Here is a 51,781-nt window from a genome sequence, read left to right on the forward strand (position 1 = left end):
GGCTCAGGCCGCCGCTGACTGGATGCACGCTCAGCAGCCTCAGTCCGAGGAGATCGCAGCATGAAACCGGGTCGGGAAAATGCTGCTGGAATTCACATTGGGGCTGGACTGTCAGGATATGGCACGGAAGCGTCGCCTCACCGGCCCCGGCCGATCAATCTGGGCGACGAATAGGTCGGCCGATCGCCAAGCTGGCCCCAGATCCAAAAAAAACACTCTGCGCTGCGTGGGGGTATCCGTGGGGGTATCGAACGCCGTGGCATCTACGAGAATGGCCGATTTCCGCCGATAGTGAATATTAGGCGAGTAGGTGCCGGGCCCACCAGCGCCTCTCCCAGTGAAACGGGACCCTCGGTCCCAACGGCTCGACCAGGCTTGCCAGCGGCCAGTGGCCTGGGCCTGCGGCCGGGGCGGAACGCTGCGCTTCGGCCGCCGTTGGGAGGACGAGGAGATCGCCCATGAACGACACCGGACCCTTCGACCGGGATCACCCGCAGGTAGATCCGCAGCGGACCGAGCCGAAGAACGCCTTTGATCGCAGCGACGGCGCTTCGGGGCAGGAGTACACGCCCGAGCGTGCGCTGGAGGAATATGGCGACAGTCCCGTTGCGCCCGTCCACCAGAGCGGCCTGCCGCAGGGCGGCGCGGCTGCGCCCGAGGGGCAAGACCTCCCCCCCGACAATGGCAGCCGGGCCTGGATCAACCAGAAGACGGGCGAGGTGCACGGCAGCGGCGCAGGCGCCGGCGGCGGCAATCCGGGCGAGGACTATGACAGCGACCGCCAGGGCGGCTCCGGCTATCCGCTGACCGGTTCCGAACAGGAAGGAAAGGGGCAGGCTCCCGGCTGAGCCGACCGGCGCCTGGCAAGACCGAGGCACAGCCCGCGCTCGGGGGCGTGGGGTCGATCAACGGCGCAGAGATGGTCGGGGAGACAGGATTCGAACCTGCGACATCCTGCTCCCAAAGCAGGCGCGCTACCAGACTGCGCCACTCCCCGACGCCGGCTTGCCCTTAGGCTCACCCCCCGCACCGGGGCAAGCGGCAATATCGCTCGCGGCAAGATAAGGCAGAATGCGGCAGGACTGCGCGCCAGGAATTCCGGAATAGTCCCGCAGGGTGCGAGACGATCGCGGGAGGTTCGTCAACTTCCCCTTAACCAGGAGTAGCCGCAGCCGAGCGAGAGCGTGAATCCGTGACGGGCAGGCGCGCTGCCCCTCTCTCGCGCAGGCAAAAGAAAAGGGCGCCCCGTTGCCGGGACGCCCCTTCTAACCGGTCCGTCCGGATAAACCGGACGGGCGTCGGATCACATGGCGTTGGTTTCGCCCGCGTCCTCGATGTTGTCGGCTGCCTCGTGCAGGTTGTCAGCCTGGTTCTCGAGAGCGGCTTCCGAACCCTCGGTGGTGGCGTTGTCGGCCATGTCTTCCATGTTGTCGGCCATCATCTCGAGGTTGTCCGCCTGCGCGTCAGCCGCGTTCTCAGCCGGAGTGTTCGAACCGCAGGCCGTGAGCGACAGCAGGCCGGCGGCAGCAGCGACAAGAACGATCTTCTTCATTCGGGTGCTCCCAAGCAATCCAAAGTTCGCGGCCGGCCCGTCGCCGTCGCGAGGCTGCCGCAATAACGTTCGCGTCTGCGGCGTCAATCCCGCAAATTCATCCGCGTGTCATCATCGCGGCATTCTTGTGGCACTCAGTGGCCCGCAGCAGGGCGGGTGACTGCCCCGATCTCCTCCGGCGCATCCGCGACCACTGCCAGCATCGCAGTCCATGCAGCGACGTTCTGCTGCAACTGCGCACGGTCGATCTTGTCGAGCGTGTCGTCGGGGGTGTGGTGATAGTCGAAGTAGCGGGTGCCGTCCTGCGAGAGATCCACGGCGGCGACACCCTGGGCAAGCGTCGGCGCGATGTCGGTGCCGTCGCCTGCAACGGCATTGCCGCGAGTGATCCCGAGCGGCGCGAGTGCCGTCTGGAGCCGGTCGGCGATCGCGGTTGCGTTGGCGGGAAGGGCGGTGTCGAACTTCCAGACCCGGTCGGCGCCGAAATCCGATTCGGCTGCCAGCGCGTGCCGTTCGCCCGCGTGGGCCTTGGCATAGGCGATGCCGCCGAAGCCGCCGACTTCTTCCGCGCCGAACCACACCACCCGGATCGTCCGCCGCGGCCGGCCGGCCGCCATGATGCGCTTGGCGGCGGCAGCCGTGATCGCAACGCCGCTCGCGTCGTCGATCGCGCCGGTGCCCAGATCCCAGCTGTCGAGATGGCCGCCGATCAGCACGACGCCGGCCTTCGGGTCGCGACCGGGCACCTCGGCAATGACGTTGCCGGACTCACGCGTGCCGATCTGCCGGGGCGTGAGCAGCAGCTTCACGCGCACGGGCTTGCCGCGTTCGAGCACGCGCTCCAGCTGCTCGGCATCCGGAAGCGAGAGCGCGGCGGCCGGGATCGGTGCCACGCCTTCGGGGAAGTTGGTGACGCCGGTGTGCGGGTTGCGGTGATAGTCGGTGCCGATCGAGCGGATCAGGATCGCGGCCGCGCCCTTATGGGAAGCGATCGCCGGGCCCGCGCGGCGGACCTGGCCGAATGGTCCGTAGCTCGATCCGTCCTGCGCCGCGTGCATCGCATGGCTGACGAAGACGATCTTTCCCGCGACGCTTGCGGCGGGTGCTGCTTCCAGGTCGGCGAGGGTCGGGAAATAGACCACTTCCGCTTCCACGCCGTCAGCCGGGGTCGCGCCCGAGTTGCCGAGGGCGGCGAGGTGGAGCTGCTGGGGGAATGGGACGACGATCGACGCCTTCTCCTCGCCGCGTACCCAGACCGGCATTTGATAGGGCTCGATGCGGACGTTGCTGAAGCCCAGCGCCTTGAGCTTGGCCACCGCCCAGCTGCGCGCCCGGGCTTCGTCGTCGGTACCCGCGAGGCGCGACCCGATCTCGGTGGTGAGCCCTTCGGTGATGTCCCAGGCGATCTCGTCCTTCAGCGCGGCGTCACGCAGCTTCGCGACCTGGGCGGGGGACATCTGCGCCATCGCAGGCAGCGGCAGGGCGAGGGCGGCGAGCAGAAGGGCAGGCTTGAGCGGCATGGGCGTTCCGTCATGGGAGTGGCACGGGAAGCGGACGCCCCCCGCGGCCATGATGCGGCGCAGCCCGTTCGGGCGCAAGTCGCCCGCCCCCGCGTTGCCAATCGCGCTTCGGATCGCTATGTCCCGGTGCGAAAATCCCAGACCTGTAGACCCGCTTTTTTGGAGACCCCTGTGGCCGCCCAATACGCCTTCGTCATGAAGGACATGACGAAAACCTTCCCCGGCGCCCAGAAGCCGGTGTTGTCCAACATCAACCTGCAATTCTACCAGGGCGCCAAGATCGGCATCGTCGGCCCGAACGGCGCCGGCAAGTCGACGCTGATGAAGATCATGGCCGGCGTCGACAAGGACTTCACCGGCGAAGCCTGGCCCGGCGAGAACATCACCGTCGGCTATCTGGAGCAGGAGCCCCAGCTCGATCCGACCAAGACGGTGCTGGAGAACGTCAAAGACGGCGCGCGCGAAGTGGCCGACATGGTCGATCGCTTCAACGCGATCTCGGCCGAGATGGGCGACCCGAAGGACGACACCGACTTCGATGCCCTGATGGAAGAGATGGGCACGCTTCAGGAGAAGATCGACGCCGTCGACGGCTGGACGCTCGACAACCAGCTCGAGGTGGCGATGGAGGCCCTGCGCTGCCCGCCGTCCGATTGGCCGGTCGAGAACCTGTCTGGGGGTGAAAAGCGCCGCATCGCGCTCACGCGCCTGCTGATCCAGAAGCCTTCGATCCTGCTGCTCGACGAGCCGACCAACCACCTCGACGCCGAGAGCGTCAAGTGGCTGGAAAACCACCTGAAGGAATATGCCGGCGCGGTGCTGATGATCACCCACGACCGCTACTTCCTCGACAACGTGGTCGGCTGGATCCTCGAAATCGACCGCGGCAAGTACTTCCCGTACGAGGGCAACTACTCGACCTACCTGGAGAAGAAGGCCAAGCGCCTGGAGCAGGAGGACCGCGAGGCGTCCGGTCGCCAGAAGGCGATCCAGGACGAGCTCGCCTGGATCCGGCAGGGCGCCAAGGCCCGTCAGACCAAGTCCAAGGCGCGTATCGCCAAGTTCGAGCAGCTGGTCGCCAGCCAGGAAAGCCGCAAGCCGACCGGCGCCCAGATCGTCATCCAGGTCCCCGAGCGCCTGGGCGGCAAGGTGATCGAGGCAAAGGGCCTGACCAAGGCCTATGGCGACAAGCTGCTGTTCGAGAACCTGGACTTCTCGCTTCCCCCCGGCGGAATCGTCGGCGTGATCGGCCCGAACGGCGCCGGCAAGTCGACGCTGTTCAAGCTGCTGACCGGCCAGGAACAGCCGGACGCGGGCGAGATCGACATCGGCACCACGGTGCGCCTTGGCTATGTCGACCAGAGCCGCGATCACCTCGATCAGAAGAAGAACGTCTGGGAGGAGATTTCCGACGGGCTCGACTATGTGAAGGTCAACGGCCACGACATGTCGACGCGTGCCTATGTCGGCGCGTTCAACTTCAAGGGCCAGGACCAGCAGAAGAACGTCGGCAAGCTGTCGGGCGGTGAGCGCAACCGCGTCCACATCGCCAAGATGCTGAAGAAGGGCGGCAACGTGCTGCTGCTCGACGAACCGACCAACGACCTCGACGTGGAAACGCTGGGCGCGCTGGAAGAGGCGATCGAGAACTTCGCGGGCTGCGCCGTGGTCATCAGCCACGATCGCTTCTTCCTCGATCGTCTCGCGACCCACATCCTCGCGTTCGAGGGCAACAGCCACGTCGAATGGTTTGAAGGCAACTTCGAGGCCTATGAGGAAGACAAGCGCCGTCGCCTGGGCGACGCCGCCGATCGTCCGACGAGCCTGGCCTACAAGAAGCTGACGCGCTGATCGCGTCCTTCTAAACACGCGAAAGGGGCGGGCGGCCAGGTGCCACCCGCCCCTTTTGCTTGCCTGGCGGTCGCGGGCAGCGGGTCCCAAAGCCGGCGATCAGACGTTAGGGTGGCCTATGCGTTCGATTCTTGGCCTCGCTCTTGCCGCCCCGCTGTTCTTCCTCGCCACCCCCGCACTGCCGCAGGCGAAGCCGGCGCCGGGCACTATCCGCGTACGACTGGTGACTTCGGCCGGGCCGATCGTGCTCGCGCTGGACGGAAAACGCGCGCCAAAGACCACCGCGAACTTCCTGAAATATGTCGACGATGGCCGGCTCGACGGCACGAAATTCTACCGTTCCGCGCCGCGCAAGAGCGATCCGAAGCACGGCTTCATCCAGGGCGGGGTGGGGACCGACGCGCGGCGGACCTTGAGCCCGGTCGTGCTGGAGCCGACCGACAAGACCGGCATCCGCCACCTCGACGGTGTCGTGTCGATGGCGCACGCCGCCGACCCGGATTCGGCCACCGGCAACTTCTCGATCATGGTGGGGCCGAACCCGTCACTCGACGCGCGCGGCAGCTATCGCGGCTATGCAGCCTTCGGCCGCGTGGTGAGCGGCATGGACATCGTCCGCAAGATCCTGGCGCTGCCGACCTGCTGCGGACGTGAGGCGATGAAGGGGCAGATGATCGTCAAGCCGGTGCAGATCCTGCGGGCGCAGCGCCTCGACGGGGTTCCCAAGCCCACGGGGTTGAGCAAGCCCTGGCTGCTCAACATTCGCCGCTAGAGCCGGTCAGGCAAAGCTCAGGCGGAGCTCGCTGCGCGGGAGCGTCGGGAAACGATCGTGGGGAATGGTCAGGTCCTGCGGCGGCAGACGGTACTCGGCGGCCAGGAGGAGCGGGACCAACCGCCGCAGCAGCGCAAGCGTGATCCACTCGCCGGGGCAGCGGTGATCGTCCGCATGAGCACCCGCGCCTTGCGGGATGAGGGCGAAGGCGCCGGGCTCGCGATCGAGGAAGCGTTCCGGACGGAACGCCTCCGGCGCCTCCCACAGCCGGGGATCGTGGTTGGTGGCGTGCAGCCCCAGCATCACCCAGTCGCCTTGGCCGAACTCGTGTTCGCGGAACCGGAAGGGCGTCCGGACGCGGCCGCCGATGACAGGGAAGAAGGGGTAGAAGCGCCGCACCTCCTGCGCGAATGCCTGAAGCCGCGCGGGCTCCCGATCTGCCACAAAGGCTGCCGCGCCGGGCTCCTGGTGGAGCGCCAGGGTGGCGAAGCAGAGGAAGCGCGCCACGGCGACCGTCGGCCGCACGATGTTGAGCAGTTCGACGCCCGCGGTGCGCAGGTCCAGCAGTTCGCCGTCCAGGTCGCGGAAGCCGGCAAGGCGCGCGATCGGCGTGTCCTTCCCCACCGTCCGCGTGCCGTCGCGCACCTGCGTCACGACCTCGCGCGCCCAGTGCTCGGCACGGCGGCGCAGCGCGAGGCCGCGCCACGCGCGCGTACCGACGCTGCCGGCACCGTCGATCATCGCCAGCATCTCGTGGGTGCGGCGGTCCAGCGCATCGTCCTCAATGGGCACGCCCAGCCAGTCACAGGCGGCACCGCACAGCAGGCGTCCGAACGCCTCGTGCGTCCGCACCTCCCCCTGATCGCGCCACTGCGGCAGCTCGGCCCCCCAGCGGCGCTCGAACGCGTCCGCCAGGGCCTCGGCCGGATTACCGACCATCATCGACAGGAACAGCTGCTTGCGATGGCGGTGGGCCGCGCCGTCCAGGGTCTGGACGCTGCCCTTGTCCTGCAGCTGCCGGAGGGTCGTCTGCGGCATCGCGCCGGCGCGGGTGAAGCTTTCGCCGTCGTAGAAGCGGCGCGCCGCCTCTTCGCCCATCATGCACACGACTGGGCGGAGCAGAATCCGCGCGCGGAACACATCGGTCCCGAGCGCGCGGCAGCGGTTGCCGATCCAGTCATATCCTTCGGAGAAGAAGGCGCGGGTGCTGTCGAGCAAAGGGTCGTGGGGAAGCTCCATCCCGACAGAAGCGCCGGAGCCGCCGGAGCGTTCCCGGCTCAGCGCACCCGCTTCACGAACACGCCATTGTCCCGCCGCTCGACCTGGAAGTTCGGCACCTGCTCGATCAGGTCGGACAGGCGCGCAAAGCCGTAGTTGCGCGTATCGAAGCTCGAGCGGTTCCCGGCGCGCTGCCCCACTTCCGAAAGGCTGGCGAACTTCTGCGCGTCCTGCCTCGACTGGGCATAGGCATCCAGCAGCAGCTTCACGAGTGCGGCGTCGACCTTGCGCTTCTGGTTGGTGGCCGCGTGCTCGGCGGCCGGCGGCTTTACTGCCGCGGTGCTGCTGGTCACTGCCGGTTTGGCCGCGGTCCGCGTTCGCCCGATCGCGGGCGGCAGGATCAGTTCGGGCTCGGGCTCCGCCTCGCCCTGGAGAGCGCGGGCACGCGAGACGTCGATGAAGCGGGTGCAGGATTCCCGGAATCCCTCGGGCGTGCGGTCGGTGCCGAAGCCATAGACCGGCACCCCCTCCTGGCGGATGCGCTGGGCCAGCGGCATGAAGTCGCTGTCGGAAGACATGATGCCAAAGCCTGTGATGCGCCCGCGGAACAGCAGGTCCATCGCGTCGATCGTCATCTTCATGTCGGTGGCGTTCTTGCCCTTGGTCACGTCGAACTGCTGGAAGGGCTCGATGCCATAGCGCAGGGTCAGGTCCGCCCAACCCTTCAGCGCGGGCTTGCGCCAGTTGCCGTAGATGCGCCGGACGTTGACCGTACCCAGCTCCGCCAGGATGGTGAGCACATAGTCCAGCGAGGCATGGGACGCGTTGTCCGCGTCGATCAGCAGCGCGACGTTGCCCGTAGGGGCGGTCGGGTGGGGCGGGGAGCGATCCATGGCCAATCCCTAGAACAGCCGGCGGCGGTTGGCGATGCGGGGACCGAAAACGGGCCCCCGCCGATGGCGAGGGCCCGTCCGCGCGACGAACTCGCTAACGGAGTAATTCTTGAGGTTCAGGCGTCCGGCGCACGCTGGTTGCGACGCGCTTGGTCGTTATGGATCGCATCGTCCTTCTTGGGGCGGGTGAGCGCCTCGGGATCGAGCGCCTGGGCCACCTCGTTCTGGCTCGCCACGTCGCGCTGCAGGTTGCCGCCGGCGCTGCTTGCGGTGGCGGGCGTGTCCTCAGCCTGGGCCGCGTCGATCACGGCGTGGTCGTCGTGGATGCGGGCACTCTCGGTGCGCGGGTTTTCCATGGTTGCTCTCCTTCGCCGCTATCAATCGACGAAGGGGCAGGGGCGTTCCGTCAGCCCGCCGGATAGGTGATGGCGATCACCTCATATTCGCGCTCGCCGGCCGGCAGCATCACGCGGCGCAGATCGCCCACCGCGGCGCCGCGCAAGGCCCGGGCGAGGGGGGCGTTCCAGCCGATCCGGCCGCTGCCCGCTTCCGCCTCGTCGTCGCCGACGAGGGTCAGCACGCGCTGGTTGTCGTCCTCGTCCGCGATGGTGAGCGTTGCGCCGAACCAGGCGCGGCTGCGGTCCGGCTGCTGCGCGGGGTCGACGACCTTCGCCGCCTTCATCCGCTTTGCCAGCCATCCGAGCCGCCGGTCGATCTCGCGCAATCGCTTGCGACCATAGATATAGTCGCCGTTCTCCGACCGGTCGCCGTTGCCGGCGGCCCAGGAGATGGTCTCCACCAGCTTGGGCCGCTCGGTCGCGAACAGCGCGTCATATTCCGCCTTCAGCGCGGCATAGCCGGCGGGCGTGATGTAGTTCGGGCGATCCATCGGAAAGGAGCTCAGCCGGGCCGGTTCTTGCCCAGGTACCACGACAGGTTCGCCGGCCCGCGCGAGCGGGCGTGCTGCGGGTTCAGCAGGTCGTAGACGACCGCATTCTCCAGCACGCGCTGCACATAGTTGCGGGTCTCGGTATAGGGGATCGATTCCACCCAATCGAGCGTGTCCACGGCACCCGTACGCGGATCGCCGAAGGCGCCAAGCCACTTGTTCACGTTGCCTGGCCCGGCATTGTACGCCGCCACCGCCAGCGGATAGCTGCCGCCATAATAGTCGAGCATCCGCTGGAAATAGCTCGATCCCAGCTGGATGTTGTAGCCGGTGTCGCTGGTCAGCGAGCCGCTATCGTAGCTCAGCCCCAGCTTGCTCGCCGCCTCGCGGGCGGTGCCGGGCATTAGCTGCATCAGCCCGCGCGCGCCGGCATGGCTTACCGCGGCGCGATCGAACTGGCTCTCCTGCCGCGCGATCGCGTGGATCATCGTGAAGTTGCTCTGCTGCGTCGCAGGCACCGGCACAGACGGATAGCCTGCCACCGTATAGTCGCTGTGGCCGTTCATCAGCGCGCTGCGTCCGACCATGACGCCCAGGTCCGGCCGGCCGATCTTCTTGGAAAGCTCGGCCGCGAGCGCATGATCGGTGTCGCTGGTCGCGGCATTGGCGATCTGGCGCACGAACAGCGTCTGGTCCTGGTACGCGCCGGTGCGGCCGAGATACTGCACCGCCTGCACCACTTCGCGGCCATAAAAGGCCTGGCGCGCCGCCGGATCCGGCGCCACCGCTGCCGTCGCGGAGGGCGCCCGCAAGGGCCGGCCCAGCCGCTCGAGCGCAAGCTGGCCATAGTAGACGTCGGACAAGGCCGCCGCGCTTTCGTACCAGCGGTTCGCGGTCGCCGTGTCGCCCGCGGCTTCGGCTGCACGTGCCGCCCAGTAGAAGCCCTTGGCGCGCGTGGTGGGCGTCCGCGATCCGTTGCCGTAGCGGCTGAACATGCCGACCGCGTCTGCCGGGCGGCCGAGGTTCTTGAGCGCGATGCGCCCGGCAAGCCAGGCGAGGCTCGTATAGTCGTCACGCTCGCCATAGGGCTTGTCCGACACGTCGGTGCCGGCCGGATAGGCGTCGTCGATCTGACGCGCGATGTCGAACGCAACCGCATATTGCCGGTCGTTCGCCGCGCCGCTCGCGTTCGCGAGCAGCACTTCGTACCATTTCTCCACATTGCCCGGCAGCGCGGATAGCGTGCGCGGCTGGGCCAGATAGGCGCGCGCGGCGGGGCTTTGCCCGGAATTGCGCAGCCAGGTCGCGCGATCCGCGATGAAGCCCGGATCGTTGCGATCGGTGCCCACCACCATGCCGCCCAGCATCGACGCGTCTGGCGCGTTCGTGCGGAAGGCGAGGCGGGCGCGGAACAGCGCCTGCTTCGCGGGCGAGACATAGGGAAGCTCGCGCGCGGCCACGGTGGTCGAATTCGCCCACAGCAGCCGGTCCAGCCGCGCCTCGCGATCGGCCGGCGTGAGTGCGCTGGAGAAGCCGCTGATCAGGCGCGCCTCGTCGGAGGGCCGCAGGACGCCGCTGCGCCAGGCAGCACGTGCCGCCTCCCGTGCTGCGTCGGCGCGGCCCATCGCCATCAGCGCCTCGGCATTGCGGAGGCGACCGGCCGCGGTCAGCGGCGGAAACCGCTCGAAGAAGCGCACCGTAATCGACGGATCGCCCGTACCCGGCGCCGTTTCTGCTGCCGCGCGACGGCTCGTCTCGCCCGGCCAGCCCGGATGGGCGAGCAGGAAGCGCGCATAGTCGGTGAAGGGCAGGTTGTCCGACTGTTGCAGCCGCTTCCACTCGGCGAGCGGCGCCGCGATCGGATCGCTCGGCACCACCGGCTGCACCATCTGCTGGCTCGCCGGATACTGGCCGGGAAGCTGCTGCGGCACGGGCAGAGCCTGGCCGTAGAGGAACGAGGCGGCATGATGCTGGAGGGGGTCGGAGGCGACCGACGCGCCGGTCACGCCCGCCGCGAGCAACCCGCCCTTCAACATGTTCGAAAGCAAGGGGGTGAGCATGCTGGACATGATATGGAAGCCGGCCCTATGTCGCCAGCCAATTCTTCCCTTTTGTTGCTTGGAGCGTCCCTGCCCATGTTCTCCGGCTCGATCCCGGCCCTGGTCACCCCGTTCACGGACGGCGCGTTCGACGAGGCCGCCTTCCGCGCGCACATCGACTGGCAGATCGAGAGCGGCTCCACCGCCCTGGTGCCCTGCGGCACGACGGGGGAGGCGGCGACGATGACGATCGCGGAGCACAATCACGTGGTGCGCGTCTGCATCGATCAGGCCGCGGGCCGCGTGCCGGTGATCGCCGGTTGCGGATCGAACGACACGTCGGTGGCGCTGGAGCATGTGCGGGCGGCGAAGGGTGCGGGCGCGGCTGCGGCGCTGCTCGTGCCTCCCTATTACAATCGCCCCAACCAGGAGGGCGTGTTCCGCCATTTCGAGGTGCTGGCGCGCGACGGCGGGCTGCCGATCGTCCTCTACAATGTGCCGGGCCGCACCGTGACCGACATTGCCGTCGAGACGATGGCGCGGATCGTGACGGCCTTCCCGGATGTCGTCGTCGGGCTCAAGGATGCCACCGGCGCCATCCAGCGCGTCTCGGCGCAGCGTGCCGCCTGCGGCGCCGACTTCTGTCAGCTGTCGGGCAATGACGACATGGCGCTGGCGTTCATGGCGATGGGCGGACGCGGCTGCATCTCGGTCACCGCGAACGTGGCGCCGGCGCTCTGCGCGGAGTTCCAGGACGCGTGCCTGGCAGGGGATTATGGCCGTGCGCTCACGCTCCAGGACCAGCTCTATCCGCTGCACGCGGCGCTGTTCAGCGACGCGTCCCCGGGCCCGGTCAAGTACGCGCTCAATCGCCTGCGCCCCGGTTTCTCTGCCGAGATGCGCCTGCCGATGACGCCACCGTCCGAAGCGAGCCGCAAGGCGGTAGACGCGGCATTGGTGCACGCCGGGCTCATTTAATAACGTCAGGGGGCGGCACGACCCCGCTTCCGGATGCGCCGCCCGTAAGCTACTGTCACCAGCGGGAAAGACAGTCATGAGGACGTCTTCCTTTGGGGGGCTGTGGTGATGCTCAGGATGCAGCGCGCGACGGCCTATGCAGGGCGCATCGAAGCAGGTGAGCCCTTCGACACGCTCGACGACTGCGAAGACGCAATACTGATCACCGAGGCGGCGCTTGCAGTGCCCGGCCCCCGCATCGTCTACGTCAATGCCGCGCTGGAGCGGCTGTGCGGTTATTCGCGCGAGGAGCTGCTGGGGAACACGCCCCGCTTGCTGCAGGGCTATGACACGGATCGGGAGGAACTGGCGCGGCTCCGGCGCGAGCTTGAGAGCCGGGGCCAGGCCGAAGGCGAAATCATGAACTATGACAAACGCCGCCAGGAGTATGTGCTCGGATGGACGATCGTACCCATCCGTGACTCCGCGGGAGCGGTGCGCAACTGGCTTTCGCTCCAGATCGACGTGCTTCGGGAGAGCGCGGGCATGCGGGCGCAACCACCCGCCGCCTGAGCGGGCAGCCTATTCCGCCGCCTCTTCCACCCGCGGCGGCACCACCTCGATGCGGTCGCGGCCCAGCCGCTTGGCGCGGAACAGGGCGCGGTCCGCCTCTCCGATCAGGGTGTCCGTCGATCGCGCGGCGGCAGCGTTCCAGACGTCGATGCCGAACGACATGGTCACCGGCCCGAGCCGTTGCCCGCGGAATTCGATCGTCATCTCACGCACGGCGCGGCGAAGCTCGTCCACGCGGCGGCAGATCAGCTCCAGCGAGGCACCGGGGGCGATGACGGTGAACTCTTCGCCGCCGTAGCGGCACACGATGTCGCCATGCCGGAAATGCGCCTGGATCTGACCGGCAACCTCGCGAAGCAGCGCATCGCCTGCCTCGTGGCCGTGGGTGTCGTTGAAGCGCTTGAAGTGATCCACGTCCGCCATGACGACCGCCAGCGGCGCGCCGGTCCGCTGGGCGCGCGCCGCCTCGATCTGCATCGCCTCTTCCAGGTACCGCCGGTTGAACAGGCGGGTGAGTGGATCGCGGATGGATTGTTCGCGAAGGCGCGCACGCAGGTTCTCGTTCACCAGCGCGAGCGCCACATTCTCCATCAGCAGTTCGAGGCGGAAGCGGTCCTCCGGACTCGACAGCCCCTCCACGTAGATCAGGCCCAGGACCTCGCCGCCCGCAATGACCGGTTCGCACATCCGTTCGACGGGAACGCTTCCGCTGGCGTGCACGCAGACGATGTCGGCTCCCGGCCGCGCGACCTCGTGCGACTGGCCGCGCCGGAGCGCCCAGCACTGGTCCGGCATGAAGGTCTCCGGGTTCGCGTAGGGCTCCCCCCAGGTCGAGATGCGGATGAGCAGGTTGTGCGAATGGTTGAGGACGTAGAGCGCGCCGGCCAGGTCCGGCAGGACCTGCGGCAGGAAACAGTCGAGCACGGTCGTGAGCTCGCCCTCGTCGCGGATCGCCTGCAGCCTCCGTGCCATCCCGCTCAGGAGCTCGATCGACTTCTGTCGCGTCTCCAGGGCCCGACTTCGCTGTACCAGCTCGGCGTTGGCACGGGCGAGCTGTGCCTCCGCCATGTTGGATTGCTCGATGGCGCTCGCCAGTTGTTCCGCCATGACGTTGTGCGCGCGGGCGAGCTCGCGGAATTCGACACCGCCTGCCACTTTCGCGCGCGCATCCCGGTCCCCTCCGCCGAAGCGGTTGACCGCATCGAGCAGGTTCTCGAGCGGCCGGGTCATCCCCGTGCGGATTTGCCAGCCCAGCAGCAGGATCAACAGCGCGAGCAGGGGGCAGCCGACGAACAGGAGCACGCGGACGAGTTCGTAGCTCTGGTTCGCGTCTTCCGTCCGCTGGAGGAGAAGGCGACGTTCGTCGTCCCGCATCGCCATGGTGATGGCGTTGATCTGCTGCATCAGCGATCGGCCGCGCTCGCGCGAGACGGGGTTCGCCGCTTGCGTCGCCCCAACTCGCCGGCCGCGCTGCACCGCCCGCGTCATGACCAGGGCCTTGTCGGTCGCGAGGCTTCGCAAGGCCTCGGCCCGCTGCAACTGCTGTGGATTGTCTTGGACGAGCTCGATCACGGTATCGCGAAGCGTGGCCGCACGGGCGATGTTGTCGTCGAAGTTCGCGAGGTACGAAGCATCGTCGGTCAACAGATAGCCGCGAAGCCCGGACTCGGCCTGGCCGAGGTTGGCTTGCAACGAATTCAGGCTGATGATGACCCGTTGCGAGTGCCCGACCCAGTCGAAGGCGGCGCGGGATTGATAGCTGCTGTGAAGGAGAAGCCCGCCCAGCGACAGGGTGGCGATGGCGCAAAGGGCCATCACCGCATAGATGCGGGCGCTAAGGGAGGCGAGGATCTTCACGCGCGCACTCCGCTCGGTTGCAGCGGGTCTCGCTGCCGCATCCATTCCTCGAACCGGGGCGCCGGCATCGGCCGGCCGAACAGATAGCCCTGGCCACTCCGGCAGCCGCTGGTACGCACCAGCTCCCATTGCGCCTCGTTCTCGATGCCCTCGGCCAGCACGTCGAGGCCGAGCCCGGCGCCAAGCGTCGCGATGGCTGCCACAATCAGGGCGTCCGGCCCGTCCGCCGTGATGTCCTTCACGAAGCTGCGATCCACCTTCAGCCGGTTCAGTGGGCAGGCCTTCAGCATGCTCAGTGCCGCATAGCCGGTGCCGAAGTCATCGAACGCGACGCGGACACCCTGGGCGTGCAACGCCATCAGCGCCTCGAGCGTGGCTGCGTCGTGGCGGAGCATGACCTTTTCAGTCACCTCCAGTTCCAGCGCGGTCGGGGCCAGGCCGGTCCGGTTGAGGATCGCGCGGACCTCGCCTGCCAGATCGCGGCCGCGGAACTGAGCCTCGAAAAGGTTGACGCTCATCCGGAACCGCGGCTCGCGCCGCCGCCACCCGACGGCCTGGGAGCAGGCGGTCTCCAGCACCCAGGTGCCGACTTCCGCTGCCAGCGGCCCGTGCTCGATCTGGTCCAGGAACTCGCCCGGCACCAGCAATCCGCGCTCCGGGTGGTTCCAGCGGATCAGGGCCTCGGCACCGATGAGGCTTCCGTCCGCGAGATCCACCTGGGGCTGATAGAACAGCTCGAACTCTCCCCGGGCCAGCGCCTGGGCCAGTGCCTCTCCGGCATCGCCTTCGTCCAGGGGCTCGTGCTTGAGGGCCTCTCCATAGACGCGCCGCGTCCGTTTTCCGTCCCGGCGGGCGTCCTGGAGCGCGGCGCCGGCGGCTGCCATCAGACATTCGGCGTTGTCGGCATGCTTGGGATAGCAGGCGATGCCCACCTGGGCGCGGAGGCGGAGGCGCTGCTTGCCGATCTCAAACGGCGCGATCAACGATCCCAGGATGCGGTCCGCGACGACCAGCGCGGCGGAACGCGGCTCGCCCGGCTGCATCGGGCGCAGGACTGCGAACTCCTCTTCGTCCAGCCGCGTGACCGTGTCCCCTGGCGACACGCTGTCGAGGAGGCGGCGCGCAACCTTCTGCAGCGCGGTGTCCCGGCCTCCTGGCGATGCCGTAGGCTCCAGCTGACGGAGCCCTGCCACGCCGACGCGCAGCAGATGGATCTGCTCGCCTCGCTTGAGGAATTCGGTGATCCGCTCCACCAGTACGGTCCGGTTCGGCAGGCCCGTAATGGGGTCCTGGTTCGCAGCATGCACGGCGAGGTCGTCGCTGCGCCGGCGCGACCCGATATCCCGCACCACGACGTCGTATCCGGCGGGGCTTCCGCTGGAGGAGCTTGCATGAACCAGCACCTCGACCGGGAACAACGTCCCGTCCGATCGCCGCGCATCCAGGTCCGTGGGCGTGTCGAGCAGCGAAGCCATTCCCGCCCCTTCGCGGAGGGAGGGGAGGAAATCGACCAGCTGGGATCCTGTCGCTTCGGACGCGGCGACCCCGAACAGGCGCGCTGCCGTCTCGTTCCAGAAGGTTACCCGGCCCTGTGCATCGGTACAGGCGACCGCCTCCGAAGAAGCGGCGGCGGCAGGGCGAAAACGGGCAGGACCAGCGGCGCGCGCATGCGCCAGCCGCAGTTCCTCCATCCTCTCGGCGGCTCGAAGTCCCAACGCCCGCAAAGCCTGGCGATCCCGTGCCGAAAAGCCGCCGCGCGGACGCTGGTCGATCACGCACAAGGTGCCGACGATGTGGCCGGACGGGGCGCGAAGGGGGGCGCCTGCATAGAAGCGGACATAGGGCGGGCCGACCACGAGCGGGTTGTCGGTGAAGCGCGGGTCGAGCTTTGCATCGAGCACGACCAGCAGGTCGTCGCTTCCCAGTGCGTGCGAGCAGAAGGAAACGTCGCGCGGAGTGCTGCCTTCCTCCAGGCCCAGGCGGGCCACGAACAACTGGTCGGCTTGCCGCACCAGCGTGACAAGTGCGACGGGAGCCTCGAAGCGGCGCGCTGCTGCGCCTGCGATCTCCTGAAGGCGCGGATCCGCCTTCGGATCGCTCAGGCCATATTCTGCAACCGCAGCCAGCCGGGCGCCTTCGTCTGCACTAATCTTCGCTCGTCTCACACGCACACCTCACCAGGTGGCTCCGTCGTTAAACCGGAATAGTTAAAAACTGCGAACACCGTTCTAAAATGGGTCGACTGCACCCGGGTTCCTTCTGGCCCAAGTCCACACAGAGCCTCTACGGTGAAGAAATCGATCTGCCAGTGGCGAAACGGGGGCGCCGCCGCTATGCAATATGCTTCGTTAACTATCTTGCCGTAGGTGTCGAGCTGAACAAGGGGACAGCCATGCGGCAGGACGCGAAAACGCTGCTCGATCGTCTCGATCGGCATTATCTCGAATATCAGGACTTCACGGCGGTCGCCGAGGAGATCGAGTTGTGGCCGCTGTTTCAGACGCTGCTTCGCGATCCGCGGATCGTAGGAAACCGCGAACAGTCCGTGCCGGCGTCGGGCTCTGCTGCTGCGGAAACCACCCTGGCGGCTGCACAGGAGGCGACGCCTGCCGCGCCCCGGTTTCCTTCCGCAGAGGCGGAGGCCCGCCCGGCCGCCGGCCTGTTCGGCCGATATGGGCGGGCCGCAGCACCTGCCCCCAAGGTTCCCGAGCCGGCCCGTGAGCCGGATCTCCGCAACTTCCTCCATGATCTCGGGAAAGGCCGCGCATGACCATGATCCTGATGCGCTCGCCCAAGGGCGGCGTGGGCACCACGTTCCTGACCGCCCGACTGGCGATCGCGCTTGCGGGGCGGGGGCATGACGTTTCTGCGGTAGACTGCACCACCCAGGAGGCGCTCAAGCTCTATTTCGGCCTGTCCCCCGCCCAGACGCTGGAAATGCTGGATGCCGAGGCGACGCCCGACGCGATTGCCGGCGTCGAGCTGTTCCAGGCGTATCCCGAGCAGAACGTCGAACACGTGGCGGACCAACTGCTCGCCCGTTGCGCCAAGGGGAAGGTCTGCCTCGTGGACCTGGGCACGGCGGGCGCGCAGTTGCGCGACCGTCTGCTGCCGCATGCCGCGCTGGAGATCTGCACGCTGGCGCCTTCACCGCTGGCGCTGGCTTCGCTTACCAAGGTGGATGCCTTGACCTCGGTTCTGTCGCTCACGCGCACGGCCTTCGTCCTCAACCAGATGGACGACCGCCGCCGCCTGTCGAACGACATTCACAAGCTGGTGCGCACGCTGCTGGGGGACCAACTGCTCGGCACGGTGCGCCGCGACGAGGCGGTGATGGAGGCCCTGGCCGCCATGAAGCCGCTCGCCACCTTCGCCCCTGCCAGTGCCGCACTGACGGATGTCGAGAGGCTGACGGAAACGGTGATCGCGCGCTGCGGCCTGGCTCCGGCCGGACGCTTGCAGGACGCTGCCGCATGAGCCAAGGGGCGGCGATGACGGAGCCCGCCTCGCCGATGTCGCGCGTGGCGCGCGTGCTGATCGCGATACCCGTCCTGATGGCGGTCGTCGCGGTGCTTCTGATTCCGCTCGATTTCCGCACCCAATGGATCTTCGCGGGCACCACCATCATCGGGGCGCTGCTGATCGGGCGCAACAAGTCCCGTCGTGGCACCCTTGCGATCGCCGCGCTCTCGTTGCTGATGTCGACGCGCTACCTGATCTGGCGGACGACGACGACGCTGGAGTTCGACTCCATACCGGAAATGCTGCTGGGCACCGGCCTCTACCTGGCCGAGCTCTATGCCTGGGTGATCCTGGTGCTCGGCTTCCTGCAGACCAGCTGGCCGCTCGACCGCCCGGTGATCGAGATCGAGGGGACGCCGGACACCTGGCCGATGGTCGATCTCTACATCCCGACCTACAATGAGAGCCTCGAGATCGTCCGCAACACCGCGTACGCGGCGATGGACATGGACTATCCGCGGGAACGCTTCCGCGTGTTCATCCTGGATGACGGGCGTCGCCCGGAGTTCCGGGCGATGGCCCGCCAGGTCGGCTGCGGCTATCTTACCCGCACGGACAATCTCCACGCCAAGGCGGGCAACATGAACGCCGCGCTCCGCAAGACGGAGGGTGAGCTGATCGCGATCTTCGACTGCGACCATGTGCCGACCCGCGCCTTTCTCCAGCTGACGGTCGGCTGGTTCCAAAAGGATCCGAAGCTCGCGTTGCTGCAGACGCCGCACCACTTCTATTCGCCCGATCCCGTGCAGCGGAACCTGGCGGGGGCAGGCGACATGCCGGGGGAGGGCGACCTCTTCTACGGCGCCGTCCAGCGCGGCAACGATCTTTGGAACGCGACCTTCTTTTGCGGCTCGTGCGCGATCATCCGCCGCGAGGCGCTGATGCAGACCAACGGCTTCGCCGGCGAGACGGTGACCGAGGATGCGCATACCGCGCTCAAGCTGCAGCGCATGGGCTGGAACACCGCCTACATCGCCGCGCGGCTGTCAGCCGGCCTGGCGACCGAGCGCCTGGTGCTGCACATCGGCCAGCGCATCCGCTGGGCGCGCGGCATGACGCAGATCATGCGCATCGACAATCCGCTGCTCGGGCGCGGCCTGAACTGGCAGCAGCGGCTTTGCTACATCAACGCGATGCTGCACTTCCAGTTTCCGTTGCCGCGGATCGTGTTCCTGACGTCCCCGCTCGCCTATCTGCTTGCCGGCGCCAACATCATCCACGCCTCGGCCGGGCTGATCTTTGCCTATGCAGCACCGCACCTGTTCCTGGCGATGCAGTCGAGCGAGCGCATCCAGGGCGGCGAGCGCCGTCCGTTCTGGGGCGAGATCTACGAGACGCTGCTCGCGTTCCACCTCGTCAAGCCCACGGTCTACACGCTGTTCCGCCCGCACGAGGGCAAGTTCAACGTCACGGACAAGGGCAGTCTGCTCGACCGGACCTATTTCGACTTCGCGACGGTCAAGCCGCACCTGATCACGATCGGCCTGCTGCTGTTCGGCATCGCCTTCGGCTTTGCGCGGCGGCTTCTGTTCCCGGGCGAGTTCGATGTGCAGCTTGACACGCTTTTCCTCAACACCGCCTGGGCGATGTTCAGCGTGGTCATCCTGCTGGCGGCCGTTTCGGTGGCACGCGAGCGGCGCCAGACGCGCCAGCACATCCGCTTGCCGGTGAAGCTGCCGGTGACCGTATACCTCGACGATGGCTATGTGCTCGACGGGACCACCAAGGACGTGTCGCTGGGCGGCCTGTCGCTGACGCTGCCTGAAGGCGTGTCGCTGACCGGGCGGACCGTGACCGACGTGGCCCTGCCGATGGGAGACGACATGCTGACACTGCCGGTGGAGACGATGCGGACGCGTGGATCCAATGCCTTTCTTCGTTTCCCCGAGCTCTCGCCCGATCTTGTCCGCCTGCTGGTGCGGTCGGTGATGGGCCGCGCCGACGCCTGGCAGCCCGCCGGTCCGCACCCGACCGTCTCCGGCTTTCGTTCGCTTGCGCACATCACGGCGATCGGCATCGGCACGCTCGGCAACATCTTTCGCCGGGAGCCGAAGAACGTGGCGACTGGCACCCCGGCGCCGATCAAGGCCGCTGCGGCCTTGGCACTCACCGTTCTCGGTGCGGCGATGCTGCGTCCGGACGCCGCCCACGCACAAGTCGCGCCGGAGACCGCCGGGGCGGCGGTCGCTCCGGCTGCCGATGGGACCGGTCGCCAGATCCGCCTGACGCTGCGCGACCTGCAGCAGCGCCAGCCGATCCGTCTGGGCAGCACCCATGGTGAAATCGGCATTCCGTTCGGCGTGCGCTCCGACGCGGTCGTCACTTCTGCGACGATGACGCTGACCTTCGCCTATTCGCCCGCGCTGCTCGGCGACCTCAGCCAGATGGTGGTGCTGGTCAATGGCGAGACGGTTCGCACCATCCCGCTGGTGCGGGAGACCGCAGGCGGCACCCAGCTGACCTTCCCGGTCGATCCGGCGCTGTTCCTGCCGGGGGACAATCGCCTGAACCTGCGATTCCTGGGCCATTATGCCCGCGACTGCGAGGACCCGTTCCACAGCTCGCTGTGGGCGAACATCAGCAACACGCGGACCTATCTGGACCTTTCCGTCCAGCCGCTGCCGCTCGACCCCAATCTTTCCCGCTGGCCGGCGCCGTTCGTCGATCGCGCCGATCCGCGTGCGCTCAACCTGCCGTTCGTGTTCCTGAGCACGCCAACGGCCGGCGAATTGGAGGCGGCGTCCGCGCTCGCCTCCTGGTTCGGCAGCCTGGCCAGCTACCGCGGCTTCTCCTTCCCGCCGCGGTACAACCAGCTGCCGCGCGGCAACGCGGTGCTGTTCCTGACCAACGCGCGCCGGATGGGCAACTTCGGCGGCAACATCCAGGGGCCGTCCGCCTCCGTCGTCCGCAATCCGGCCGATCCCTCCGGCACGCTGCTGCTGGTGATGGGCCGCGACGACCGCGAGCTGAAGCAGGCGGCGGCGGCGCTGGCGCTCAGCCGCGGGCTTGCGGGTGGAACGAGCGCGTCCTTCGCGGGCGTCCGTATCCCGTCGATGCCGCGCTACAGCGCGCCGCGCTGGCTGCGGACCGACCGTCCGGTGGAACTCGGCGAGTTCACCCAAGCCTATGCGCTGCAGGGGCAGGGGCTGCCGCCCGGACCGCTCACGACGTCGTTCCGCGTCGCGCCCGATCTGTTCTTCTGGCCGCGGCAGGGCGGCGACCTGCGCCTGCACTACCGCTACCCGGGCGCTCCCTGGCTCGATCGCCGCGCCTCGCGGCTCGATATCTCGATCAACAACCAATATCTCGGCACGGAGCCGTTGCGCGGCGCGTCCTGGTGGCGGCGGTTGATGGGTGACGATGCGGCGGAGTCCTACACGTCCACCGCAGACATCGTGCTGCCCGACTATAACCTGTTCGGCCAGAACCAGCTGATCCTGGACTATAACCTGATCGTTGCCGACAAGAAGCGGTGCGAAGGCACGCTTCCGGACAATGTGCGGGTCAGCATCCTGCCGGACAGCACGATCGATCTTGGCCACGCCTATCACGCCATCCGGATGCCGGACCTCGCGACCTTCGCGGGCGCGGGCTATCCGTTCACCATCCGACCGGACCTGGGCGAGACGGTGGTCATGGTGGGTCCCAACCCGGCACCTGCGACGGTGGAAGCGCTGCTGGCGGTGATGGGTCGCCTGGGCGATTCCACCGGCGCCGCCGCGACCCAGGTGACGGTGGTAACCGACGGCTCGGCCGATCGCGCGACGGGCAAGAACGTGCTCGTCGTCGGCGACATGAAGCTCGCAGCCGGTTCGCTCTTCGCCGACGCGCCCGTCCACTATGAGAACGGCCGTCTGCAGGTGCGCAAGCGGAACCCGATCATGCGCGCGGTCCAGTTTGTCTCCCCCGACAGCCGCGATGCGGAGGAGTCGGTGGGAGAGGCGCTCTACAGCAGCGACAACTTCAGCGGCATCGTGAGCTTCCAGTCGCCGTTCGACAGCGATCGCACCGTGGTGGCGCTGCTGGCGACCGATCCGCTGAACCTGCCCCAGATGGTCGCGGGCCTGGCTGACGTGAAGATCAATGCGGCGGTCCAGGGCGATCTCTCGATCTTCACGGGCGACGACATGGCCAGCTTCGCGGTCGGCGATCGCTACTGGGTCGGTGCGCTGCCGTTCTGGATGAAGGCAGCCTATTGGACGAGCCAGCGTACCTGGCTACTGGCGCTTTCCGGCATCCTGGCGGCGATCCTGTTGTCCTGGCCCGCCTATTTCCTGCTCAAGCGACAGGAGCGCAAGCGGCTCCAAGCGGTGGAAAAGTGATGCGAACCCGATCCTTGCAGTGGCTGCTGAGCGGCGCCGTCATCGTCACGATGGCTCCTCCCGTGGCGGCACAGGCGCAGGCGGATGCCGTGCCGGCACTGCTGCGCCAGGCGAAATACTGGGAAGGCCGCGGCCGCCGCGACTTGGCCGTCCAGGCGTACCGCCGCGTCCTCGCGATCGACCCCAACAACGCCACGGCAAAGCGCGGCATGGCGGGGCCGACAGCAGCGCCTGCTCCCGCACCGGCACCGGCCAAGCCGGCTGCCGCCCGTCCGCAGCCCAAGTCCCAGCCCCAGCAGCCCGCAGCGCGGCCCGCTTCGGCTCCCGCGGCTCCTGCGGCGCCCCGCCGCCAGGCAGCGCCCGCGCCCTCCCGCGATCCCGGCGGCGATGCCCGCGCGGCCGGGTTCACCGCGCTCGACGACGGCAACCTCGAGCGCGCGGAAACGCTGTTCCGCAGCGCGCTCAAGCGCTCGCCGAACGATGGCGACGCGCTGGGTGGCCTCGGCCTGGTCGAGCTCCGGCGCGAACGCTTTGCGGAGGCGCGCGACCTGCTACAGCGCGCCTCGCGCCGCGGTACCGGCAACCGCTGGGCGGAGGCACTCCAGTCGGCGAGCTTCTTTGCGGATCTGCGTGCGGCGCAGGCCGACTTCGATGCGGGCCGCGTCGCAGAGGCGCAGGCAACGGCCGAGCGCCTGTCGCGCAGCGACAATCCCGCCGCGCAGACCGCAACCGAACTGCTTGCCCGCATCTACCAGCAGCAGGGTCGCTATGCGGACGCCGCCAATCTCTACACCCAGGCCGCCCGCGCGAGCGGGGGCGCCCAGGTGGGTGCATTGCGGGTAAGCGCGATCCGTGCCCAGGCACAGGCGGAGGTGGCCGCCGGCCGTCCGGGCCAGGCGCAGCAGCTATACGACCGCGCCATTTCGCTCGACCCGAACGATCCCTGGCTACGCTACGACTATGCCCGGTTCCTGCGCGACCAGCGCCGGCCGATGGACGCGACCACGATCATCAGCCCGCTCGCGCAGTCGGCCGCGCCGGAGTCGCTCTATGCCGCGGCGCTGTTTGCGCAGCAGTCCGGCCAGCTGGGCGCGGCCGAAACGCTGATGGCGCGCATCCCGGAAGGGTCGCGTACCGAGGAGATGAACGGCTTCGTGCTCGGGCTGCGTGCCGAAGCCGCCGTCACGCGCGCCCGGGCGCTGGGTGCGCAGGGGCAGCAGCAGGCCGCACTGCAGTCGCTCCGCCAGATCGCCGACATGCCCAACCTGCCGGCGGCGCAGACCGCCACCATCGCGACCGCGTTGTTCGAGCTTGGCGACACCCAGACCGCCTCCGTGCTGGCGCAGCGTGCCGCCGGCATGCCGGTGGCCTCTGCCGAGGCCTATGATCCGATCGTCCGGGTGCTGGCCGCCACCGGCCAGGACATGGCGGCCGAGGAAGCGCTCTCCCGTGCGACCCAACTCGCCGGCGGCACGGCGCAGGGGATGCAAACCGTGGCGACGCTGCGCTCCGCGGTGGCCGTCGCACGCGCCGACCGCCTGCGTCTCGCGGGCCAATATGCCCCGGCCTTCGACGTCCTGCAGCAGGCATGGGCCGCGACGCCCGGCGACACCGACGTGCTCGCCTCCCTGGGGCGGCTCTACCAGACCGGGGGGCTCAACGCTCAGGCGGCGCAGACCTATCGCATGATCCTGGCGAAGGACCCGAACAATCGCGATGCGCTGATCGGCTTTGCCGAGACCGCATCGTCGGCCGGCGAGCACGGCGCCGCGCGCGAGGCGGCCCGGCAGGCGATCCGCGTCGCGCCCAGCGACTATCGCACCTATCTGGCGGCAGCGCGCATCGAGCAGGCGCGCGGAGACGACGGCGCCGCGCGCAAATATCTCCAGCAGGCGCGGACCCTCTATGTGGGACAGGCGGGGGCCGGCGGCGCCAATCCCTTCGCCGGCAATCCGTTCGCGCAGATGGCGCAGCCGGCGGTTGCGACCAATCCCTTTGCCCCCGTCGCCTCCGGCAGCAATCCGTTCGCCTTCGGCGCCGGCGGCGTCCAGACCGCGTCTGCGGCGCCGATGGGGCTCGCGCCCGTCGGTGGGGCGCCCGTGTCGCCCTTTGCCACCTCGCCCCGATCGGACGGCTACGCCGCTCCCTATCCGGCGGCTGGCGCTGCGGCGGCACCACAGGGCTGGATGCCCGGCGCTCCCGGTTCCCCCGGCTCGGCACCCCAGATGGCGGCGCAAGGCGGCGATCCGGTGCTTCAGGGAATCGAAGCCGACATGCGTCGGCTCGCCGCCAGCAGCGCTCCGCGCGCGGACGTCACCACCGGCTTCCGCGACCGCTCGGGTGAAACCGGACTCAGCTCGCTCAAGGAACTGAGCGGCACCGCCAAGGTCTCGACCGGCTTCGCCGGTGGTCGCCTAGGCGTGCAGGCACAGGCGGTCGTGCTCGATGCCGGCCGTCCGACCGGCTCCGGACTTGCCCGCTTCGGGCGCAACGGCACGGCCGAAGCGCAAGGTATTGTGGCGGAGCAGCCGTCGCAATTGACGCAAGCGGCCACTCAGCACGACGCGGGCGTTGCCGTGGCCGCTACTTACGAGGGGGATCTCGTCCAGGCCGACGTGGGCACCACGCCCCTCGGCTTCGCCAAGCGCCATGCTGCGGGTGGTGTCGCAATGACGCCGCGATTCTCGCCGGAAGCGAGCGGGCGGATCTGGGCCGAGCGCCGACCGGTCACGGACAGCATCGTTTCCTATGCCGGCACGATCGATCCCGTGACCGGGGATTTCTGGGGCGCCGTGATGCGCACCGGCGGCGGCGGTTCGCTGTCGTGGGATCGCGACGGCACCGGCGCCTATGTGGATGGCGCCTGGCACCATTATGACGGCACCGGCGTGCGCGACAACCATTCCATGCAGTTCAACGCCGGCGGCTACACGCGCGCCTACCGGGATACGCGTTCTTCGCTGACCGTCGGGATCAATGCCAATTACCAGGCGTTCGGGAACAATCAGAACTACTTCAGCTATGGGCACGGCGGCTATTTCAGCCCGCAGAGCTTCTTCAGCGTGAGCTTCCCGGTGCGTTTCGCGATGAACACCAACGGCTTCGAGATCAGCGCCAATGCGGCGCCCGGCTATCAGAGCTACGAGCAGGACGCGGCGCCGCTGTATCCGACCGATCCGGGGGCGCAGACGGTTCTGGACCAGCTGAAGGCCCAGAACACCGACGTCCGGGCGAGCTACGACAGCCTCAGCGATACCGGCTTCGGCCTCGCCGCAGGGGCGTCGGTCTACTACGGGCTCGCCGGCAGCACCCGCGTGGGTGGTGACATCAATGTTAACACTTTTGGCCAATACAACGAAGTGCGTACCTCGGTAGGTATCAAACAGACGTTGGGAGGCGACAAGTGAGCAAGCCGATGCTGATGCCTTGGCGGCTTGATCCGTCAGAAACCGGGCTTCAGCCGCCGGTCATGCTCGCCTGCCACATGGTGGACGAGGCGTGGGAGGTAGCGGAGCCCGAGCAGGCGCAAGCGTTCTTCCGTGCCATCGGCGCCCGCATCGCGCGTGCCTATCCGCTGGGCGAGGCGCAGTCCAACGACGAGATCTTTGCTGCCATGAACGCCTTCTGGGCCGAAAGCGGTTGGGGCCGGGTGGTGCTGCGCTTTGCCGAAGGCGGGCTGCAGATCCTCCATTCGGAGTTGCCGCCGGCGCCGCACGGTATGGATGAGGGCCGCTGGCACGACACCGCGGTGGCCGTGCTCGCCGGCATCTACGATCATTGGCTCGGCCAGCTCGGCGGCAGCGCGAGCATCCGCACGCGTGTCCTCGGTTCCAGCGAACGGAGCGTGGAATTCTTCTATGGTGCTTGACCGACGCGCACTGCTGCTCGGTGCCGGCAGCAGCTTCGTCGTCGCATGCTCGGGGCGCGCGGCGGACAATGGCCACGACACCGCCGGCAATGCCGCGGTACCGCGCAAAACATCCCCGGTGACAGGCGGCAACCCCGCCCTGATCCCATCGCTCTGGACCGGCTTCAAGGGCAGCTTCGTGCAGCCGGACGGCCGGGTGATCGACACCGGCAACAACGGCGTCAGCCACACGGAAGGGCAGGGCTATGCGCTCGTCCTTTCCGCCACGGCAGGCGACCGCGACGCCTTCGACCGTATTCTCGCCTGGACGGAAAAGACGCTGACGCGCAGCAGCGACCCGCTCTATTCCTGGCGCTACGACCCCAATGCCGCCCAGCCCGTGGGCGATCCGAACAACGCCACCGACGGCGACATGCTGATCGCCTGGGGGCTGATGATCGGTGCAGACCGTTGGCGCGAGCGTTTCCTGGCGGAGCGGGCCGCGGCCATCCGCAACGCGCTGCACGACACCATGCTGCGGCAGGTCGGGAACGACCTCTTCCTGGTTCCTGGCGGCACCGGGTTCGAGCAGCAGGGCCGGCTGACGCTCAACCCTTCCTATTACGTGTGGCCCGCGCTCGAACGGTTCCGGGCGGCCGACGGCGACAAGAAGTGGGATGCCGTCATCAAGGGCGGGGAGGTGCTGATCGCCCGCGCGCGCTTCGGCCAGCATGCCCTGCCCACCGACTGGGTGGACGTGACGCCGGACGGCAGCATGTCGCCGGCTGCGGGGCGTGATCCGCGCTTCGGCTTCGACGCGGTACGCGTGCCGCTCTACCTCGCAATGGCGGGTCGCGGTGCCAAGGCGGACGCGATCGCGCGCTTCTGGCGCGGCTATGGCGCCGGGCCAATTCCCGCGTGGATCGATGTCCGCACCGGGCAGAACGCACCCTTTGCCCTATCGAGCGGCGCGATGGTGGGCGTACGCCGCCTGCTCGGCCAGCCGCTGCCGGCGCCGACCCCGCAGGCCGATTATTACGCCAGCGTCCTGCAGGCACTCGCCTATCTCTAGGCCGTAGTGCCTGCCGTCGTTCAGGACTTTGACCGGAAAGCCGGCGATACGCTGCGCATGCTGATGCCCCTGCCGTAATCCCGAGTGGGCGCCAGCTTTTCCGTCCAGCAGAAAAGCTACGTTGGGATGTCTCCTGGCGAACCCCAGATCGGGTTCATGACCCAGGTTTCTGCAAGCGGCAGCGCGGTTCGCTTACCTTCGTTCGGCGTTCAAGTTCTCCTCGGCATGGTGGCGGGCGTTTTGCTCGGCTTGCTCGCACGCTCGATTCCGGGCGGGGACGCCAATTGGCTTGCGCAGACGCTGCACACGGTGGGGCAGAGTTTCGTCCAGCTTCTAAAAGCGCTGGTGCCGCCGCTGGTGTTCACCGCCATCGTCGGCTCGATCGCCGCGCTGCGCGAGTTGCGCAACGCGGCCCGTCTGGTGGTAGAGACGCTGGTCTGGTTCGCGATCACCGCGGCCATCGCGGTGACGATCGGGATCGTGCTGGGCATCGTGATCCAGCCGGGTCTCCATGCGGGCGTGGATCAGGCAGCGGCCGCGGTGCCGGCGACCACCGGCAGCTGGGTCGATTTCCTGAAGGGGCTGATCCCTGCAAACTTCCTCGGCATCGGCGCCACCACGACCCAGGCCGACGCGAAGCTGTCGACCACCCTGTCGTTCAACGTGCTCCAGATCATCGTCGCGGCGATTGCAGTGGGTGCGGCTGCGGTCCGGATCGGTGCGGCGGGCGAGCCGTTCCTGGCGTTCAACGCATCGGCGCTCCAGATCTTTCGGCGGCTGCTGCGCTGGGTAATCGCGCTGACGCCGATCGGCACCGCCGCGCTCATCGGCGATGCCGCGGTCCGCTACGGCTGGGGCACGCTGTCGAGCCTTGGGTCCTTTACCGGTGCGATCTACCTCGGCCTCGCGCTCGTCCTGCTCGTCGTCTACCCGCTGCTGCTGGCGGCGCACGGGCTCAGCCCGCTGCGGTTCTTCGCGTCGGCCTGGCCCGCGATCCAGCTCGGCTTCGTGTCGCGCTCGTCGGTCGGCACGCTGCCCTTGACCGAGGAAGTGACGGAGCGGTCGCTCGGCGTGCCGCGCGCCTACACGTCCTTCGCCGTCCCGCTTGCCGCGACGACCAAGATGGACGGGTGCGCGGCCATCTACCCGGCCATCTCGGCAATCTTCGTCGCGCAGTTCTTCGGCGTACCGCTTCACTTCGCCGACTATCTGCTGATCGTGTTCGTCTCGGTGCTCGGCTCTGCCGCCACCGCCGGCATGACGGGTGCGACGGTGATGCTCACGCTCACGCTTTCCACGCTCGGGCTGCCGCTCGATGGCGTGGGACTGCTGCTCGCAATCGATCCGATTCTGGACATGGGGCGCACCGCGGTGAATGTTGCCGGGCAGGCGCTGGTGCCGACGATCGTCGCCAAGCGCGCCGGGATGCTCGACTTGGCACGCTACCATGCCGGCGGCGCTGCGGACCTCCAGCCGCGACAGGCGCTTTCCGCCTGACGGGCACATCGTTGGCCGCACGGCAAGGCCGTTCGGGCGCAGCTTGATTGTCTAGCTACATAGTAGGATTATCTTCGAACTGGCTGGCGGGCGTGATAGTCAAAGGGTTCTTCTCGGAACCAGGAGAAGCACGATGGCGAGTTCCTCTTCGAACGAAGCACTGCATCCGACGATCTTGACGGTGCCGGGCCTGAACGGATCGGGTCCCTCCCACTGGCAGACGCTGTGGGAGCAGCGCCGCCCCGATACGGTGCGCGTCGATCTCGGCATGTGGCACACCCCGCATCGCAACAGCTGGGTCACCAAGCTGGACCAGGCGATCCGCCGGGCGGAGGCGCCGGTGGTGCTGGCCGCGCACAGCCTGGGCTGCATTGCGGTCGCCTGGTGGGCGGAGCTTTCGCCGCAACTGCCGGACGGCCCCGTCGTCGGCGCGCTGCTGGTGGCACCTGCGGACGTCGATCGGCCGGAGGCGCCTGCCGAGGTGAAGGGCTTTGCCACGACGCCGCGCCCGCGGCTGCCGTTTCCCTCGATCGTGGTCGCTTCCCGGGACGATCCATGGATCACCCTGGAGCGTGCGCGCGGCCTTGCCGCGGACTGGGGCAGCGAGTTCATCGATGCCGGGGAGCGCGGCCACCTGAACGCCGACAGCGGCCTGGGCGACTGGCGCGCGGGACAGGAACTGCTCGACGGCGTCCTCCTCGAAAGCTTCGAAGCGGGCGGGCACGGGACCGCCCCAACGGAAGCGCGCAGCCTGGTCGCACGCGAGGTACGGCGCCGCGCGGGCTTCGGCGGCTTGGAAGCACACGGGGCGTGAGCTCGGCGTCGGGGAAGTAAGCAAGGCGGCGAGGGATCGCGACCGCCGTATAAAACAGGGAAGGGAGCTGCCTATGACCAGTCTGGCGATGTGGCGAGAGGATCTCTCCGTCATCACGCTTTCGGACCCGCAGGACCCGCTGCCCGCCTGGCGGAAGCTGGGATGGCCGGCCGAAGGCGCGCGGCATCTGAGCGGGGGCTTCGCGACGCGGTCCGACCGGGCACGCTGGGCGGCCAAGCTGGACCGCGCCGTAACCGAGTCGGACCGGTCGGTCCTGCTGATCGCCAGCGGCCTCAGCTGCTTCGCCGTCGGCTGGTGGGCGAAACTGTCGCCCGCCAACTATGCCGCGCGGGTGGCGGGCGCGCTGCTGTTCGCGCCGGGCGAAGCGCGGGAGGACCTGCGAGGCCGCTTCGCCGCGCCCCGGATCGCGATGCCCTTCTCCTCACTGGTGATCGACGACGCGATCGACGAGAAGGATGCGGAGCTGCAGCGCATCGCTTCCGACTGGGGCAGCGGCCTCGTGCGCACCCGGGAACGGAGCGCACCCGCCGGCGGCTCCTGGCGGCAGGCACAGCGCCTGTTCCGGCGCTTCACCACTGCGGTCGTCGAGCATGACGTGCAGCGCGCGCGGGCGCTTCGCGGATTCGGCGCGGGCGAGTAGACGGTCGGCATCCGCTTCCCAGTCTCTCCGGTAGCGCCTAGGATCTCCGCATCCGGCGGCTGGAGACCGGGAAGGCGGAGGAGATGCCGATGCAATGGATGCTGCTCGCGGTGCAGGCGGCGACGCTGGGGGCCACCAACTATGCCGTGGACGCCCCGATGGCGCCGCCCGCGGCTCCGGCCAGTTTCGCAGACGAATTCGCGGCCAAGAAGGTGGACCGAAGCATCTGGCGGTTCGACACCTCCCGTAACGCCGCCGGCTGGTACAACAACGAGAAGCAATATTACGCGGCCGACCGGCCGGAAAACACCCGCATCGAAGACGGCGTGCTTGTGATCGAAGCGCGGCGGGAGCCGCTCTCCAAGGCGAAGTTCCCCGATTGGGGCGGGCAGGCGTACAGCTCCGCCAAGCTCGTGACCCGCCAGACGCTCGGCTATGGCTTCTACGAGGTGCGCGCCAAGCTCCCCTGCGGCCGCGGCGCCTGGCCCGCCATCTGGATGGTTCCGGAGGACGCCTCCTGGCCCGCCGGTGGCGAGATCGACATCATGGAGATGGTCGGCTGGGACCCGAACGTCATCCATGCGACCCTTCACAGCGGCGCCTTCAACCATCGCCTCGGCACGCAGCGCGGCGCGCAGAAGCAGGTGGCGACCGCGTGCACCGCCTTCCACAACTACCAGCTCGACTGGAAGCCGGATTCGATCACAATCGGCGTCGACGGTCGTGCCTATATGCGGGTTGCGAACGACCAGCCGGGCGGGGCAGCGGCATGGCCGTTCACCAGGCCCTATCCGCTGATCCTGAACCTTGCCGTCGGCGGCGACTGGGGCGGGGCGAAGGGCATCGACGACCCCAGCTTCCCGCAGCGTATGTCGGTGGATTATGTCCGCTACTGGAAGCACGGCGACTGATCGCACGGCGGCTGGACATCGGTAGGATGGCGCCGCTATCGGCCCGGCGATGGGTATCATCGCAACGATCATGAACACGACCACCGGCCAGCCGATCCAGCGGATGAGCTTCGGCCGCATGCCGAAGCCATGGGCTTCCTTCACGCTGGAGACGGGCGAGCTCGTCACCGCGGACCGCGTCGAAGTGGGCAAGCCCGCGCCGGGCAAGGTGGTGGTGCCCGTCTCCGTCTGGGTAACGCCGAAGAAGTCGGGCTGAGCGGCCGCGAGCGATACTGTACCCCGGCGAAGGCCGGGGCCCTGTCGGGAAGGCTTCTGAAAGGGGGCGCGACCCGACCTAGACCATCGCACCTGGGCCCCGGCATTCGCCGGGGTACTAAGAAGAGTGGAGAGCGTTTACTCCGTCGCGTACCGGTCGGTCGCGCGGACGAGCTGGTCCAGGATCCCCGGCTCGCTCCACGCGTGACCGGCACCTTCCACCAGCCGGAAGTCCGCCTCCGGCCACGCCTGGTGCAGCGCCCATGCGGTGCGCGGCGGGCAGACGATGTCGTAGCGCCCGTGCACGATTGTGCCCGGGATGTCGCGGAGCCGGTGCGCGTCCCGGATCAGCTGGTCCTCTTCCAGCCATCCGTGATGCACGAAATAGTGATTCTCGATCCGCGCGAAGGCGAGGGCGAAGTGCGGGTCTTCGAACCCGGCGCTCAGCTTCGGATCAGGTAGCAGCGTGATCGTCCGCCCTTCCCACAGGCTCCACGCCTTGGCCGCCTCGATCCGCGCCTCTGCGTCGTCGCCCACCAGCCGCCGGCGGTACGCGCCCCGCATGTCCTCGCGCTCGGCTTCCGGTATCGGCGCCTGGAACGCTTCCCAATAGTCCGGGAACACCTCGGACGCGCCGAACTGGTAGTACCAGTGCAGTTCGGGCTCGGTCAGCGTGAAGATGCCGCGCAGCACCAGCTCGCTCACCCGCTCCGGGTGTGTCTCGGCATAGGCAAGCGAAAGGGTAGAGCCCCAGGAGCCGCCGAACACCAGCCAGCGCTCCACGCCGACGTGGCGGCGCAGCCGTTCGATGTCGGCGACCAGGTGCCAGGTGGTGTTCGCCTCCAGCGAGGCGTGCGGGGTCGAGCGTCCGCAGCCGCGCTGGTCGAACAGCAGGACGTCGTAGCGCGCCGGATCGAACAGGCGCCGTACATCGGCGGAAATGCCGCCGCCGGGGCCGCCGTGCAGGAACACCGCGGGCTTGGCACCCGGCGTGCCGCACCGTTCGTAATAGATGCTGTGCCCGTCGCCGACGTCGAGCATGCCGGTCTCGCATGGTTCGATCGGCGGGTAGAGGCTGCGCAGCGGTTCGGTCATGCCCCGTTCTTGCAGTTGCGCGGCCGCGCCGTCCAGCGGCGTGCACATGGCACCGTCGAGTACCTTTCCTCGCGCGATGCGAGCGCCTATGTCCGGCCTCCCATGGCCCGACCCAGACCAGCCACCTTCGACAAGCGCAAGACCGTCGCCGAGAACCGGCGCGCACGCTTCGACTATTTCATCGAGACCACCTACGAGGCTGGCATCGCGCTCACCGGCACCGAGGTGAAGTCGCTTCGCTTCGGCGAGGGCTCGATCGCCGAAAGCTATGCCGAGGTGAAGGACGAGGAGGTCTGGCTGATCAACGCCAACATCCCCGAGTTCAGCCACGGCAACCGCTTCAACCATGAGCCGAAGCGCCCCCGCAAGCTGCTGCTCAACATGCGTGAGATCAACAAGATGCACGGCGCCGTCGCGCGCGAGGGCATGACGCTGGTCCCGCTGTCGATCTACTTCAACAGTCGCGGCCGGGCGAAGGTGGAGCTGGCGCTCGCCAAGGGCAAGAAGGCGCACGACAAGCGCGACACCATCAAGGAACGCGACTGGAAGCGCGAGCAGCAGCGCCTGCTGCGCGATCGCGGCTGACGCGCTTGCACGACAAGCAGCTCGGCGTCCGCATCTTGCGGTGGGCGGCGGCGAACATGCCGACGCGCGAGAGCATGGGCGAGAACCGCTGGCTGCGGCCGGTGGCGCATCGCGTGCTCGCGCCGGAGCTTTGGCGTTTCACCCGGCGTTCGGTGCCGCGCGGCGTCGCGCTTGGCATCGTCACCGGCATTCTGGTGCCCATGGGCCAGATTCCGGCCTCCGCCGTGCTGGCGCTGCCGCTTCGGGCGAACATCCCGGCCGCGGCGCTCACCACCTTCTTCACCAATCCGATCACGACACCGCCGCTGTGGGTGGCAGCTTATTGGGTCGGGGCCTGGCTGCTGCGGTTCGATGCGAAGGTGCCCGGCCAACCGCTTGCCACCCACGCGCAGGTCAATGTCGGCTGGCTCGACTGGCTGCTGGTCGATGCCGGCCCCGCGACGCTCGTGGGCCTGCTGTTCTTCTCTCTGCTGGGGGCCCTGGTCGGCTATTTCGGCAGTGCGTTCGGGTGGCGCTTGTGGATCGGGCGAAAGTGGCGCCGCCGCCATCGCCGCTCCGCACGACACGAGGATACGTCTTTGAATTGACGGGCGATCCCCGCCCACTAAGACAGCCGCATTCCACCCAGTGTGAAGGACACATCATGCGGCGTTCGCTTCTGTTATCCTCTCTGCTCGCGGGCTCCGCGCTGCTCGGCGCCTGCGCCACGACCGGCGCCGCCGACCACGCCGCCGTCGCCGAGCAGACGCAGGTCGTCGGCCAGGTTGCGACGGGGCCGGTCAGCGCCGCCAACACTGCCAAGCCGCAGATCGGGACCTTCGGCTTCGACGAAGCCGGCATGGACCGCACGATCGCGCCAGGGGATGACTTCTACGGCTTTGCGAACGGCACCTGGGAAAAGACCACGCCGATCCCGGCCGACAAGTCGAACTTCGGCATGTTCACGGTGCTGGAGGACCTGTCGCGCAGCCGCACCCGCGAGATCCTGGACGGCGTGCGCACCGACGCGAACTCCAAGATCGGCGTCGCCTATGCGACCTACCTCGATCAGGCGTCGATCGACGCCAAGGGCCTCGCCCCGATCCAGCCCTGGCTCGGCAAGATCAAGGCACTGTCCGGCAAGACCGGCTATGCAGCGCTCGCGGCCGAGGCTTCGGTCAACGGCATCGAGGGTCCGTTCGGCGGCTATGTCGGCCCGGACGACAAGCACCCGGACGTCTATGCGCTGAACCTCAGCCAGTCGGGCCTCGGCCTGCCGGACCGCGACTATTACCTCTCCACCGACGCCAAGATGGTCGAGACGCGCAACGCCTATGTCGCGCACATCGCCAAGATGTTCACCCTGGCCGGCGAGCCCAATGCGCAAGCGCGCGCGGCCGCCATCCTCGCTTACGAGACCGGCATCGCCAAGGCGCACTGGACCCGGGTCGAAAGCCGCAACGCCGACAAGACCTACAACAAGCTGACGCTGGCGCAGCTTCAGAAGCAGGCCCCCGGATTCGACTTCCCGACCTATTTCAAGGGCATGGGAGCGAATGTTGACACGGTGATCGTGGCGCAGCCGAGCGCGGTGGCAGGCATCGCCAAGGCGATTGCTGCAGCTCCAGTGTCGGTCCTCAAGGACCAGATGCTGGTACGCTCGCTCGACCAATATGCCGGCGTCCTGCCGAAGGCGTTCGACCAGGAGAGCTTCGCCTTTTACGGCACCACGCTTTCGGGCACGCCGGAGCAGCAGCAGCGCTGGGAACGCGCGGTCGACTTCACCAGCGACGCGCTCGGGGACGAGGTCAGCCAGGTCTACGTCGCCAAGTATTTCCCGCCCGAGACAAAGGCTGCGGCCGATGCGCTGGTGCGCAACGTCACCGAGGCAATGGGCCGTCGGATCGACCAGCTCGAATGGATGGCCCCCGAGACGAAGCAGAAGGCGCGCGCCAAGCTCGCGGCGTTCACGCCCAAGATCGGTTATCCGGACAAGTGGAAGGATTATTCCAACCTCCAGATCCGCGCCGGTGATGCGCTCGGCAATGCGATCCGCGCCGCCAACTGGGCGCATGCCGACAACTTCTCCAAGCTGGGTCGCCCGATCCAGAAGTGGGAGTGGTACATGACCCCGATGACGGTGAACGCCTATGCGAACCCCGTCATGAACGAGATCGTGTTCCCGGCCGCGATCCTGCAGCCGCCGTTCTTCGATCCCAACGCCGATCCGGCGGTGAACTATGGCGGCATCGGCGCCGTCATCGGCCACGAGATCAGCCATCACTTCGACGACCAAGGCCGCAAGTATGACGCGAACGGCAGCCTCACCGACTGGTGGACGCCGGAGGACGTGACGCGGTTCGAACAACGCACTGCAGCGCTCGTCCGCCAGTATGACGCCTATGAGCCGCTGCCGGGCCTGCACGTGAAGGGCGCGCTGACGCTGGGCGAGAACATCGCCGACCTCGCCGGCCTCACCGTCGCGTGGGACGCCTATCAGCACGCGCTGGGCGGCAAGCCTGCCGGCGTCGTCGACGGCTACAACGGCGAGCAGCGCTTCTACCTGGGCTGGGCGCAGGTGTGGCGGCGCAGCTACCGTGAGGCGAACCTTCGCCAGCGGCTGCTGACCGATCCGCACTCGCCGTCGCAGCAGCGCGCCTGGGTCGTGCGCAACCTCGATCCCTGGTACGAAGGCTTCAAGCCGGCCGCCGGCAGCAAGCTGTACCTGGCACCCGACGCCCGCGTCCGCATCTGGTGATCCCGCCCCGGCGCGCGTCACGTCACCCGTGGTGCGCGCCGGTCTGCGGCCGGCCCGCTTGACGGTGCCCGGCAGGGCGCCCAACACGCCGCGATGGCACGCGTTTCCACCGCCACCGACGGCCCGGCCAAGGTCGACCGTCTCCCGTTCTTCGTTGCGCTCGGCATCGGCCTCGTCGCGGCGCTCCTCGTCCTCAAGATGGCCGGGGAGCCCGTGCTTGCGGCCGGCTTCCTCGCGGCGGCGCTGATCGTGCCGGCGGCGCTGTTCGCCTGGTACCGGTTTTCGAGCGTGCCTGCGGTCGAGGCGCCGCCTGCCGACTGGGCGCTCGCCCACGCCCTTGCCGAAGCGAGCGAGGAAGCGCTCGCGGTCACCGATCGCGCAGGGCAACTGGTTTGCGCAAACGGCCGCTTCGCCGAGCGGTTCGGCGGCTATCCGACCCCGCCGGGGCTGCCGCTGGAGGAGGAGGGCGCGGCCCAGCTTGCAGCCGCCGGCCGCGCCGCGTGGCGCGACGGCCGCGCCTCCGCCTGGATTCGTGCGGACGGCAATGTGCTGGAAGCGGCCATCGAGCGCGTCGGCGACGGGACGCTGGTGTGGCGCTTCTTTGGTGGCGGCCGCGCCACTGCGTCCGTCGAGGCGGAGCAGTGGCTGTCTGGCCCCCATGGTGATCGACTGGGCGGGGCCGGCATCATGGCCGCGCTGCTCGGCTCCGACGGCCGCATCCGTTCCGCCAATCGCGTGCTGCGTGCCCGCGCGTTGGGGCATGAGGAAGGCTCGATCGTCGGCCGCGACTTCGCCCGTTTCCTCACGACGGACGGCGAGGGGCGCATCCGCTTCGAGCGCGAGGGGGCTTCCGGCAATCCGTTGCGGTTGCTCCAGGTGCCCTTCCTTCCCGATGAAGGGGCACCGATGCTGGTCGTGCTCCTCGACGAGGAGGCGACGGAAGCGGTGGCGCCGATCTCCGGCGGCGCTGCGGGGCACGTGCGCGCGCTGGTCTCGCTGCTTCCGGTCGGCATGGCGCTGGTCGACCGCGACGGGCGCTTCCTGCACATGAACCACGCCTTTGCACGCGCAACCGGCGTCAATACCAACGCGCCGCCGCTCTATCCGGGCGATCTCGTCGTCCGTGAGGACAAGGGCGCGCTTGCCGATGCAATTCGTCGTTTCGCGGGAGGGGCGCAGCACGCCTCGGACATGGCGGTGCGGCTGATCAGCCACCCCGACGAGCCGATCGCGCTCACCATCGGGGGCGGGCGGGGGCTCGGCGACGCTGCGGTGCTGTTGACCCTCAAGGATACCGGCGAGGAATCGCGCCTGAAGCGCCAGGTCGCCCAGGCGACCAAGATGCAGGCGGTGGGCCAGCTGGCCGGCGGCGTCGCCCATGATTTCAATAACATATTGACCGCTATTATCGGTCATTGTGACCTGATGTTGATGCGCCATACCCCCGGCGACAGCGACTATGACGACATCCAGCAGATCCGCGCCAACTCCAATCGCGCGGCAAGCCTGACCCGCCAACTGCTCGCCTTCTCGCGCCAGCAGACGCTCCGGCCGCAGGTGCTGCAGCTTCCCGACGTGATCTCCGAAGTGTCGAACCTGTTGAAGCGCCTGCTGGGAGAGGCGGTCGAGCTGGTGGTGCGGCACGGTCGCAACCTCGGTCCCGTGCGCGCGGACCCGGGTCAGCTCGAGCAGGTGGTGGTGAACCTGGCGGTCAACGCCCGCGACGCCATGGTCGCCAAGAACCCCAACGGCCGCGGCCGCCTCGTGATCGAGACGCTGGCGATCGGCGCGGCCGAGGTGCGGGCGATGGAGAACGAGGTGCTTCCGGTCGGCGACTACACCGCGGTGCGGATCACCGATACCGGCACGGGCATCGCACCGGACGTGCTGCCCAAGATCTTCGAACCCTTCTTCACCACCAAGGAAGTGGGCAAGGGCACCGGGCTCGGCCTCTCGACCGTCTACGGCATCATCAAGCAGTCGGGCGGCTATATCTTTGCCGACTCGCAGGTGGGGCAGGGGACCTCCTTCACCATCTATCTTCCCGTCCATTCGGCGCCGGCGATCGCTGCTCCGCCCGCGCCGGTGCTGCCGCGGCGGGAGCGCCCCAGCGACATCTGGGGCACCGGCACGATCCTGCTGGTGGAGGACGAGGACATGGTCCGCTCGGTCGCCGAGCGCGCGCTGACGCGCCAGGGGTACAAGGTGCTGACGGCGGAGAATGGCGAGGCGGCGCTGGAGCTCCTCGCCGACCATCCGCAGATCGACCTGCTCGTGTCCGACGTGGTGATGCCGGCGATGGACGGGCCGACCATGGCCCGGCACGTGCGGCGCATCTATCCCGACCTGCCGATCCTCTTCATGTCGGGCTATGCCGAGGAGCAGCTTCGCCGATCGATCGATCTCGGCAACGTCGCCTTTCTGCCGAAACCCTTCTCCGTTCAGCAGCTTGGCGAAGCTGCTCGTGACGTTCTGGCAACGAAATGAGGCTTGGCGTTCGTGCCGTCATCTGCTTAGACGCGCGGGCATGACAGCTCCCCAGCGTATCCTCATCGTCGAGGACGAGCCCCTGATCGCGATGATGCTCGAGGATTTCCTCGACATCCTCGGCAAGTCCGTCGCCGGCACCGCCGATTGCGTCAGCGATGCGCTGTCCCGGATCGAGGAGGGCGGCATCGATGCCGCGATCCTCGACGTCAATTTGCGCGGCGGTGAGAAGAGCTGGCCGATCGCGGACGCGCTTGCCGCTGCCGGCATTCCGTTCGTGCTTGCCACCGGTGGGTCCGGCGACGCGGTGGAGCCCACGCACCGCGACCGCCCGGTGTTGCCCAAGCCGTTCACCATGGATGGCGTGGAGAAGGCGCTCACCGAACTCGGCTGAGCGCCGTTCTGCTTTTCCAGTTGTTGTACGTCCGGAGCGCTCCATCCACGGGCGCGATGCGGCGCGTCTGTCTCATGTAGTTCGCCTCTTGTTCTCGCGGAACAAATGGAATACATGGCGAACAACGCGTTGAACGGCTCGCGCGGTTGCTCTAGCGATGGAGGCCACGAATGGCGGCAAACCTCAAGGTGATCGACAGCAAGATGGCAGCGACCAACGACAGGGCTGCGGGCGAGCGGCAGAAGGCGCTCGACGCGGCGCTCGCGCAGATCGACCGCGCGTTCGGCAAGGGTTCGGCGATGAAGCTGGGCCAGAAGGAAGCGATGCAGGTCGAGGCGATCTCGACCGGTTCGCTCGGGCTCGACATCGCGCTCGGCGTCGGCGGCCTGCCGCGCGGCCGCGTGATCGAGGTCTATGGTCCGGAAAGCTCGGGCAAGACCACGCTCGCGCTCCACGTGATTGCAGAGGCGCAGAAGAACGGCGGCACCGCCGCGTTCGTAGACGCCGAGCACGCGCTCGATCCCGTTTATGCCAAGAAGCTGGGCGTCAACATCGACGAACTGATCGTGTCCCAGCCCGACACCGGCGAGCAGGCGCTCGAGATCACCGATACGCTGGTGCGTTCGAACGCGATCGACGTGCTGGTGGTGGATTCGGTTGCGGCGCTGGTGCCGCGGGCGGAGATCGAGGGCGAGATGGGCGACAGCCACGTCGGCCTCCAGGCCCGCCTGATGTCGCAGTCGTTGCGCAAGCTGACCGGCTCGATCAGCCGCTCGCGCTGCATGGTGATCTTCATCAACCAGCTGCGCATGAAGATCGGCGTGATGTACGGCAATCCGGAGACGACGACGGGCGGCAATGCGCTCAAGTTCTACGCCTCGGTCCGCCTGGACATCCGCCGCACCGGCCAGATCAAGGACCGTGAGGACATCATCGGCAACTCGACGCGGGTGAAGGTCGTCAAGAACAAGGTCGCCCCACCGTTCAAGCAGGTCGAGTTCGACATCATGTACGGGGAGGGCATCTCCAAGATCGGCGAGATCCTCGACCTGGGCGTGAAGGCCGGACTGGTGGAGAAGGCCGGCGCCTGGTTCAGCTACGACTCGGTCCGCATCGGGCAGGGTCGCGAGAATGCCAAGACCTTCCTCAAGGAGAATGACGAACTCCGCGACCGCCTGGAGCGCGCGATCCGTGCGCGTACGGAAAAGGTCGCCGAGGAAATGATGACCGGCCCCGATGCCGAGGACGGCGAAGACGATCTCTGATCGCCCGCTGATGCCCTGAGAAAAGGCCCGCTGGCTCCCGCCGGTGGGCCTTTTTTATGGCGGCACTCGGCCGCGGCCAGGATCTTCTCGTTGCCGGATGCTCGAGGGGCTCCCCTGCCAGCGTGACTTCACGCCGAAGTAGGAGAGTTCACCTACTTCGTACTCCGGCGGAGGCCGGGGCCCAGCTGCGACGGCTGCGGAACGTCAGCGTAGCCCTTCGCCTCGCGGCGCCAGCCTTGCGCGCGCCGTACCGCACGGAGCACCGCAAGCCGCCGCATCAAACGCCCAGCGGCGCCTGCCCTCCAAATGCCGGACGCGCCGCGACTTCCCTGGTGCAAGCGGCCCGACAGAGCAGGGCGCTCGCTGCGTCAGTCGCTCATCTTGACCGGCTGGATCAGCCCGGACGCATCATAGCGGATCTGCTGGATCGCAACCCGGCGTTCCCCGGCATAGGGACCATCACCGGTCTGCCCTTCCCAACGGTGGTAGACGATCAGCCACTCGCCCGTTTTCGGATCCCGCACGAAACTGTGGTGCCCAGGGCCCTTGTACTTGGCATCGGCCGTCAGGATCGCGCCGCGATACTGCCAGGGCCCGGTCGGCGAGGATGCGGTCGCATAATGGACGGAATAGTCCGAGCGGTTCCAGCGGCCGTGGCTGTACGAAAGATAGTAGATGCCGTTCCGCTCGTGCACGAACGCGCCTTCCGTGAAGTGCGGCGGCTGCTCGACCGGGATCTCCCGCGCGATCGTCACCATGTTCGGGGCAAGCTCGAACACCCGCAGCTTCGCACCGGCACTGCCCCCCGCATAAAGCAGTGGGCGTCCGGATTTCGGGTCGATGAACACGGTGGGGTCGATCGCCTCAAAGCCGTCGCCGCCGGTCAGCAGCGGCTTGCCGCTGTCGGTGCAGGGGCCGGCAGGGCTGGAGCAGACGGCGACGCCCAGCCGGCTCGGCGTCGGATTCTGCGGGCCGATCGAATAGTAGAAATAGTAGCGGCCGCGATCGACGATCATGTCCGGTGCCCAGAGGTAGTGCACCGGCGCGCCGTCCGCCTTGGTCCAGCGAATGTCCCTCAGGCGCAGCAGCGGGTGCTTCTTCCAGTTCCGCCGGTCCGCCGTGGACCAGGCCTGTAGCCCATCCCCGCCGGTGGGATAGACCCACATCTTGCCCTCCGCCACCATGGCCGAGGGGTCCGCCCCCGCAAAGACCGACGGAACTTCCTGCGCCACACCTGCCGTGGCTGAGAGGAGCAGGGCGGCCGCCGCGCCTGCAAGCGTGCTACAGCGGCGGTACGAAAGAGTTCTGGACGTCATCCGCCCACTCTGCCGGTCCAGCCACCGCAAGCGCAAGGGTGTCCGAGACGACCGCCAGCCTCAGTTCGGCCCTTGCCCGGGCTCTCCCGCGGAAAGCGATGGCGCCTGCGGCGGCACGGGGCTGCTCGCCGCCTCGACCGCTTCGTCGTACCAGCCCGCCAAGTCGACCTTCATCTGGTGCAGCGCTTCCGGGTTCACATAGGTCATGTGCCCGGCGGGATAGTAGCGGAACGAGAGGTTCCCCTGCTGCGACCGCTCCAGCATCATGTGCCCCAGGTCGTTTTCGGTCCCGAAGAACGGCGTCGCCATGTCGTAGTACCCGTTCAGCGACAGCACCTTCAGATACGGGTTCGCGCGCATCGCCGCGCCGAGGTCCAGCGCCGTGTTGGGGTTGTTCTGGGCGCCAAAGCCACGTCCCGGCGCCTTGTGCTGCCAGTTCCACGTCCATCCGGCGGCATCTCGGGCGCTCAGCCGGTAGGGCATCTCCGTCTTGTAGCCGAGCGTATGGGTCACATAATCGTGGAAAGTCGCAATGAACGCGCCGCTGATCGCATCCGAGGAGGCATCGGTTTCCGGCCGTTCGCCCGCCGCGTCCGGATCGATCCCGGTGTAGCGAGAGTCGAACCGGCCGATGGTCTGCCGCCGGTCGCGCAGCAACTCCTTCTGGAAGCGCGCCAGATCGACTCGCAGGTTCGCCTGCTTGATGAAGGCGGGCGAGAGTCCGATCAGCTGGCTCATCTGCTCGGCGATCGTGTTTTCTTCTGCCGGCGAGATGGTCTGCCCCTTGGCGAGTGCCGCGGCATAGGGTCCGACCGCAAAGGCGCGTGCCCGGGCGACGGCCGTTGCCACGTCGGCAGGCGGGTTCGGCAGCTTGCGGTGGTACCAGGCGGTCGCTGCAAAGCTCGGAAGATAGTTCAGGTACAGCTGGTCGAGGCCCGGTTGGCGATAGCCGTAGTTCATGATCGAGGAGAGCAGCACCACGCCGTTCAGCGCCATGCCCCGGTCCTGGAGCTGATAGGCGAGCGCACCCGATCGCAACGTGCCATAGCTTTCGCCGAACAGGAACTTGGGGCTGTTCCAGCGTCCGTTCTTCGTCACGTAGCGCAGGATCGCCTGGGCGAACACGTCGGCATCCTCGTCGACACCGTAGAAAGCCTCGGGCTTCGCATCGCCGAGCGGCCGGGAATAGCCCGCGCCGATCGCGTCCAGGAACACCATGTCGGTCTTGTCGAGCAGCGTCTCGCCATTGGGCCCGAAATCATAGGGCGCCGGCTTGATGAACTCCGGGTTGGTGGTCTTCAGGCGGACGGGGGCGAAGGAACCCATGTGCAGCCAGAAGGTCGGGCTGCCGGGACCGCCGTTGTAGAAGAAGGTGATCGGGCGCTTGGTGCCGGGCTTGGTGCCGTCGAGTGTGTAGGCGGTGTAGAACATGCTCGCCGTCGGCTTGCCCTCGATGTCGCGCACGGTGAGCGTGCCCGCGGTCGCCGTATAGCCGAGCGACCGGCCGCCGACTGTAACCCGGCCCTTGGATCGCGCTTCCTGCTCCTCGACCGGAGGAATGGCCCAGCCTGCCTCGGCCTGCTCCTTCATCTTGTCCTTGTGATCCTCGGCCCCCGCGCGCCCGCGCTCCACTTTGGGCTCTGCAGCCCCCTGGGCAGTCGCTGCGGCGGAAGAGCAAAGCAGCAGGGCGACGAGAAACCTGACACCGATCGACATTCACAAACCCCCAGAAGAAAACATGAATTCGGCACCGGCGCCCAGCCGCCCAGACGAGGCTGGCCGCGCCATCGGCAGGGTCAGTTCACCCGCCGTACCCGCATGGCAGGCTGACCCGCCACATTCGCCAGATAGCTGCCCATTGCCGCCCGGCGGATTGCGATCGCCATTCCCGGCTTCGGATCGCGCGCCAGGATGCGTCCGTCGATCTGCTGCCACCGCGCGCCATCGGCGAGCACCATGACCCACTTCCCATCCGGCGTCGTGCTGACGCCTTTGATGCTGGTGTCGATGCGGGTAGGCGGAGGAGGCGCTTGTTCCTGCTCGCGCACCGCGATCGCCGGGGCGGGAGCGCTGCGCCCGAATTGCGCCGCCTGCGCCTCCGCGATCCGGGTGCGGGTCGCCACCACCAGATCCCCCTTGTTCAGCAGCACCTCCACCTCTGCGGTGCGGGCGTCGAGGCAGCGCAGTCGCGCCGCCGCGTCGGTGATCGTGCGGCATTGGAGCAGGGCCTGCAGGGGCTCGGCCCGACCCGGGTCGGCCTGGCGGGCGAGGGCAGCGGGAGAGGCGAGCACAAGTCCCAGCCCGAACGCCATTCCCAAAGCCCTATGTGCGGAAGCCATCACTTCGATCTCCCGACGCGCGCCAAAGGCGACGCGCTGTTCCTGAACGTTGCATTTATGCGACAGTGTCGCGCCATTTTCTTTCATCGTGAAAGCAGTCTTGCAACTATTTTTGTGCAGTGCATCGTAGGCGGACGAACAAAAGTTCGAGAGGCATGATCCTGAAAGATTCGAGCCCGTCTGGCTCGGGGGCAACAGAAGGGGAACTGCATGAATCACAATCGTGGACGCCGCCTGGCGCTGCGCGCCGGCGCCGCACCTTTGGTATTGATCGCCGCTACACTCGGCTTTCCTGCTTTCGCGCAGGATGCGCCTCAGGAAAGCACCTCAACCTCCCAAAATGTCGGCATCAGCGCCGTCCCGACCGGCAGCGGCGAGCCGAACCAGAGTGTTGACGAAAACCAGGGAACGATCGTTGTTACGGGGTCGCGTATTGCACGCCGCGATCTGACTTCGGACAGCCCGCTCGCAGTTGTTTCTCAGGAAGAGTTCAAGCTTTCCGGCGCAGTGAACGTCGAAAGCGTAATGAACACGCTGCCGCAGGTCATTCCGGGATCGACCGGATTCTCGAACAATCCTGGTGGCGGCGTCGCGACGCTGAACCTGCGCGGCCTGGGCTCCAATCGGAACCTGGTGCTGGTCAACGGTCGCCGGTACATGTTCTATGACACCTCCCAGGTGGTCGATCTCAACACGATCCCGGCGTTCCTGATCGACGGCGTGGACGTCGTTACCGGCGGCGCGTCGGCCGTGTATGGCTCGGACGCGATCGCGGGCGTGGTCAACTTCCGCCTCCGCAACGACATCAACGGCGTTGAAGCCGGCAGCCAGTACAGCATTACCGGCGAAGGCGATGGCCGTCGTTGGGACACCTATCTCGCGATGGGCACCGACTTCGACGAGGGTCGCGGCCACATCACGGCCTATGGTGAGTATTACCAGCGCGGCGCGATCTTCCAGGGGGCACGCGACTTCTCCGCTGTTGCCCTGGGCGACGACGGCACCAGCCTGGTACCGCTGGGCAGCCCGTCGGTCCCGAACGGCCGCTTCTACGTGAACCCGTCGACGGTCTGCGTGGGTGGCACCGGCGCGACCTGCGCCGGCGGCACGAACTTCACCCGCGGCGCGGGTTCGCTGTCGGCGAACGGTACGCTTGGTCAATACTACACCGGCCCGAATACGTCGCGCCCGTTCACGACCGACGACTACTACAACTACGCGCCGGACAACCTGCTCCAGGTTCCGCAAGAACGCTGGATGCTGGGCGCCTACGCCAACTACGAGGTGAACGAGTGGTTCAACCCGTATCTGGAGGTGTCGTTCGTCAACAACCGCGTTCAGAACGAGCTGGCGGCGACGCCGATCAGCGGCACGTTCGGCATTGCGCTGGACAACCCGTTCCTCTCGACGGCGGATGCCTCGTCGCTGGCTGCCATCGATGCGCAGGAAGCTGCCATCGACGCAGCGCTGATCGCGGCCGGCGGCACGGCGCGCTACGGCAACCCGGGCGTGGTCAACGTCGCGCTCGCGTCGCGCACCAACGCGGTTTCCTCGCGTCAGGCGCTCGACGATCGCAACGCGTTCCGCGTGCTGATCGGCACCACGGGCGCGGTGACCGGCGACATCAAATATGACGCCTATTACAGCTACGCCCGTACCCGGAACTCGAACATCCAGTACGGCAACATCTCGCGCTCCGCATTTGCGGCCGAACTGCTGGCGAACCGCCTCAACATCTTCGGCCCGGGCCTGATCTCGGCCGAGGAGATCTCCGCGATCTCGATCACGACGCAGAACACCGATATTTCCGAGCTGCAGGTGGCGCAGGCATCCATCTCGGGTTCGCTGTTTGACTTCGGCCTTGGCGGCGGGGACGTCGGCTTCGCGCTGGGTGGCGAATATCGCTCGGTGGAAAGCCAGTTCATCCCCGATCAGGCTCTGTCCTCAGGCGACGTCGTGGGCTTCAATGGCGGTGATCCGACTGCGGGCGGCTACAACGTCAAGGAGGTGTTCGGCGAACTTCGGGTTCCGCTGCTGGGCGGCATGCCGTTCGCAGAGCGTCTCGAACTGAACGGCGCGTTCCGCTACTCGGATTATTCGCTGGGCGGCGTCGGTGGCGTCTGGACCTACACGGGCGGTGCGCAGTGGGCGCCGATCCGGGACATCACCTTCCGGGGCCAGTATTCGCGGGCGGTGCGTGCGCCGAACGTGGCCGAGCTCTTCGGCGGCCTGTCGAATGGCTTCCCAGGCGCGACCGATCCGTGCGCAACGCCGGGTGCGCAGAACGACGCCGAGCTCGTCGCCATCTGCACCGCAACCGGCGTTCCCGCCGGTGCGGTGGGCTCCGGCACGTCGCTGCAGCCTGCTACCCAGATCGAGGGCGTGTTCGGCGGTAACCCGAACCTTCAGGAAGAAGTCACCGACACCTACACCGCCGGTGTGGTGCTCGCGCCGCGCTTCCTACCCGGTTTCCACCTCACTGCCGATTACTTCAACATCACGGTGGACAATGTCATCGCCTCGTTGGGCGGCGGCGTTGGCGGCATTCTGAACCTGTGCTACAACGTCTATCGGGACGTGAACAACGTCTACTGCCAGGCGATTTCGCGCAACGAAGATGGCACAATCCAGAACCCGAGCTTTGTCACGGCCATCAACTACAATGGGGCGAGCCTGAAAACCTCGGGTATCGATCTGTCGGCCGACTACACCCAGACGTTGGGATTCGGAATGTTCGGCGCTGAGAGCAAGCTCAACGCCTTCTTCCAGGGTACCTGGACGGAGAAGAATGAGTTTGCGCCCGCGGCGGGGCAGGATGCGTACACCTGCGCCGGCTACTTTGGTGTGAACTACTGCGGCACCCCGCAGTCGAAGTACAAGTGGTCGTCGCGCCTGTCGCTCATCGACGGTCCGATGACCGCCAGCCTGCGTTGGCGGTACCTGTCCAGCGTTAAGGCGGACTCGATCGCCAACGCGGGCGTCGATCCGGCAGAGCTGGCTGTGCCGAAGCTCAAGGCGAAGAACTACATCGACCTCGCCTTCTCGTTCGACCTGACCGACACCTACAACTTCAGCTTTGGTGTCAACAACGTCGGCAATGTGAAGCCGCAGCTGATCGGCGACGATCAGGAACAGGCGAACACCTACCCGGGCGTCTATGATGTGCTGGGTCGCGACTTCTACGCGGCGGTTCGCTTCCGCTTCTGACGCGCTCGCGCAACGGAGCAAAAGGGTGTGGCCCGGGGGAAACCTCGGGCCATTTCCTTGTCCGGCTTAGAAGAACACATCGAAGGCCACGGTCAGCCGCTCTCCGCTCGAAAAGGGTCGGGTGCCGTGGAACAGATAGCTCGGGAACAGCACCAATTGTCCCGGCTGCGGCTCGAACTGGGCGAGCGGCCCCAGCGGAAGGTTCGCCGCGTCCGGCGGGCGCCCGATCTCCAGCCACCCCTCGCGTGCGGCGCGATCGAGATCGACCGGGACACTCACATACAAGGCGGAGCTCAGCACCCCGCGCGGATGGATGTGGCTGACGTGAAAGCCCGCACCGCGCAATCGTACCGACCAGGATCCGGCCAAACGGGGAGGAGTCTCCCGGTGGCGGAGCAGCGGATGGCGCGGATCTGCCGGGGGAAGGGCGGCCATGTGGCTCGTGATCGCCTCCAGCAACAGCGCCTTCAGCCGGCGTAGCTGCGGCTCGGTCCGGGCAAGCAGACGCCCGCGTGTCTGGGTCCCGCCGCGCAGCGACTGCCCTACGGGGTGCGCCCGGCTTCGATGCAGGTCGCGCAACAGGTCCGCCAGTTGCGCCAGCTCGGCCGCGTCGATGGCGAGCTGCCGGGGTGCGTATAGGCCGGGCTGCCTGCTCAGCCACTGGTGCCGCGGATCATCGAGAAGCCGCCATGCCAGATCCAGGAAGGCCCAGCCTGCCACGCTTCCGGCATCCACCGCCACGTGCCGCTCCAGCAGCCGGGCGGCGAGCTGCGCGTCTCCCTGCGCCAATGCGCACCGCGCCCGCGGCATCAGCGTCTCTTCGGCGTCCGGCAGGGCATCAAGCACACCGTGCGCCCGATCCAGATTGCGCGCCTCGATCGCCAGATCGGCTTCCTCCAGCAGCCATTCCGCACGCTGCCCAAGCGTGCTTCGCGCCGCCTCCAGCGCTGCCAGCGCCTCCATGTGCCGGCCCGCCCGATGTAGCAGGCGCCAGCGGGACTGGTGCAGCGCGACGCTCTCCGGAACCCGCGCGAGCGCCGCCTCGTGGCTCTCGGTCAGGCGATCGGCGAGCCCGGCTTCGGAACGCATGCGGGCAAGCTCCTCATGCGCTTCCACCCACTCGGGCACCCGGATCACCGCATCCTCCAGCAAGGCCATCCCGCCCGGATCGCCATCCGCCTCCAGGGCATTGGCCAGTCCCAGCAGCACGTCCGGCCCTGCCGCACCCGCCGTCGCGCAGTGGCGAAACCGCGCCGCCGCATCCGCCTCCCCGCGTTCCAGGCCGACACGCGCGCGCCCTCGCAAGGCGGTCGGCCGTGTCGGCTCGAGCGACAGCGCCTGGTCGAATGCCGCCGCAGCTTCATCGAGCCGGTCGCAGTCGCGCAGGATGGCGCCGCGGATGCTGTGCGCATTTGCCGCGCGCAGATCCAGGGCCAGCGCCGCATCCACATCGGCCAGCGCTTCGTCAAGCTGCTGAAGTTGCTGCCGAAGCACGGCGCGATTCACCAGCGCGTCGACGGCTGCCTTTCCCGAGCCTCCTGCCGCGACCGAATAATGCCGAAGCGCCGCCTCTATGTCGCCCGCGTGCGCACAGAAGTTCGCGTAATTGTTATTAATCTGCCCATCCTGGGGCGCGCGCGCCAGCGCCTGGCGAAAGAGTTCGCCGGCGTCCGCAAGGCGATCTTGCCGCCGCGCGACGAGCGCCATCAGATGAAAGGCTGCCGCCGGTGCGCTCTCCTGCGCGATCACCGGTTCCAGTTCCGCGCGCGCGCCGTTCAGATCGCCTGTCCGAAATGCCGATTCCGCGCGCGCAAGTCGCTGGAGAAGTCTGCTGTCCATGACGCATGGTTTAAGCTTTGCTCCCGCCTGTCCAGCAGGACTTCGCATGCCCACGGACACAAGCGCTTGAATGTTCGGCTCCGACCCCGGAAGGTGGCGGCATGCCCAATGAGCCCCTGCCGCTGTTCGACCTCAATCCCGCGCAAGATGTCGCGGCGCTTGCACGGGAGTTTGCCGGAACCGGCCGCTTGCAGGTGCGCGACCTGCTCACCCCTCGCTCGGCCGATGTGCTCGCCGACGTGATCCAGCGGCAGACGCCGTACGGTTTGGCCTATCGCGAGCCGGGATCGGCGCCGAAGTCGGTCCGCGCCGATGCGGTGCGTGCCATGCCGCGGACCGAGCACGGGCGCCTGTGGCAGTCGATCGGTGCCGGGGTGGGGCAGGGGGGCTATGGCTTCATCTACGGCCAGTATCCGATGCTGGACGCCTATCTGGGTAAATGGGCGCCGGGGCACCCGCTGGAACTGGTCCTCGAATATATCAACACGCCCGAGTTCCTCGGCTTCGTGCGGGCGATCACCGGCATGCCGTCGCTCATCAAGGCGGATGCGCAGGCGACGCTCTTCGCGCCCAACAACTTCCTCGCGATGCACGACGACCGCGGCACCGGCGAGGAGGGGCGGCAGGTCGCCTATGTCCTCAGCCTCGCCCGGGAATGGCGCCCCGACTGGGGCGGCTATCTGCTGTTCTACGACGATGACGACGACGTGATCGCGGGCATGAAACCCCGCTTCAACTGCCTGAACCTCTTCCGCGTGCCGCAGCGGCACAACGTCAGCTACGTGCCTCCCTTCGCCCCGGTCGGCCGCTATGCGATCACCGGCTGGTTCCGGGATCGGTAAGCGTGCTCGAAGGGCTCCAGCTCAACCCCGCGCTCGACTGGCCCGCGCTCGCGGCGGAGTTTGCCGCGCAAGGGCGCATTCGCATCCACGGCTTCCTCGCCGATCCGGTGTCGGCGTTGCTTCACGCAGAGTTGCGCCGGCGCGAGGACTGGCGCCAGCTGGTCAACAGCGGCGAGAAGCTGTTCGAGCTCGATCGGGCCACCCGCGCCGCCATGTCGGCCGAGCAGGCGCAGGCACTGGAGGCGGCGGTACAGGCCGGCGCCCGGTCCGGCTTCCAGTACCGCTACGAGACGCTTCGCCTGACCGACGGCGATGGGGGTGGCAATCCGGGCGATCCGGGGCTTTCAGCCTTCACCCGCTGGATGTCGGCCGGCGCCGCCCGCGACCGTCTTCGCCAGCTCACCGGCTCGGAGGCGATCGACTTCGCGGACGGGCAGGCGACGGCCTATGCCCCAGGGGACTTCCTGACCGGGCATACCGACGAGGTTCCCGGCAAGCACCGGCATGCGGCTTATGTCTTCGGCCTCACGCCGCAATGGCGGACGGAGTGGGGCGGGCTGCTGCTTTTTCACGAGGAACGCGGCGCGGTCAGCGGCATGTCTCCGGGGTTCAACACGCTGGATGTCTTCGCCGTCCCGCAGCTTCACAGCGTCTCCCGCGTCGCGCCGGAGGCTGCGTACCGCCGCTATGCGATCACCGGCTGGCTGCGTTCCCGTCCGCCGCGCGCCTGACGTTCGTCCACTCCAGAAATCCGGGGAAGCTCCTCCATGCGCCTTCTTGCCTCTGCCGTGCTGCTGTCGCTCGTTCCGCTCGCCCCGATGCCGGCGCTCGCCCAGACGAGCGTGCCCGCCGGCGCTGCCGACGCACGGCTGCGGACGCTCTACGAAAAAGAGTGGGCATGGCGGCAGAACGAGTTCGCCCGCGTCGCCGACGACGACAGCTGGAGCGCGAGCGGCGACCACCTGCCCCACGTCGATGCCGCCACCCAGCAACGCCGGCTCACCTACTGGCAGGGGATCGCCCGAGAACTCGACGCGATCCCCGCCGCGGAGCTTTCGCCGGAGGAGCGGATCAACGCTGCGGTGTTCCGCACGACGCTGGAGGCGAACATCGCCAACCAGAAGTTCCGCCACTGGGAAATGCCGCTCAACGCGGACAGCAATTTCTGGTCCGGGCTCGCAGCGCGCCAGCCCTATGCCCGTGCAGAGCAGTACCGGCGCTATCTCGGCCGCATGCGCGATGTTCCGCGCTACTTCGACGAGCAGATCGCCAACATGCGGGCGGGCCTGAAGCGTGGCTTCAGCGTGCCGCGGGTGACGCTCGCCGGCCGCGATTCCTCGATCGCCGCCTATGCGGTGGCAGAGGTGGAGAAGAACCCCTTCTATGCGCCGTTCGCGACGATGCCGTCGAGCATCCCGGCGGCCGAGCAGGCAAAGCTGCGTGAAGAAGCGCGCGCGCTGATCGCCGGCCAGGTGGCGCCCGCCTATGATCGGCTGCTGCGCTTCTTCCGAAGCGAGTATCTGCCGAAAACCCGCACCACGCTGGCGGCAGAGGCGATGCCGGACGGCAAGGCCTTCTACCAGGCACAGATCCGTGAATATACGACGCTGGACCTCACCGCCGAGCAGATCCACGCGCTGGGGCTGAAGGAAGTCGCGCGGATCAGCGCGGAGATGGAGAAGACCAAGGCGGCGGCCGGCTTCCAGGGCAGCATGGCCGAATTCCTGAAGTTCCTGCGCACCGACCCGCAATTCTATGCACGCACGCCGGACGAGCTGCTGGGCGTATCCGCCTATGCCGCGAAGCGGGTCGACGGCCAGCTGAAGAACACCATCGGCCGCTTGCCGCGCTACCGCTTCACCATCGTGCCGGTGCCGGATGCGATCGCGCCCTTCTACACCGCCGGTCGCGGCGGGCTGGAGGCGTGCTCGATGAACACCTATGACCTGCCGTCGCGCCCCCTTTACCAGATCCCGGCGCTGACGCTGCACGAATGCAATCCCGGGCACAGCCTGCAGGCGGCGATTTCCCTTGAGGGTCCCGACCGGCCGGCCTTTCGCCGCCAGACCTATTTCTCCGGCTATGGCGAAGGCTGGGGGCTTTACACCGAATGGCTCGGCACCGTCATGGGCATCTACCGTACGCCCTATGAAGATTTCGGCCGGCTTTCTTACGAGATGTGGCGCGCGTGTCGCTTGGTGATCGATACCGGCGTCCACCACCAGGGCTGGAGCCGTGAGCAGGCGATCGCCTATCTCGCGCAGCATACCGCCCTGTCGCAGCACGAGATCGAGACCGAGGTCGATCGCTACATCAGCTGGCCGGGCCAGGCGCTCGCCTACAAGCTTGGCGAGATGACGCTGCGGCGCAAGCGCGCCGACGCCGAGCGGCAGCTCGGCACCGCGTTCGACCAGCGCTGGTTCCACGACGTGGTGCTGGGGCTCGGCTCGGTGCCGCTGCCGGTGCTGGAGCAGGAGATCGACCGCTGGATCCAGAGTGGCGGCAAGAACCCGAACGCGCCCGCCGCCTAGCTGTTTGATCCCACGGTTTGATGGTGCGATCCTTTCGTTGGAATGGAAGGAAGCCGTATGGGACAGGTACGTCACGGGAGCGCCACGACCACGCACGCTGTCCGAGCAGCAATACAGCGATC

The 51,781-nt window shown here is 67.8% G+C and carries 40 protein-coding genes and 1 tRNA gene; 26 read left to right on the forward strand and 15 right to left on the reverse strand.

Annotated elements, in window-relative coordinates; genetic code table 11:
* Positions 1–458 precede the first annotated feature (458 nt).
* Entirely contained in the window at positions 459–848 is a 390-nt protein-coding gene (locus MHZ35_RS12980) for a hypothetical protein (RefSeq protein ID WP_239436038.1), read from the forward strand.
* 72 nt (positions 849–920) lie between these two features.
* Here MHZ35_RS12980 and MHZ35_RS12985 read toward each other — a convergent pair.
* The 3 genes from MHZ35_RS12985 to MHZ35_RS12995 all read right to left on the reverse strand — a co-directional run bounded on the left by MHZ35_RS12985 (position 921) and on the right by MHZ35_RS12995 (position 3,072).
* Positions 921–997, reverse strand: a tRNA-Pro gene (locus MHZ35_RS12985).
* A gap of 306 nt (positions 998–1,303) precedes the next feature.
* A complete protein-coding gene (locus MHZ35_RS12990; protein ID WP_239436039.1) occupies positions 1,304–1,552 on the reverse strand; it encodes a hypothetical protein in 249 nt (82 codons plus the stop codon).
* A gap of 134 nt (positions 1,553–1,686) precedes the next feature.
* The gene (locus tag MHZ35_RS12995) at positions 1,687–3,072 is read right to left on the reverse strand and encodes a M20/M25/M40 family metallo-hydrolase (protein WP_239436040.1); all 1,386 of its coding nucleotides are present in this window, start codon (positions 3,070–3,072) and stop codon (positions 1,687–1,689) included.
* Between the two features lie 171 nt (positions 3,073–3,243).
* Between MHZ35_RS12995 and ettA the strand changes: the two genes are divergently transcribed.
* Both ettA and MHZ35_RS13005 read left to right on the forward strand, forming a co-directional pair.
* On the forward strand, positions 3,244–4,923 hold the full coding sequence (ettA, locus tag MHZ35_RS13000) for an energy-dependent translational throttle protein EttA (RefSeq protein WP_342453526.1): 1,680 nt from the start codon (positions 3,244–3,246) through the stop codon (positions 4,921–4,923).
* A 118-nt stretch (positions 4,924–5,041) separates the two neighbouring features.
* Complete coding sequence (locus MHZ35_RS13005; RefSeq protein ID WP_239436041.1) at positions 5,042–5,695, forward strand: peptidylprolyl isomerase; 654 nt, start codon at positions 5,042–5,044, stop codon at positions 5,693–5,695.
* 6 nt (positions 5,696–5,701) lie between these two features.
* Here the strand turns inward: MHZ35_RS13005 and MHZ35_RS13010 are convergent, their stop codons facing one another.
* The 5 genes from MHZ35_RS13010 to MHZ35_RS13030 all read right to left on the reverse strand — a co-directional run bounded on the left by MHZ35_RS13010 (position 5,702) and on the right by MHZ35_RS13030 (position 10,764).
* Positions 5,702–6,913, reverse strand: coding sequence for a cytochrome P450 (locus MHZ35_RS13010; RefSeq protein ID WP_239436042.1), 1,212 nt, complete (start codon positions 6,911–6,913; stop codon positions 5,702–5,704).
* A gap of 59 nt (positions 6,914–6,972) precedes the next feature.
* Positions 6,973–7,806: an NYN domain-containing protein gene (locus MHZ35_RS13015; protein WP_239436043.1), complete on the reverse strand. Its 834-nt coding sequence runs from the start codon at positions 7,804–7,806 to the stop codon at positions 6,973–6,975.
* 116 nt (positions 7,807–7,922) lie between these two features.
* On the reverse strand, positions 7,923–8,162 hold the full coding sequence (locus MHZ35_RS13020) for a hypothetical protein (RefSeq protein WP_239436044.1): 240 nt from the start codon (positions 8,160–8,162) through the stop codon (positions 7,923–7,925).
* Between the two features lie 50 nt (positions 8,163–8,212).
* Positions 8,213–8,695, reverse strand: a complete 483-nt coding sequence (gene greB, locus MHZ35_RS13025) for a transcription elongation factor GreB (protein ID WP_239436045.1) — start codon at positions 8,693–8,695, stop codon at positions 8,213–8,215.
* Between the two features lie 11 nt (positions 8,696–8,706).
* Positions 8,707–10,764 carry a lytic transglycosylase domain-containing protein gene (locus MHZ35_RS13030; protein ID WP_239436046.1) on the reverse strand — a complete coding sequence of 686 codons (2,058 nt, stop codon included), beginning with the start codon at positions 10,762–10,764 and terminating at the stop codon, positions 8,707–8,709.
* A 66-nt stretch (positions 10,765–10,830) separates the two neighbouring features.
* Between MHZ35_RS13030 and dapA the strand changes: the two genes are divergently transcribed.
* Entirely contained in the window at positions 10,831–11,712 is an 882-nt protein-coding gene (gene dapA / locus MHZ35_RS13035; protein ID WP_239436047.1) for a 4-hydroxy-tetrahydrodipicolinate synthase, read from the forward strand.
* Between the two features lie 108 nt (positions 11,713–11,820).
* Entirely contained in the window at positions 11,821–12,264 is a 444-nt protein-coding gene (locus tag MHZ35_RS13040) for a PAS domain-containing protein (RefSeq protein WP_239436072.1), read from the forward strand.
* A gap of 9 nt (positions 12,265–12,273) precedes the next feature.
* Here the strand turns inward: MHZ35_RS13040 and MHZ35_RS13045 are convergent, their stop codons facing one another.
* Together MHZ35_RS13045 and MHZ35_RS13050 are read right to left on the reverse strand one after the other, a co-directional pair.
* Entirely contained in the window at positions 12,274–14,121 is a 1,848-nt protein-coding gene (locus MHZ35_RS13045; protein ID WP_239436048.1) for a sensor domain-containing diguanylate cyclase, read from the reverse strand.
* A complete protein-coding gene (locus MHZ35_RS13050) occupies positions 14,118–16,286 on the reverse strand; it encodes a putative bifunctional diguanylate cyclase/phosphodiesterase (RefSeq protein ID WP_239436049.1) in 2,169 nt (722 codons plus the stop codon). Before MHZ35_RS13050 ends, MHZ35_RS13045 begins: the two co-directional genes overlap by 4 nt.
* Positions 16,287–16,513: 227 nt before the next feature.
* On the opposite strand from MHZ35_RS13050, the gene MHZ35_RS13055 reads away from it, so the two are divergent.
* The 11 genes from MHZ35_RS13055 to MHZ35_RS13105 all read left to right on the forward strand — a co-directional run bounded on the left by MHZ35_RS13055 (position 16,514) and on the right by MHZ35_RS13105 (position 31,023).
* Entirely contained in the window at positions 16,514–16,891 is a 378-nt protein-coding gene (locus MHZ35_RS13055) for a hypothetical protein (RefSeq protein ID WP_239436050.1), read from the forward strand.
* The gene (locus MHZ35_RS13060; RefSeq protein ID WP_239436051.1) at positions 16,888–17,598 is read left to right on the forward strand and encodes a cellulose synthase operon protein YhjQ/BcsQ; all 711 of its coding nucleotides are present in this window, start codon (positions 16,888–16,890) and stop codon (positions 17,596–17,598) included. The genes MHZ35_RS13055 and MHZ35_RS13060 overlap by 4 nt, the downstream gene beginning before the upstream one ends.
* 14 nt (positions 17,599–17,612) lie before the next feature.
* Positions 17,613–21,965, forward strand: a complete 4,353-nt coding sequence (gene bcsA / locus MHZ35_RS13065; RefSeq protein ID WP_239436052.1) for a UDP-forming cellulose synthase catalytic subunit — start codon at positions 17,613–17,615, stop codon at positions 21,963–21,965.
* Complete coding sequence (locus tag MHZ35_RS13070; protein ID WP_239436053.1) at positions 21,965–25,372, forward strand: cellulose biosynthesis protein BcsC; 3,408 nt, start codon at positions 21,965–21,967, stop codon at positions 25,370–25,372. Before bcsA ends, MHZ35_RS13070 begins: the two co-directional genes overlap by 1 nt.
* Positions 25,369–25,833, forward strand: a complete 465-nt coding sequence (gene bcsD / locus MHZ35_RS13075) for a cellulose biosynthesis protein BcsD (protein ID WP_239436054.1) — start codon at positions 25,369–25,371, stop codon at positions 25,831–25,833. The genes MHZ35_RS13070 and bcsD overlap by 4 nt, the downstream gene beginning before the upstream one ends.
* The gene (locus MHZ35_RS13080; protein WP_239436055.1) at positions 25,823–26,884 is read left to right on the forward strand and encodes a glycosyl hydrolase family 8; all 1,062 of its coding nucleotides are present in this window, start codon (positions 25,823–25,825) and stop codon (positions 26,882–26,884) included. Before bcsD ends, MHZ35_RS13080 begins: the two co-directional genes overlap by 11 nt.
* A 156-nt stretch (positions 26,885–27,040) precedes the next feature.
* Complete coding sequence (locus MHZ35_RS13085) at positions 27,041–28,381, forward strand: dicarboxylate/amino acid:cation symporter (protein ID WP_239436056.1); 1,341 nt, start codon at positions 27,041–27,043, stop codon at positions 28,379–28,381.
* 133 nt (positions 28,382–28,514) lie between these two features.
* Positions 28,515–29,195, forward strand: a complete 681-nt coding sequence (locus MHZ35_RS13090; RefSeq protein WP_239436057.1) for an RBBP9/YdeN family alpha/beta hydrolase — start codon at positions 28,515–28,517, stop codon at positions 29,193–29,195.
* Positions 29,196–29,268: 73 nt separating this feature from the next.
* A complete protein-coding gene (locus MHZ35_RS13095; protein ID WP_239436058.1) occupies positions 29,269–29,856 on the forward strand; it encodes an alpha/beta hydrolase in 588 nt (195 codons plus the stop codon).
* A gap of 89 nt (positions 29,857–29,945) precedes the next feature.
* Positions 29,946–30,767: a glycoside hydrolase family 16 protein gene (locus MHZ35_RS13100; RefSeq protein WP_239436059.1), complete on the forward strand. Its 822-nt coding sequence runs from the start codon at positions 29,946–29,948 to the stop codon at positions 30,765–30,767.
* A gap of 49 nt (positions 30,768–30,816) precedes the next feature.
* On the forward strand, positions 30,817–31,023 hold the full coding sequence (locus tag MHZ35_RS13105) for a hypothetical protein (protein WP_125962088.1): 207 nt from the start codon (positions 30,817–30,819) through the stop codon (positions 31,021–31,023).
* Between the two features lie 137 nt (positions 31,024–31,160).
* Here MHZ35_RS13105 and pip read toward each other — a convergent pair whose 3' ends face one another.
* Positions 31,161–32,117, reverse strand: a complete 957-nt coding sequence (gene pip, locus MHZ35_RS13110; RefSeq protein WP_239436060.1) for a prolyl aminopeptidase — start codon at positions 32,115–32,117, stop codon at positions 31,161–31,163.
* Between the two features lie 102 nt (positions 32,118–32,219).
* Between pip and smpB the strand changes: the two genes are divergently transcribed.
* From smpB to recA, 6 genes are all read left to right on the forward strand, one after another.
* Complete coding sequence (gene smpB, locus MHZ35_RS13115; protein ID WP_132884226.1) at positions 32,220–32,702, forward strand: SsrA-binding protein SmpB; 483 nt, start codon at positions 32,220–32,222, stop codon at positions 32,700–32,702.
* A 56-nt stretch (positions 32,703–32,758) separates the two neighbouring features.
* Positions 32,759–33,289 carry a DUF2062 domain-containing protein gene (locus tag MHZ35_RS13120; protein WP_239436061.1) on the forward strand — a complete coding sequence of 177 codons (531 nt, stop codon included), beginning with the start codon at positions 32,759–32,761 and terminating at the stop codon, positions 33,287–33,289.
* A 56-nt stretch (positions 33,290–33,345) separates the two neighbouring features.
* Positions 33,346–35,439, forward strand: coding sequence for a M13 family metallopeptidase (locus MHZ35_RS13125; RefSeq protein ID WP_239436062.1), 2,094 nt, complete (start codon positions 33,346–33,348; stop codon positions 35,437–35,439).
* Between the two features lie 93 nt (positions 35,440–35,532).
* A complete protein-coding gene (locus MHZ35_RS13130) occupies positions 35,533–37,926 on the forward strand; it encodes a hybrid sensor histidine kinase/response regulator (protein WP_239436063.1) in 2,394 nt (797 codons plus the stop codon).
* Between the two features lie 40 nt (positions 37,927–37,966).
* Positions 37,967–38,320: a response regulator gene (locus MHZ35_RS13135; RefSeq protein ID WP_125962084.1), complete on the forward strand. Its 354-nt coding sequence runs from the start codon at positions 37,967–37,969 to the stop codon at positions 38,318–38,320.
* A gap of 170 nt (positions 38,321–38,490) precedes the next feature.
* Positions 38,491–39,585, forward strand: a complete 1,095-nt coding sequence (recA, locus tag MHZ35_RS13140) for a recombinase RecA (protein WP_274615952.1) — start codon at positions 38,491–38,493, stop codon at positions 39,583–39,585.
* Positions 39,586–39,953: 368 nt separating this feature from the next.
* On the opposite strand, the gene MHZ35_RS13145 is transcribed toward recA, so the two are convergent.
* The 3 genes from MHZ35_RS13145 to MHZ35_RS13155 all read right to left on the reverse strand — a co-directional run bounded on the left by MHZ35_RS13145 (position 39,954) and on the right by MHZ35_RS13155 (position 43,240).
* Complete coding sequence (locus tag MHZ35_RS13145) at positions 39,954–40,901, reverse strand: family 43 glycosylhydrolase (protein ID WP_239436064.1); 948 nt, start codon at positions 40,899–40,901, stop codon at positions 39,954–39,956.
* A 60-nt stretch (positions 40,902–40,961) separates the two neighbouring features.
* Entirely contained in the window at positions 40,962–42,617 is a 1,656-nt protein-coding gene (locus tag MHZ35_RS13150) for a S10 family peptidase (protein ID WP_239436065.1), read from the reverse strand.
* Positions 42,618–42,697: 80 nt separating this feature from the next.
* The gene (locus MHZ35_RS13155; protein ID WP_239436066.1) at positions 42,698–43,240 is read right to left on the reverse strand and encodes a hypothetical protein; all 543 of its coding nucleotides are present in this window, start codon (positions 43,238–43,240) and stop codon (positions 42,698–42,700) included.
* A 210-nt stretch (positions 43,241–43,450) separates the two neighbouring features.
* Here MHZ35_RS13155 and MHZ35_RS13160 point away from each other — a divergent pair, with 210 nt between their 5' ends.
* Complete coding sequence (locus MHZ35_RS13160) at positions 43,451–46,447, forward strand: TonB-dependent receptor domain-containing protein (RefSeq protein ID WP_274615954.1); 2,997 nt, start codon at positions 43,451–43,453, stop codon at positions 46,445–46,447.
* Between the two features lie 66 nt (positions 46,448–46,513).
* Here the strand turns inward: MHZ35_RS13160 and MHZ35_RS13165 are convergent, their stop codons facing one another.
* A complete protein-coding gene (locus MHZ35_RS13165) occupies positions 46,514–48,286 on the reverse strand; it encodes a putative 2OG-Fe(II) oxygenase (RefSeq protein ID WP_239436068.1) in 1,773 nt (590 codons plus the stop codon).
* 101 nt (positions 48,287–48,387) lie between these two features.
* Here MHZ35_RS13165 and MHZ35_RS13170 point away from each other — a divergent pair, with 101 nt between their 5' ends.
* The 3 genes from MHZ35_RS13170 to MHZ35_RS13180 are packed head-to-tail and all read left to right on the forward strand — an operon-like array spanning position 48,388 to position 51,659.
* On the forward strand, positions 48,388–49,128 hold the full coding sequence (locus tag MHZ35_RS13170) for a 2OG-Fe(II) oxygenase (RefSeq protein ID WP_239436069.1): 741 nt from the start codon (positions 48,388–48,390) through the stop codon (positions 49,126–49,128).
* A gap of 2 nt (positions 49,129–49,130) precedes the next feature.
* Positions 49,131–49,859: a 2OG-Fe(II) oxygenase gene (locus MHZ35_RS18150; RefSeq protein ID WP_239436070.1), complete on the forward strand. Its 729-nt coding sequence runs from the start codon at positions 49,131–49,133 to the stop codon at positions 49,857–49,859.
* 36 nt (positions 49,860–49,895) lie between these two features.
* On the forward strand, positions 49,896–51,659 hold the full coding sequence (locus MHZ35_RS13180; RefSeq protein WP_446741053.1) for a DUF885 domain-containing protein: 1,764 nt from the start codon (positions 49,896–49,898) through the stop codon (positions 51,657–51,659).
* The last annotated feature ends 122 nt before the right edge of the window (positions 51,660–51,781 follow it).

The organism is Sphingomonas sp. ACRSK (genome assembly GCF_022346685.1).
Lineage (GTDB): Bacteria > Pseudomonadota > Alphaproteobacteria > Sphingomonadales > Sphingomonadaceae > Sphingomonas > Sphingomonas molluscorum.

Coding starts and splice junctions, on each gene's coding strand:
- MHZ35_RS12980 (WP_239436038.1), top strand. CDS start 459: ATGAACGACACCGGACCCTTCGACCGGGATCACCCGCAGGTAGATCCG.
- MHZ35_RS12990 (WP_239436039.1), bottom strand. CDS start 1,552: ATGAAGAAGATCGTTCTTGTCGCTGCTGCCGCCGGCCTGCTGTCGCTC.
- MHZ35_RS12995 (WP_239436040.1), bottom strand. CDS start 3,072: ATGCCGCTCAAGCCTGCCCTTCTGCTCGCCGCCCTCGCCCTGCCGCTG.
- MHZ35_RS13005 (WP_239436041.1), top strand. CDS start 5,042: ATGCGTTCGATTCTTGGCCTCGCTCTTGCCGCCCCGCTGTTCTTCCTC.
- MHZ35_RS13015 (WP_239436043.1), bottom strand. CDS start 7,806: ATGGATCGCTCCCCGCCCCACCCGACCGCCCCTACGGGCAACGTCGCG.
- MHZ35_RS13020 (WP_239436044.1), bottom strand. CDS start 8,162: ATGGAAAACCCGCGCACCGAGAGTGCCCGCATCCACGACGACCACGCC.
- greB (WP_239436045.1), bottom strand. CDS start 8,695: ATGGATCGCCCGAACTACATCACGCCCGCCGGCTATGCCGCGCTGAAG.
- MHZ35_RS13030 (WP_239436046.1), bottom strand. CDS start 10,764: ATGTCCAGCATGCTCACCCCCTTGCTTTCGAACATGTTGAAGGGCGGG.
- dapA (WP_239436047.1), top strand. CDS start 10,831: ATGTTCTCCGGCTCGATCCCGGCCCTGGTCACCCCGTTCACGGACGGC.
- MHZ35_RS13040 (WP_239436072.1), top strand. CDS start 11,821: ATGCTCAGGATGCAGCGCGCGACGGCCTATGCAGGGCGCATCGAAGCA.
- MHZ35_RS13055 (WP_239436050.1), top strand. CDS start 16,514: ATGCGGCAGGACGCGAAAACGCTGCTCGATCGTCTCGATCGGCATTAT.
- MHZ35_RS13060 (WP_239436051.1), top strand. CDS start 16,888: ATGACCATGATCCTGATGCGCTCGCCCAAGGGCGGCGTGGGCACCACG.
- bcsA (WP_239436052.1), top strand. CDS start 17,613: ATGACGGAGCCCGCCTCGCCGATGTCGCGCGTGGCGCGCGTGCTGATC.
- MHZ35_RS13070 (WP_239436053.1), top strand. CDS start 21,965: ATGCGAACCCGATCCTTGCAGTGGCTGCTGAGCGGCGCCGTCATCGTC.
- MHZ35_RS13080 (WP_239436055.1), top strand. CDS start 25,823: ATGGTGCTTGACCGACGCGCACTGCTGCTCGGTGCCGGCAGCAGCTTC.
- MHZ35_RS13085 (WP_239436056.1), top strand. CDS start 27,041: ATGACCCAGGTTTCTGCAAGCGGCAGCGCGGTTCGCTTACCTTCGTTC.
- MHZ35_RS13090 (WP_239436057.1), top strand. CDS start 28,515: ATGGCGAGTTCCTCTTCGAACGAAGCACTGCATCCGACGATCTTGACG.
- MHZ35_RS13095 (WP_239436058.1), top strand. CDS start 29,269: ATGACCAGTCTGGCGATGTGGCGAGAGGATCTCTCCGTCATCACGCTT.
- MHZ35_RS13100 (WP_239436059.1), top strand. CDS start 29,946: ATGCAATGGATGCTGCTCGCGGTGCAGGCGGCGACGCTGGGGGCCACC.
- MHZ35_RS13105 (WP_125962088.1), top strand. CDS start 30,817: ATGGGTATCATCGCAACGATCATGAACACGACCACCGGCCAGCCGATC.
- pip (WP_239436060.1), bottom strand. CDS start 32,117: ATGACCGAACCGCTGCGCAGCCTCTACCCGCCGATCGAACCATGCGAG.
- smpB (WP_132884226.1), top strand. CDS start 32,220: ATGGCCCGACCCAGACCAGCCACCTTCGACAAGCGCAAGACCGTCGCC.
- MHZ35_RS13120 (WP_239436061.1), top strand. CDS start 32,759: ATGCCGACGCGCGAGAGCATGGGCGAGAACCGCTGGCTGCGGCCGGTG.
- MHZ35_RS13125 (WP_239436062.1), top strand. CDS start 33,346: ATGCGGCGTTCGCTTCTGTTATCCTCTCTGCTCGCGGGCTCCGCGCTG.
- MHZ35_RS13130 (WP_239436063.1), top strand. CDS start 35,533: ATGGCACGCGTTTCCACCGCCACCGACGGCCCGGCCAAGGTCGACCGT.
- MHZ35_RS13135 (WP_125962084.1), top strand. CDS start 37,967: ATGACAGCTCCCCAGCGTATCCTCATCGTCGAGGACGAGCCCCTGATC.
- recA (WP_274615952.1), top strand. CDS start 38,491: ATGGCGGCAAACCTCAAGGTGATCGACAGCAAGATGGCAGCGACCAAC.
- MHZ35_RS13145 (WP_239436064.1), bottom strand. CDS start 40,901: ATGACGTCCAGAACTCTTTCGTACCGCCGCTGTAGCACGCTTGCAGGC.
- MHZ35_RS13150 (WP_239436065.1), bottom strand. CDS start 42,617: ATGTCGATCGGTGTCAGGTTTCTCGTCGCCCTGCTGCTTTGCTCTTCC.
- MHZ35_RS13155 (WP_239436066.1), bottom strand. CDS start 43,240: ATGGCTTCCGCACATAGGGCTTTGGGAATGGCGTTCGGGCTGGGACTT.
- MHZ35_RS13160 (WP_274615954.1), top strand. CDS start 43,451: ATGAATCACAATCGTGGACGCCGCCTGGCGCTGCGCGCCGGCGCCGCA.
- MHZ35_RS13165 (WP_239436068.1), bottom strand. CDS start 48,286: ATGGACAGCAGACTTCTCCAGCGACTTGCGCGCGCGGAATCGGCATTT.
- MHZ35_RS13170 (WP_239436069.1), top strand. CDS start 48,388: ATGCCCAATGAGCCCCTGCCGCTGTTCGACCTCAATCCCGCGCAAGAT.
- MHZ35_RS13180 (WP_446741053.1), top strand. CDS start 49,896: ATGCGCCTTCTTGCCTCTGCCGTGCTGCTGTCGCTCGTTCCGCTCGCC.